Raw genomic sequence first — 55909 nt, forward strand, 5'->3', positions numbered from 1 at the left:
TCGACGAGGGTTCTGAGAATTTGCTTAAGATCCAGGCTCTCGGTGTCGCTGGTAGCAGGTGCAGTTGGCATAATGTATTTCTGACGGGAGGGCGAGCGTAAGATACATCTCGGAATACTTCTATAGTGTAATGAATTACCTAGAAATTGAAGCGTAAAAGATCGTTTGAGCTTTAATTATTGCTACGGTTTGGCCTTCGAGGACAATTGATGTTTAGTACGTTTCCGTGCTTAGGTAAATTCTGAATTACCTTGCTTCAGCAGGTTGAAGGTTCTTCTTGGCAGAGCTAGAATGTTTTTCTGATTAGTTCCTCTAATCCTCTAATAGCTTGACCAAACCAACCTCTACAGGACATTCTCTTGCAAGATCAATCACCCAATAACAGCGGCAGTGAGTCAGCGATCGATCTCAGTCAGTTGGTGAAGGCTGTGGTGAAAGTAGTGCTGAAGGCAAAGCAGACACAGAATGCTGATGAGGCTCTAGTTATTCGAGATGAGTTGCATCGTCTTCCAGATCAGGTGATGACCGAGGTTCTCAATCAGGTCATGCTAGAACTGGTGCAGATTGATCCAACCTTGTGTCGCTGGTTTATTGTGGATGTCTTTTTGCGAGATGCCGATCCAGAGGGCAGGGCAGATGTAGCAGAACGAATCAATGTGATGATGGCAGAGTTGCAGTGATTGCCGTTTACCTGTCTCGTTGAATCTCAAAGCGTTGTCGATGATAGTTTGAGCATCGCGCGTGAAGGTCTGAGGTTCAGCGTTGAATGTCTAAGCTAGGTGAACGAAGGTCTGAGCATCACGCGTGAATGTTTGAGCTTCGTGCGTGAAAGTCTGAGGTTCAGCGTTGAATGTTTGAGCTTCGTGCGTGAAGGTCTGAAGTTCGTCAAGCAATGTTTGAGCATCACTGGTGAAGGTCTGAGCATCATGCGTGAATGTTTAAGCTGGGTGAACGAAGGTCTGAGCATCACTCGTAAAGGTCTGAGCATCGCGCGTGAAAGTCTGAGGTTCAGCGTTGAATGTTTGAGCTTCGTGCGTGAATGTTTGAGGTGGACTAACTCAGGTTTTGCCTTCACGGATAAAGATTTGATCCTCTACTACCAAATCCGCCGCTATGAAATCTGCTGCCAATGCGTGAGCCTTGATCAAACTTTGTGATTCTGCCAAAACTTCAACATCCCTAAAACAAACATAGGGGCGTCTGTCAGACACCCCTACTAGCCACTAAACCCTAAATTGTCCGAATCAGTCGCGTCTGAGCCGCCGCAATTCCTCTTGCAGATCCGCAACCTGTTGACGCATATCATCCACGCTTGTTGAAGCTGGGGTTGGTTCGTCGTCATCTAGAATTTCGATCTTGCGAGGCTCTGCGGGACGGGATTGTTCGGATGTTACCGTCGGCTGCTGCTGTTGCGCCTTCTGAACCATATCATCCACAAATCGACGAGCTTCGTCTGCATTCATCTCGCCGCGCTCAACCATTTCATCGGCTAGCTTCTGAACCTGCGATCGCAGCTCAGTCAACTTTTCTCCTGCCTTCTCGCCCGCATAAGAGGCAACGCCAATTCCTAAATAAACCGCTTTCTGAACCAGATCTCCCAAACCCATAGTTTTCAAGCTCCATGTTGAATAATTCCAAGATACGCAGAATCGCTCGGGTTGCCCAGTGGGAGAACGGTCGATTTGCTGTAGAGAAAACCGTCTACACCTTGTGTCTACACCTCGTGAAGCGAAGGTTTAAAGCAGAAGGTTTAAAACAAAGGTGACCCGGAGACTACGCCTATCGTGAGCATCCCGTATTGCTGCTACCTTCCGGTCCTGACAAAATTTGGGCGTCGCGATCGCATAGATCCGAGTCACTTACTAAGATAACACTTTCCCGCTCAGTTCAAGCTCACTCAACTACAATTTTCCATTCATAAAGCTGATAATGCACGCACCCATTCTGCACGAGCGGATCTTGAGCGACGATGTTTTTCGCTTCTTCCATTGACGACGCTTTAAATAGCAACATCCCGCCGCCGAAACAACTCCAATATCCGGTGCGGGCTTCATGACCTTTTGAGATCAACTCTTTGACAAACGCTTTATGAGCAGGAACATAGCGATCGAAGGTCGGCCTATCAACGATTCCTTCTTCGATTTTGACAAACCAAGGCATTACTGCATTCTTCCTTCATTACCAATCAGGATCTATTCTGTAGCTAAACGCTAGAGATACGCCATTAGAATAAGGCTTTGCCCGACCTAAGATCCAAAAACCAATCTTTTGTCACTACAGCCTTACATGAGTAAAGAAACGCTGTTTTTTGTTGCGCTTCTGCCGCCGCCATCGATTCAAGAACATGTCACAGAGATTAAGCATTACGTTGCCGAACGATACGATAGTCGTCATGCGCTTAAATCTCCTCCGCATATTACGTTGCAACCACCGTTTAAGTGGGTGCCAGAACGAATCGATGAATTGCAACACTCTCTCTCATCATTTGCTCAGTCTCAACCTCCGATTTCCATCACGCTAGACGGATTTTCTGCCTTTCCACCACGAGTCATTTACATCCATGTCGCTCGCACCCAACCTCTCCTAACCCTGCATCAAGCTTTCATTGAACATTTGGAAGTGACAATCGGTTTAGTTGATCCAAAAGAAAAGTCGCGACCTTACGCACCTCACATGACGGTGGCTTTCCGAGACTTAACCAAGCAAAACTTCAAACTGGCATGGAACGACTTCAAAGAGAAGTCGCTGCATTTTGGGTTCACCGCATCTCACCTAGCTCTCCTCATTCATACAGGTCAAAGGTGGGAGGTTCACAAAGAATTTCCGTTTAGCATGGTGAATAGATGAAGTGATGAGGCAAAGTATGCAACAGTTTGCGACGGGCGCAGAGCGCAACACAGACGGAACCGCAACACAGTTTTACACCTGGAATGGATATCGCTGTGCCTACGATGTACTGAACGAAGGACAAGGCGTTCCATTAGTGCTAATCCACCCAATTGGGGTTGGGCTGTCTCGCGGCTTTTGGCAACGCTTTAACCAAACTTGGATCGAGTCAGGACATCGCAACCCAATTTACAATCCCGATTTACTGGGATGTGGCGAAAGCGATATGCCGCGTGTCGCCTATCATCCAATCGACTGGGCAAAACAACTGCAATTCTTTCTGCAAACGGTTGTAAAAACGCCGTGTGTCTTAGTGGCGCAAGGTGCATTGTTTCCTGTTGCCGTTGATCTAGTAACGCTGCAACCCGATTTAGTGAAGGGTGTGATCTTAAGCGGCCCGCCCGCGTGGACGTTGGTTACACGAGATACCTCTGACCTGCAACATCGCATCGCCTGGAACTTGTTCAATTCACCCTTGGGCAGTGCGTTTTATCGCTACGCACGGAGATCGCAGTTTCTTCAACGATTCTCAGTTCGTCAACTCTTTGCTCACGAAACTCAAGTCGATTCTAATTGGCTCAACATGTTGCAGGCTGGAGCAAGTGATCTTGATAGTCGTCATGCAGTTTTCTCGTTTCTCTCTAGCTTCTGGCGGCAAGATTACACGGATCGAGTTGCACAAATTCACCAGCCCACTCTAATTGTGTTAGGCAATCAAGCAACTAGCATCAGTCAAGAAGGCAAGCCTGAAAGCCTGGATCAGCGATTAGAAGAATACTTAGAAGCATTTCCGAATGCTCAAGGCGTAAAAATTGAGGGGCGGAATGTGTTGCCTTACGAATCGACGGAGGCATTTGTAAAGGCGATTGCGCCATTCATTCAAGTCTTGCAATAATTACTCGAAGACCTGTTCAGGCGCGATCGCTAAATTGGAGAACAGTGGTGAAATGATAGGGCTGTTTCCTCGAAACTGACCGACTTCAACATAAACGTCGCCCTCCAACGTCAAGACCAGAACGGTTTTCTGCTCAGGATTAATGATCCAATATTCAGGAATCCCGATTCGGCAATATTGGTCGCGCTTGCGCTCATAATCGCGTTCTCGATTCTGTCGCCCTGGACTTACAACTTCCATAACCAACTGTGGTGGCGGCATGTCAAGCTTGATCGTGAGTCGCTTTTGCGTGAGTGCTAAATGCTCTTCTCGAAGAACAACCAAATCAGGATAGCGATTTTGAGCGTCACCCTTTTTCAATACGGGAACTTGAATCTCACAATTATGAAGTCGTACCAATCGACGGTTTACGAGTTGAATTAGAACATCGCGCAGGTTTAAAGCAATCCAATCGTTCGGTTCTGATTCTGGTGGCAATTCAACTAGCTCCCCGTCAATCAGTTCATAGCGGCTGTTGTCTGCATCATCGTAAGTTAAATATTCCTCAAACGTTGAAAACCGAGGTTTGGCTTGAGTCATAACTCATCTCCAAGTTTTAAGAATCAGCCAGCTTTGACAAGTTTCCTAGTGGGCTGCTTTACCCATCGGACGATGAACAATCGTTTCTACCACTCTACGCCGATCGCTAAAGTTGATGCCGACCAAACGCACATAATTAGCCTCATGTTCGCCAAGACACGCTTCGAGAGCCGATAATGCGCCCGCCCCATCATCTTGAAACATGCCGTAACAGTTCCACGAATTTATCCGAAATCGACGTTCATCAACGTACTCAATGCCTAGCCGTAACCCTTGTCCTAAAATCTGATTCACTTGACTAACAAGTTCTGGACTCAGACGAGTACCAGAAGATTGTCCGTTATAGCTTGCAGTGGAAGTGGGATTTGTTGGAGCGGTTCCTCCAAAGTTGCGCTTTTCGCTATTTGCGGGTTTTGGTGTCGACCCGGAAGGTGCTGAAGGTTTCGTCGACTCAGAGCGCTGAGCCACCATGTTAATCTCACCTAGTCCACGATTGCCGATCGTTTGATTGTATTCCTGAACAAGGCGCAATTCTTGTAGACGCTTCTGTTCGCGTACCAACGCTTGACCTACTTCGATCAGGTGAGGCAAACTAAAATCGGGTTTATGGAATTCTGGCGGCGCTTGTTTGCTGTTGACCACGCGCTGAGAAATTTGATTCACGCCAACTTCTTGAATTAGCTGTTGAACTTGCTCATCGTAGAGCCGCGATCGCAGTGCCCCGTAGAAGTCGATCGCTTGTTCCGGAAACGTATCGACCAGTTTCTCAACATCTCTGTGAGCAACCTGATCGACCTCAAAAATGCCACTCACAATTCCAATGCGATCGGCGCGATCAGGTTCCCAATAAAACTTGTCCATTCGCCCATCTCGAACGAGTGGAGCGTACAACGTCGCTAAGTCATTTCCCGTCACGATGATCGGGATGCGCTGCGTTGGATCGGTGTTGTAACTTCCAGGAAGCTGGACGTTGGTTGGATTGTCGGCAATGTTCATTAACGTGCCATGAACCAGTTGAGTGTTCACGGTATATTGCGTGAATTGATCCACTCGTCCCATACCGGCGTCAATATCATTGATAATCAGAACCGCCATCTTGCCGCGCACCTTCACCAGTTCACCCGCTTCTATATATCGCAGTCGCACCAAACGCGCCGGATCACCAGCATCAGGACTTTCTAACTCCCCTGCCGACATGTAAACCGCTTCTATGCCCATTTGCTCAAACACCAGATCGCACTGAAAAGACTTTCCTTCGCCTTTGCGCCCGTGGACTCCCAAAATGAGTGGCACTTTTACATTAGGCAAATTCAAATAATTCTTTGTAATGTGGATCGACAATTTATCTAAGAAGCGAGGAGCGATGTAATAACTCATAGGAACCACTTAAGAAGAACAAAGCAGGGTAAGGACGGCTTACCCTGCTTCAATAAAAGGCTAAATCTGATAATAACGAATCTTAGTGAACAGAACGATCAAGCTTTTTAATGGAAGACATTGACGGAGTTGAAGAGTCGCTTAGATAAATTTTAGCGTCTTGTAATTCCTGCTCTCGCAAATACTGTACAACCGATTCGTAAGTGGCCTGATTATAGGCGATATCGTGGGGAATCCGAGTGAGATATCCCATGCAATTTCCCATCAGAAAATAAACGCTAACCATTGCCGCTGCCGCTGCTGCAACTAGCGTGCCAGCCAACATCAGAGAGAATTGTCTCTGCTCAACTGCTTCTTGCATTAGATGCAGTGACCAAGCAACGAGACCGACCGCAATAATTAGAATGGGTATCGTCATAATTTACATATCTTAACAGATATTTAGACAAATTGACTCTGTCTAGCTATGTAAACAGCATAGATCCCTATCATAGTACTTGCCAAAAACGGCATGAAGTGGCTACGCGCCTCTAGGAGCGAAGTTTTCAGCTAAATATCGCGAATTAGAACGTTACGTTCTTTTAAGAATGTCTTAATTTGAGAAACCGTTAGTTCACTGTAATGAAGCAGTGATGCTAACAGTGCAGCTTCGGCTTTTCCGTCCGTTAAAGCATCGTAAATGTGTTCACAGGTTCCTGCGCCTCCCGATGCAATGACAGGAATTTGCACTTCTTGAGCGATCGCGCGCGTCAAACTAAGGTCATATCCTGCTTTCGTTCCGTCCGCATCCATACTCGTCACGAGTAGTTCTCCGGCTCCCCGTTGTTCTACGGTTTTCGCCCACGCGATCGCATCAATTCCCGTATTCTCTCGTCCACCCCGTACATAGACATCCCAGCCCGGATTGGTCGGATCTGGGCGTCGTCTCGCATCGATCGCGACCACAATACACTGATTGCCAAACCGCCGACTCGCCTGACTGATAAAATCGGGGTCACGCACTGCCGCCGAATTAATGCTGACCTTATCGGCTCCAGCCCGCAGCAATTTTTTAATCACGTCTAAGCTGTAAACTCCACCCCCAACCGTTAGTGGAATGAAGACCTGTTCTGCCGTTTTATAAACCACATCGTAAATAACATCGCGGTCTTCATGCGTTGCGGTGATATCTAAGAAGACTAATTCATCTGCCCCCGCCTCGTTATAAACCTGAGCAAGCTCAACTGGGTCGCCAGCATCCCGTAAATCAACAAAATTTATGCCCTTCACAACCCGTCCTGCTTTCACATCTAGGCAAGGCAAGATTCTTTTTGCCAGCATTGCAGTCTAACCCTTGAGAAAAGTATGAGTCAGAATCCTACCTCTAACATTGAACGGAGTCTAGCAAGGAGATGTTTCTGTGCCCTACTTTTGAATTTTTAAGACGGTTGAGCTTAATTTCGGTTCATTGGAATTCGATAGCGACGCGCCACGTAATTGAAGAACCGATAGTACACATCAAACTGCTGACTTGGAGCGCTTCCCCGCAAATAGTACTGGACATTGTCGTGAGTTAGAACAAGCGTAAGAGAACTCGTTTGAGCTTCAATGTTAGCTTGCAGCCTCCCTTGAATGCCTTGTTCAGTTGTGAAATTTGCAGGAGGTAGACTGCTCGAACGTTGAGAAGGAACCTGAGTCGGACGAGCTTTAGAAGAAAGAGGTTTCGCTGGACGAATAGATGAAGTTGGTGATGGAGCCAATTTAGGCGCTGCTGCTCCAGAATTTTTGGGGACTCGAAGAAAGCTTGCCCATCCACGAATCTCGACTTGTTGATTTTGAGGGTTTCTGAAGGCAGCACCATCTCGATTCTCTGGTGAATCAACCGCTTGCCATCCAGCAGGATAAGGGAACTCGAATCCATAACGAATATTTCGATACGTTTCCCATCGGTCCGGTAGCCCATCAGAGGAGCGGCAGCCAAACAGCGCGATCGCTAAACATGCTCCCCATGCTGTTCTTCTTAACATCTGTCTAACGTCTTGTTCTGATCTCCAATTCCAATTAAATCGATCCATTTTGTAAAGGATTGTAACAATATTGCTGTCATGCTGGTTTCCTGGCTTGACAGTCCAAGATTCCCTAGATATTGTTCTTACATACCCGGGTAAAACGACTGAAAGAGATATGCAAGACAAGCAGAAAGTTACGTTGTATCTTCCACCAGAACTGCACCGCCAATTAAAAATTGGAGCAGCAGTTGCCTCCGAAGCAATGTCAACCCTTGCGGAGAAGGCGCTCATCTTCTATCTAACTCATCCCGATGTAGTGGAGCAAGTGGAAGAGGCTCATGGACAAGCGCATCGAATTTACAACTGTCCCGGATGCACGACCCCTGTTGTCTTGCGGGACGGTGAGTTGGCACCGCTTGGTCAGCCATCTGAAGTCTTAGTAGAGGAAAGTTTTCCTGTTGCGAAAGTTCAGGTTGGTGCATCAAGTGAGTCCTCCAACCAGGAGACGTTGGTTCCCTGTTAAGGTTGCTAACTTTGGTTAAGTGATTAGTTAAAGTCTTCACAATGTTGGATTGGGAAGCTGGTTATTTTTCTGCACCGTTTCAGGTAGGTCAGTGGTTATGCAAGAAGAGCTAAATATTCTCGTACAGGCTCAATATCCTCTAATTTATCTAGTGACCTCCGAAGAGGAGCGGGCAGAGCAAACGATCTCCGCGATCGCACAAGCCAAGCCCCACCGTCGAGTCTTTTTGTGGACTGTCACTCACGGCATTGTTGAGTACGGACAGCCTCGCAATGTTACCCAGCACAACACGGTTTCTCCTGAAGCTGCGATTGAGTGGGTGATGAGACAAAGAGAGCCTGGACTCTTTGTTTTCAAGGATTTGCATCCTTTCATTGATTCTCCCGCAGTAAAGCGGTGGTTGCGTGACGCGATCGCAAGCTTCAAAGGGACTCAGAAGTCGATCCTGTTGATGTCTCCGGTTCAAGAAGTTCCAATTGAGCTTGAGAAAGAGGTGGTGGTCATCGATTTTGCAATGCCCAATATGTCAGAACTCGATCAAGTCCTGACAAGTCAACTCGATCTGACCCGCGCCCGTCGAATCACAACGGAGACACGCGAAAAGCTTTTGAAAGCAGCACTAGGTTTAACTCGTGACGAAGCGGAGAAAGTTTATCGCAAGGCGTATGTCACCACCGGGCGCTTGACCGAAGAAGAGGTTGACATTGTTCTATCCGAGAAGAAGCAGCTTATTCGTCGCAACGGCATCCTAGAGTTCATGGAGGAGGATGAGACGATTGAATCGGTCGGTGGTTTGGAGGAGTTAAAGCGTTGGCTCAAGCAGCGCTCCAATGCCTTCACTGAGCGCGCGCGCGAGTATGGGTTGCCTCAGCCAAAAGGAATGCTGATTTTAGGAGTTCCAGGGTGTGGTAAATCCTTGATTGCGAAAACCACTTCTCGCCTATGGGGACTACCATTAATTCGGCTTGATATGGGTCGAGTGTATGACGGGTCAATGGTGGGCCGCTCCGAAGCGAATTTACGGAATGCCCTAAAAACGGCTGAGTCGATCTCCCCAGCTATCCTCTTCATTGATGAGATGGATAAAGCGTTTGCAGGCAGTACTGGGTCATCCGACTCAGATGGTGGAACATCTAGCCGGATCTTCGGTTCCTTCCTCACCTGGATGCAAGAGAAAACATCTCCTGTTTTCGTGATGGCAACCGCGAACCGAGTCGAGCGGCTTCCGGGCGAATTTCTGAGGAAGGGGCGCTTTGACGAAATCTTCTTCGTTGATTTGCCAACCGCCGAAGAGCGCAAAGAGATTTTTAACATTCACCTTGTGAAGCGTCGCCGAGACATTACTCGCTTTGATTTAGATCAGCTAGCTAATGTATGTGACGGCTTTTCGGGGGCAGAGATTGAGCAAGCGTTAGTCGCTGCGATGTATGACGCTTTTGCTCAAGACCGCGAGTTTACCCAACTGGATATTATTGCGGCGTGTCGAGCCACGATGCCGCTATCCAAGACAATGACCGAGCAGGTAACGGCCCTACGGGACTGGGCTAGGCAGCGAGCGCGACCTGCAGCGTCCTCAGTTGCTGAGTATCAGCGACTTGAGTTCTAAAAGCTTTCTCCTGCTCCCAACAGGAGGAAAGGCTGGTTTCATATGCCAGCAGCCAAACAAGCAATTAGGCTTCAGGTTTCCACTGAACGCTGATTGCGATTCTCAACAAGCAAAACGTTGTCGTTGTATTCAACTTTCCACGGAGGAAACCCTAATGTCTCACTTTAGCACTCTACGCACCAAGATTACTGAATCCGAAATCCTTACGTCCTCTCTGCGTGACTTGGGTATTTCCACCAGGACTGACGCTGATGTTCGTGGCTACAACGGACAGCGTGTTCGCGCTGACATTGTTGCTGTCCTCGAAGGCGAATACGATTTGGGGTGGTCTCGCAACGCAGATGGTTCTTTCGACTTGATTGCTGACCTCTGGGGTGTTGCTAAGAAGCACAACCAGACCGAATTGATCAACTCGATTAACCAGAAGTACGCTGTGAACAAGACCTTGGCGGAAGTGAAGCGCCCCGGATTGCAAAACGCCAACGTCAAGTTGGTTGTTCAGAAGTAGTTTCTCTGCGCGTTCCCAAGCTGGCGGGTTAACTTAGAGTTAGCCCGTTTTTTGTGTCAAAATGGCACTGCTGTGAGGATTCGCTATGGTTGACTTATTGTTAGATACTGAGATCCGCCGCATTGTTCGAGCTTGCGGACAACACGCAAAATATCTTGCAACCCAAACGTTTGACGTTTCTGAAAAGGGTCCTGATGATTTTGTCACGAGCGTTGATCAGGCTCTTGATCGCAAACTCACCGAACAATTCACTACCCTTTTTCCTCAAGATTACATTGTTTCAGAGGAGAATCCCACCTCAAGACCTTACTTTCAGCAAAATCAGCGCCTTTGGTGTATTGATCCGTTGGACGGAACCAAAGATTTTATTCAGGGCGATCGCAACTATTCAGTCTTAGTTGGCGTTTTAGAGAAGAGTGCGAGTTCTCCGGGGTCAGCAACGCCAAGCGCTGGATGGATTTATGCTCCGGAGTATGACCTGATGTATCACAGTACACCAGAATCAGGAATTTGGCGTACTCAAGGGGATGCTGATCCTAAGTTGCTGAATCCTGTAGCATCCTCTCGGTTCGATCGTCCTAGAGTAATGATTGGAGAAATCGATTTTGCTAACTTTGGAAGTTTGCTTAGTCAAGCCATTCCAGAAATTGAATTTGTGCGCGCTCCGGGCAGCTTTGGATTAAAAGTCGTGAGTGCCGCGTTAGGAGAGGCAGAGTTGTATGTGTATTTCAACAAGCGAGTGAAGGTTTGGGATACGGTCGCCTCCATTGCGATCGCGCAGGCCGCTGGACTGGTTTGCTGCGATTTAGACGGGCAACCGATCAGCTATGCACCTGATCAAATTAATTTAGAAACTTTAGCTCATCATCAATCCATCGTAATTGGATGGGCATCCTATGTAGAGTTACTACTTCCTCGCTTGAGGAGTGCGATGTTGTCGGCTGCTCCCTAGTTGTCTGTGTTCTCTCCAATTTCTGAGCAGTTCGGCTGATCCGTCAATCTCTGGACTATCAGAACGAACTCAATTTGCCATTTGGTAAATTGGTGGGCGTTTTGACCTATAGATACAGTGTCTACATAGACATGTTTGACGAGTGACCCTCCACCGTACACGTCCATCTCTGAAGATCTGTCATGCAGACTGAAGCTTTCAGTGAGTTATTTCCATTATTGGCAGCGGCCAATCCAGAAACGCTGGATTGGCTACTATCCGTTGCAACCGAGCATGAGTACCCAACTGGCAGAGCCGTTTTAATGGAAGATGCCTGGGGAAATGCCGTTTATTTTGTTGTATCGGGCTGGGTAAAAGTTCGACGGCACTCTGGCACCGGGGAAGACGTTTCCACACTGGCTATTTTAGGTCGGGGTGATTTCTTTGGAGAAATGGCAATTCTAGATGAATCGCCTCGCTCAACAGATGTGATTGCGCTCTCTGATGTACATTTACTTAGTATTTCTGCTCAACGATTCATTCAAACCCTATTTAAAGATCCTCAACTCCATCACCGGATGCTGCAATTGATGGTGAGACGCTTGCGGCAAACTAATATCCGCTTTCAGCTTCGCAATCAACCGCCGGCTGTGAAGTTGGTCAACACCTTATCTTTGCTCGGAGAAAATTACGGCGATAAGATTGGTGAGGGAGCAGACATCTTTAATATTCCAGCTAGGGATTTAGCGGATGTTACAGACATTACTGTTGAGGAAGCGACGAAGATTCTAGAAAAGCTGAGTGACAAAGGCTGGCTCAAAGTAAACACGGAGCAACAGATTATCTCCCTAATGAACCTCAAACAGTTAAATCAACTGCGGACTAAGCGGTGATGGAGAAATTGAAATGAGGCATGATAGGGAATAGAACTTTCTATTGTTATTCTCTACTACCGTGGGGTAAATCTATGAACCGTGAGGATTTTGAATTGACCCAATCGATTGAAGAGTTGCCTTGCGAGTCACAACCGATCGGAACGTCCTCAGCCGCCGTGATTGATACCCCGCACTCACAAGATCTTGCTCTGTTTTACCAGGTCACGATGTCTCATCCCGAGTCACATCTGTTTGAGGTGACTTTGCGGATTCAGAATTGGCAGGCAAAAACCCTTGATTTGAAAATGCCCGTTTGGACGCCAGGGTCGTATTTGGTACGGGAGTATTCACGGCATTTACAAAATTTTGAAGCGTTTTCTGATGCTGAAACGTCGCTAAATTGGCGAAAGCTGAGCAAAAATCATTGGCAGATTGAGACGCAGGGTAGGTCGGAAATTGCGGTTTGCTACCGGGTATTTGCAAATGAGTTGACGGTTCGGACAAACCATCTTGATGAAACTCATGGCTACTTCAATGGAGCGGCGCTGTTCTTCTTTGTACCAGGGTTTCAACAGATCCCCATTTGCATCCAGATTTTGCCGCCAACGGATTGGGCGGTGACAACGGCTTTGCCCTGTGTGGGAGTGAACATCTTTGAAGCGCAGAACTTTGATGCCTTGGTTGATAGTCCGTTTGAAATTGGACAGCACCAGATCCATCCTTTTGAGGTACTGGGTAAGCCGCACGAGTTTGCGATTTGGGGACGAGGAAATTTAGAGATCGGTCGCATCATTAGTGATACCCAAAAAATTATAGAAGTCGAAGCGGAGCTATTTGGTGGGCTGCCCTACGATCGCTATATTTTTTTCCTCCATCTAGCCTCTCAAGCCTTTGGTGGGTTAGAGCATAAAGATAGCTGTTCGCTAATTTATTCTCGCCTTGGATTTCGGATAAAAGACAAGTATGAGCGATTTATGCAGCTCGTAGCTCATGAATTCTTTCATCTGTGGAACGTGAAGCGAATTCGGCCTAAAGGACTAGAAGTGTTCGATTATGAACACGAAAACTACACACCTTCCCTATGGTTTAGCGAAGGGACGACCAGTTTCTACGATTTGCTCATTCCGTTGCGAGCAGGCATTTACGACGCAAAAACCTATTTAACGGCTCTGAGTCGAGAAATTTCTCGCTATCTGACCACTCCAGGACGGCTCGTACAACCTCTAAGTGAATCAAGCTTTGATGCTTGGATTAAGCTTTACCGTCCTGATGCAAATAGCGCCAATTCTCAAATTTCCTATTATCTAAAAGGCGAAATGGTATCGCTGTTGCTTGATTTAGTAATTCGGATTAAGCATCAGAATCAGCGATCGCTTGACAATGTGATGCGCCAGATGTGGGAGCAGTTTGGCAAAGCTGAAGTTGGGTTTACCCAAGAACAACTGAAACTTGTGTTGGAATCAGTTGCAGGGTTCGATTTGACGAATTTCTACGATCGCTACATTGACGGTACGGAAGAACTGCCGTTTGATGAGTATTTTGTTGGCTTTGGCTTGCGTGTTGTATCCAACGGAGAGACAGGAATACCCACGAGCGGTATGACACTCCGAACCGAAGGTGGGCGCGAAATCGTGAAGTTTGTCGAGACAGATTCACCCGCACAGCGAGCCGCGATCGATGCAGGTGATGAATTAGTGGCAATCGATGGGCTGCGAGTCGGATCAGGGCAGTTAGATGAGCGCCTGAAGGACTATCAAGTGGGCGACACTATTGAAGTTACAGTGTTTCACAGCGATGCATTAAAGACGCGATCACTCACTCTTGCTCCGCCTCGTGCCACTCAATATCATCTTGAAGCTATAGAACATCCGTCCACCCTTCAACAACAGAACTTTGAAGGGTGGCTTGGCGTTTCTTTAGCAGCACTTCACTGAAAGTCAATGCTTTTTTAGTGGGACGGTTAGCTTCAACCGTCCCAAACAACTTAGCGAATATTGCTATCTTCTATTTCAGCTTCGGTAGGCGGCAATGTTCCTAGATTGCGATCGCTAGACAGATCCTGGCTAGGGCTAGAGAATTTTTGATTAGAGCTAGGAAGTTCTGCAACGGGACGTTCGTCCTTCGTCTCCGAATGATCGTCCTTCAGCATTTCACCTGCCTGCTTGAGCAAGTCCCGCAGCAATTGACGAACTTGCCGCTCCCGCCGTGCCAATGCCGTTCCGGCTTCCCCTAATCTGGCATCAAACTCTTCTGCTTTTTGATCGGCTTTGGCTTTTGCAACTTCCGCTTGCGGGCGAGCTTGGTCATACCACCGTTTCGCATCTTCTAGATGTCCTTGGGCACGATCGTAGTAAACTTCGCTGCGAGCCGCCAGATTCGCACGAAGAATTGACATCTGTGCTTGCAACTGTGCGTATCGTTGCTTCAGCAGATATGCTTCTTCGCTGTTGCGGATGGTCTCGATCGCGTGGTCAATCTGTTCCCGCATTTCTGCGGATAAATCCTTACCCGCCTCTTTCAGCCCTGCTAGTCCTGCTTCTACATCTTGCTCTAGTTCCCCTTCTTGCTGGTCAAGCTGCGCTTGCAGACGATTGAGTTCCGATTCTGTTTCTGAAATCCGCTTGTGACGAGCATGGCTAATGCCCTCGATCACCCCTTCAACCGAGGCAGATACTTCTTCTTTGGCATGTGAACTATTTTCTTGAATACCCTCAATTGCCGATGAGAACGCATCTTTGACGATTGATCGAACCTCGCCTGATCCGCCCTTCACTTCCGACATCACCTGAGAGATTGCCCCTTGAATAATGTCACGAATGCGATCGCGGCGAAGCTGTCCGACCTCTTTAACCTGCTTCAAATCAGATGAAATTTTTTCTTTGACCGAATTAGCCATAATTGACCTCTACCTTAGATTCTTTTTAACTTAATTAGAGATTGCCATCAAAAAAGCAACTGATGTGGCTTCTCAAGATTGAAACTTCTATTTCAATTAATTGCCATCTCTATGCTTACAAAAATTATTTCTGAATAACCTCTTTCTTAAGATAGGAAACTCAAAAGAAGATGGTTCCTGACTTTAGTGAAGTCAGGAACCATTTTCAACTTAATCGCTGTTTAACTTAAATCACCAACGTAGAGATCAGTATGAATTGCTAATTAGAAGCGGATATTGCATTTAGAAGCGAATACCAGCACCTGCCTGCAAACCAACTGCACCTGCTTTGCTACCTTCGTAAGCGTTAATGCCGTACTTCGCATCGCCAAAAAGCACTACGCCTTTAGTGACTTCAGATTCTACACCCAGTTGCAGCACGGCTGCATCCTTGTTTCCAAGCGGAGATGCTTGGCCATCTTTCTGCACAAATGAGTAACCTGCACCTGCATAAACGTTCGTGTTTCTGCTAACAGGAAGGTCATAAGACAGAGTAGGAATCACTGCGCTATTATTGCCGTTGAAACTTACTGCACCACGAACAGAAACGGGAGCGGTAGGAACAGCAAAACGGCCTTGGATGGTACCACCAATATTTGCAGCATCATTGTCTCTGCCACCGTTGGTTACACCAGCCGAAACACCAGCACCTACATAGCTGCCGTCGAAACGAACGGGTTGCGCAGAAGCAGAACCTGCACCCATAACAAGAGGAGCGACAACGAGTGCAGAAACAGCAGAAAGAGTTGCGAAAGACTTAAGAGAGAGTTTCATTGTTGTGTCCCTAGGAGATTAAGATTGATTGTTGTTCTCTTACTTATTAGTCGTAAGATGGGTTGGAAAAGTTCCAGAGTTTCTCAACAAATGTTCTAGTTAATCAAGGGATTTTTGGATGAGCCGCAAGAGTCTCTACTTGATATTAGAAGCCGTTGAACTAACTGGAGAGTTCTAGAGTTATCATCAAAAAACTTTGTGATTTCTCATAACTTAGGTATATCTAATTTGCAGTTAAGTTTCTTTCTTTAATGGTCTCTTCTACAAGTGTCACATTCTATTTGTGCCAGATGTTTTTACTTAAAATAAAACAAATAAAATCCAGAAGTTGCTGTTAGCTTAATTCGCTAAAACAGTACTCCTAGATTTTATTTTTGATGGGAAAATGAAGTGATTTCTAGACTGACATTGGTCTAGAGATAGAGGCGTATTGTTAGAAATACACGTTAATTGCTGCTAATTCCGAAGCCTATTAAAACAATTTCTTTGCCTTTTCCGCCTAAGCTTGTTCAGAAAAACGCACTGTTTCTACACAAGAATGAACTGGTTGCTTGCACGTCTGATTAGCTGGTTAATCTCTCATCTGAACTTGTAAGCCATATCTTGCTGAGTAGCTCTAATGATGCCAAAGGACAAAGATTTGTTCCTGACTAACTGACGCAGGCGGAGTAACGATCGCGCCCTTCATGCTTCGCCTGATACAACGCCTTATCTGCAGCGGTAATCAATAGTCCTGGCGATGTGATTCGACTGGGAATGGTAGTGGCGATGCCTAAGCTCACCGTGACGATTTTATTGGCTGTTGAACTAGAGTGAGCGATGGCAAGCTCCCTCACGCCAATCTGAATGGTTTGTGCAACTTGAATTGCCCCTTCTTGGTCAGTGCTGGGCAGAATCACCGCAAATTCTTCTCCCCCATAACGAGCAGGTAAATCGAGCGATCGCTTCGCCGCATTCTGAATCACATTGGCTACTTGTCGCAAACAGTTATCGCCTGCTTGGTGTCCGTAGGTGTCGTTAAACCGCTTGAAGCAGTCAATGTCACACATAATCAGCGAGAGCGGGGTCTGATCGCGCAGCATCCGTTTCCATTCTTGCTGCAAATACTCATCAAACCGCCGCCGATTTGCTACTTGCGTCAAGCCATCAAACGACGCGAGACGTTGCAATTCATGATTCGCTTGCTCTAGCTGCTGATAGAGCCTGACTTGCTGAATCAAGCGGCGCACCCGTTGGCGTAGGACTGCCCAATGAATTGGTTTTGTGATGTAATCTACAGCCCCGGCTGCAAACGCTTGATCGACAGACTCTTGATCTTCCAAGCCGGTGATCATCAGAACCGGAGTTCGTCCTCCACCGTTCATCCGCTGAATCTGCACACAGCAGGTAAATCCATCTTTTCCAGGCATGATGGCATCGAGCAATACGATATCTGGACGCATTCGCGCATAGATTGCCAGACAAGCCTCACCATCATTCGCTTCGACCACTTGGTAGCCTTCTTGCTCCATTGCTTGCCGTAACCCAATCCGGGTGATTTTGTCATCATCAGCAACCAGAATCAGAGGAGGATTGTGATTTGAGGGAATTATCTCTGGCATTGCTGAAGTTCCGTGTGTAGCGAGGCTTGAACGCGATCGTATTCAGCCTCCAGTTGGCAGATGCGGGGGACTACTGGATCTAGGTTTCCCAGGCGAGCGCAAGTTTCTAACTCTTGGCACAAGTCTGCCAACTCCGTTGCTCCGACAGCAGCGCTGGTGGACTTGAGAGTATGAGCCGCTTGCTGCAACAAAAAGGCATCTCTTTGAGCGATCGCGCATTGAATTGTTTGCAGGAGCCGGGGCGCATCGTGGAGATAGTTAGAAATGGTGTCGAGCAACGCTTCCGTGCCCTGATCGGCTGCCAAAACAGATCTCCCTGCTGCCCGCCCATTGAGGGTAACTTCAGCAGGCGTGAGGCTCGGAAAGCGGGGCTGACATTTACTTAACGCACTCATCAGTGCCTCCAGACGGATTGGCTTGCTGAGATAATCGTCCATTCCGGCCTCAAGGCAGAGCTGGCGATCGCCTCGCATAGCGTTGGCCGTCATCGCAATGATTCGCGGACGTTGCTCAACTGCCCATTCTGCACAAATGGTCTGAGTTGCCTCCAGCCCATCCATCTCTGGCATCTGAACATCCATAAGGACAACATCATAAGCTTGACGCCGCAGCGCATCTAATACTTCAAACCCGCTACAGGCAACATCTGCACGATACCCTAACCGTTGCAGGAGGTGCAGCGCGACTTTCTGATTGACAACATTATCTTCTGCCAGTAAAACACGTAGCGATCGCGGCTCGGTAAACCCGTTTGTTGAAGCAGATTGAGTAGTGATGGTCTTGACGTTAGACGAATTAATCGCCGATTTGGTCTTTGTTGGAGTGACGTTTTGATCAGCAATTCGGGTAACCCACAATTCCGCAGCGACGGCACAGATTGTGAAGTAGAACGTTGAACCCTTAGCGTGAGTTGGTCTGGCTGGTTTGAAGCCCTGAGGCGGGTCGCCGCCAAATCTGCCTTCACTTTCGACCCACATCTGTCCGCCCATGCGCTCGCTCAATCGTTTGCTGATCGCGAGTCCAAGTCCTGTTCCTCCATACTGCCGACTCGTCGAGGAATCTCCTTGGCTAAATGATTTGAACAAGCGCTCCATGCGGTACAGCGGAATGCCAATGCCCGTGTCATGTACGGCAAATAGCAGATGGAAGCCCGACGGAGGGTTGAGCTTAGAGGTGAGGTTAGAACAGTATTCAGAGAACGGCGGACAAGGAATGGGGATCTCGTTTTCACTCTTGATGCTAACCGTCAACTCGATCTGCCCCTGCTCCGTAAACTTAACCGCATTACTGAGTAAATTCACCAGAATCTGTCGCAGCCGAGTTCCATCGCCCACGATCGCAGCTGGAATTTGTGGAGAGATGTGATAGGAAATATGGATGCCTTTCTCTGCTGCGTTGACGGCGATCAACTCAATAGACTCAAGGAGGCAGGTTTGCACATCAAACGGCTGTTGCTCAATGTCTAGCTTTCCTGATTCAATTTTTGAGAAGTCTAGAATGTCATTGATGAGGGTCAGTAGCGTATCTCCGCTACTGCGAATGGTTTCTAGAAAGTCCCTCTGTTGAGGAGTAGAAGCCATCGCAAGCAATGATTCTGTTAAACCAATTACGGCGTTCATGGGAGTGCGGATCTCATGGCTCATGGTGGCTAGAAATTCGCTTTTCGCTCGATTTGCGGCTTCTGCGGCATGTTTTGCCTGTGCTAGAGCAATATTTTGGTTGGCGAGCGTTTCGCGTTGCAAAGTTTCTTGCTTCAGGAGCCGAGCTTGAGCGAGAGCAATTCCGACTTGATCGGCAACCGCTTCTAGCAGTTCAATTTCATCTTGGCTCCAGTGACGCTCGCGATCGCACTGATGCAGACAAATGATCCCGTTCGGTGCTCCTTGGTATGACGTTCGCACCACCAGCATTGACCGGAGCGAAACCTGCTGGCAGATCGAGTGGTGTGAACGCAGGAGGGGGTCAGTGTAGACGTTGGGAGATGCGATCGCGCTATCTGTTCTGAGCACGGTTTCCATATGCCGATTGCCGACGATCGGAATTTTCAATCCGGTCAAAGCGCTCCAACCTGGCTCTAAATACTCCGCGACGATCGGAATTTGAGGAAACTCGGTGTCGTTCTGCAAAAACTCGAATTCTGACAGAATCGGATCTTCAATCGATACGTAGGCGTGAATCAGGCAGCGATTGACATTAAAGGCACGACCAACTTGAGTGGCCGCCGTCTGAAAAATTTGTTGCGTATCTAAACTTTGCCGAATCTCTTGAGTGAGTTGTTTGAGCAGCAGCGCTCGTTGATATTGCCGTCTCAGCGCTTCTTCTGTGCGTTTGCGATCGCTAATATCAGTTTGAATACCAACGTAATGCGTGATTCGTCCTTCTGCATCGAGCACAGGAGAAATAGACAGCTCATTCCAAAAGAGAGAGCCGTCTTTGCGATAGTTCCGTAGCGTGACCGTGCAGTCTTCTCCGTCTTGAAAAGCTCGGCGCAACTGCTCTAATGCAGGTTGCTCGGTCTCTCCTCCTTGCAAAAGGCGGCTGTTTTTACCCAACACTTCATCTGCCGAATAGCCTGTCATCCGCTCAAATCCGGGATTAACATAGACTATCGGGTTGTCGGCACGAGTGGAGTCAGTGATAATAATGCCGTTGCTGCTTGCCCGCATGGCCCGTTCCAAAATTCGGAGGCGAATTTCGGCTTGCTTTGTTTCGGTCACATCCCGACAGACGCTAATAAATCCTTTTTCAGTTAGCGTGAGCGACATTTCTTCAAAGAATGTACTGCTGTCTCGGCGTTTGGCAACCGCTTCGCCACGCCACTGTCCATTTTGCTTTAGAAGTGGAATAATTTCACGCTCAATGCGGCTAATTTCGTCGGGATAGTAAAGTTCTCGCCAACTTTTGCCGACTAACTCTCCTGGGCGGTAGCCAAACATGCGTAACTGAGCATCGTTGAGGTAGAGAAACTGCCCACGTTCATCTAAAATTGCAATTCCATCAAGCGCCGCTTCCACAACGATCGATTGTCGCCATAGAGCTTCCTGCATCTGCTGCTCTGACAGAGATTCGGGTACTTCGATGAACGGCTTACCCATAGTTGATTTCTGCTTAAGGCGATGCAGAAAGACGGTGAAAGCAATACTGCCTGCGATCGCAACTGCATTCGTACCTAAAGGAATCCACTCTACGCTCACTGACATTCGCTATCCTATCGTTGACCAAACCTGCGGTTGCCTTGCAGTTCCCTCTTGGGGTAATCGTCCAAATTCTAGTAATCTCCGAAATGCGATCCCAGTTGATGCATTTTAGATCTCACTTAGAATAGCGGCTCCTACTGTTTATATATTCCATCGCATCAGCAGAATGGTCAGGACTCTATCTAATCTTTAGATTCAATCACTAAATCCGGCAGTCCTTCCAGCTTTTCGGTTGCGGCAGCTTCTTCATCGGGCGGCGGTAAAAAGACCGTTAAGCCGGCGGGAATGCAGTAGATATCGAGGGGCGTTGTGCCGCTCATCTCGCCATCGAGAACAACTTTTTGGGGTGGATTGGTCGTGATTTTGAAGCGGCGCGATCGCAGGTAGCCGATATCGTCACGATCAGCAGGATTGCCACTTAGCGCTGATTGAAATAAATGATACGTTGCGGTGATGGCACTGGCGCGATTGGCGGGAGCCACGATCGTTAAATCTAATAGTCCATCATCTACCACGAGTCCGGATGGGCCTTGGGCTAACACAGACGTAGGTGGAGCCGCGTTTGCAACGGTGAGAGCAGATGCCGTGAAAGAAATAATCTTGTCATCGGTTTCGACTTCGGTTTCAAAGTGCTCTAAGTCGCGCAACTGTCGTAAGCCTGCTAGAACGTATGCCAAAATTCCAAATCGATTTTTCGCCTCCCGATTTGCTTTTGCAACGGTTTCTGCCTCAAACCCAATTCCGGCAAGCAATACCATCGGGTGTCCATTACAGGACGCAATATCGATTTTTTGAGTGTAGTTCTTTAGAATGGTTTGACAGGCTCCCTCGATCGTGGTGGGAATTTCTAGAGCATTCGCAAATGCGTTTGCTGTACCGCGTGCGATTACGCCTAACGGAATTTCCGTCTGCAGAAGCGCTTTTGCCGCCGCCGACACAGTACCATCGCCTCCAGACACAATAACCGCATCAACCCCATGTTCGACCGCTTCTTGAGCCAGGACATCGGCTCCTACCTCTTTAGAGGTCAAACAAACGTCTAGATCTAGATCAGTCAGCAAACTCTCAATCAGGGCTAATTCTTGTTCGGAATCGCCCTGACCCGCCACGGGATTGAAAATCAGACGGACAGAACGCGACATAGGGGCACGATTCCTTAAAATGGGTATCAGAGAGATGATATGCCTTAGATAACATATCTGAAGCAGCCTCTAGTTCTCACCTGCGGGAGATTTGAGCAGAAGAGAACGCGTCACAATAGAACGTATTGAAATGAGATTAAACGATGCCAGATTCGTTAATGTATCAAGAAGACGATTTTGTGGTGCTAGAAACCAATCAGCCAGAGCAGATTTTGACCGCCGAGGAACTGACGCAGAAGCTGCGATCGCTCCTTGTCGCTCAACAAGATGCGCTACCCAAAGACTTGCAGCAGTTTGCCTCGGTTGAGCAGCAAGTCGCTTATTTGATCAATACAACATGTGAGTTTGATTTGGCTCCAGGACAGTACTTGCAATGGTACGCTGTCCGTCTAGAGAAGTGAGACAAATTTTTAGAGTGTTCTGACGAGCTATTGATCTAAAGTCGCCACAGCCGGATCGGGAGTTGCCACAGCCGAATCAGGAGTTGCAATGATAGACACTTCCACCTCGTCTTCCTCAGGCTGTGCCAACTTCACCTTCACCCCTGGGCCAAAAAAGTTTGTCATCTTTTCCTGTCGTTGCGTCCACACTTCAAACGGCAAATAAGAGGAATCAAACAGGAGAACCAAAGTATAAGCTCCATCGGTGCTTTCTTCGCGGACTGCCATCAGTTCCGGACGTTGTTTCTCGATCGGGCTGAGTCCTAGGTAGCTTAAGGCGCTATCAAAATGCGCTTTTTGCCCGTATCGAAAGCGAGTTACGTCATTCAGAATTTGGGTCTGAGTTTTAGTAGCTTGCGCTTCTCGCAGCGCTACCACCTCTGGCGGCGTCTGCGTCATGAATGGAACAGGTTTTAACTCGGTAATCTTGAGCGCAATCCCACCTAAGAACAACGGAATGCCGTAGAAAAAGCCGATCATGTTGAGCGCAGCATAATCGAGCAGATAAGCAGCGATCCCGATCACGGTGACGACACCACCAGCAGAAAGTAATAGCAGTCCGAACGGGAGTTTACGGAACATAAGCGGTATTGGTAAGGCAAACGTAATTAGGCTTATTATCCCTGTTTCCGGACATTGTTGTGGTGCGGAGCGGACAACCCTAAAGAATCTTGCTAAAACCGCTTTGAACGCTCTGTAATCTTCTACGCTGGTTTATGCAGACGTGTTGGCATGACAGTTATGACTCGTGCAGTAATTAAATTTTCATCGGAAGATTGTGGCATTTGTCACAAAATGGCATTTTATGACCAGAAGGTTTCAGAGGAGTTGGGGCTACAGTTTATCGATGTGAAGATGCAAGATACGGCAACCTATCGGAAATATCGGAAGGTTCTTCTAGCCCAATATCCGGATAAAGCGGAGATGGGATGGCCTACTTATATCGTGTGCGACTCACCTGAAGGAGACTTCACGATTATTGGTGAGGTAAAAGGCGGACATCCGAAAGGAGAATTTCGGACGAAGATGCAAAACGTGTTAAATCAGGCGTAATTGAAAAAGGTTGGATCAAGAACGCTCCAGAGGCTGAACCTTCTGGAGCGTTCTTAAATTTGAAGTGAGGTCAAAGAACTTTAAAGGTTTTCACTTCTAAGACCGGACCAATCATCGCGATCGTCATCACATCGTCTCGAATTTCACCGTCAATTTTAACCTTGAGACCTTTTTTTTGAAGCTCACTCGGTGGTTTGTGGAGTTCGTAAGATTTGCCATCCTCGGCGTCGAGTGCCCAAGTTCCGGTTCCAAAGCCTTTGTGTTGAATAACACCCGTTACAGTCATACGATTTTGTCCTCTGGTTTCATAGCGAGACGAGCCAAGCCGAAGCAGAGCAAGGCGTTGACGATCAGGTAGAAGCGAGCGATCGCGCCGCCGCCAATCCACATCAAGGTCGGATCGATCGCGGCACTGGTGGCGAGACACACTGAAACACCAATAGATGACCCGATCGCAAACCACTTCCACTGCTGATGTCCCAACAGTAACGCAAGCAGAATGCCTGGAATCAGCACACTGGCAGAAATTGGATTGAGCGCACTACTGCCCTGCACGGCACTACCTAGCTCAGGCAGTGAACTTCCTAAGAAGCGGAAGGGATATTGAGGCACGTCAAATAGGTAGAGTCCTTTCAGAAAGAAGAAACCAGAACTGCCGCTAATTAATCCGGTTGCCAGTGACCAACTCCACGTAAATGGAAAGTAGCTGCGTAAGAACCAGGCAAGAAGATAAGAGCCAAGTACCATCGCCAGTTTAGGAAGTAGGGCAATCGCTCCGCCATCAATCCAGAAGCGCGGGTTGAGGTAGCCATTGTCTCGCAACCACCGGAAGAAATCGTTGAATGTAATTTTGCCTCTAAGTGCCAAGTTGACGGCAGCGGCTGCATCAAGTTTGCCTGAGCCAAACTGGTTTAAGGTGTCGTCTTGAACTTTACGAGCCGATTCAGTTAAAACGGTTTCCACTTCGTCTGGATCTTTAACACCAGCCGACTGCACGAGAGCGGCAACTCCCGCCACGTGAGGAGCGGCCATACTTGTGCCTTGAAACGCCGCGAAAATTGATTCTCCGGTTTGAGGGTCGAGCGTATTTTGCAAAATACCGCCCGCTTCGCCGCTCGATGTGTCTCCTCCTGGAGCTGAAATATCGACGCCTGCCCCGAAATTAGAATAATGCGTTTTCTCTCCAGACGCACCTAAGGCAGCAACGCCGATCACGTGCGGATAGCGAGCCGGATAGTCAGCCGAACTTTGACCCGCGTTACCTGCCGCCGCAATCACAACCACTCCTTTTTTGTGAGCGTATGCTATCGCTTCTTGCATCGCACTACTTTCACCGCCGCCACCCAAGCTCATGTTAATCACAGTGGCGTTGTGATCTGCCGCAAATCGAATTGCTTCGGCAATATCAGCGACCGTTCCACCGCCGCTGGCGCTGAGGACTTTGAGCGGCATGAGAGACGCTTCATAGGCAATTCCGGCGACGCCAATGCCGTTGTTGGTTGATTGTGCGATCGTACCTGCAACATGGGTTCCGTGCCCGTTATCGTCTTTGGCATCCTCTTGATCGCTCACAAAGTCATAGCCAGCGACAAACTTAGTCTCCTTAAGATCTGGCACTTGAGAAATGCCAGTGTCAATCACGGCAACGGTGACGCCACTTCCTTTCGTTTCTGCCCAGCCAGATTCAATGCTGATGTTGTGGAGGTTCCACTGTTTGCTGTAGAGCGGATCGTTTGGGGCTTGTCCACCGCTTGGCTGTGCCGATGACGCATCGACGACTCCTGATAGGGACGCCTCTGGAATGCTGTAGATATAGTCAGGCTCAATATATTCAGTGTATTTAGAAGTGTTGGAGCGTTTAAGCGCGTTAAGCAGCTGGCGATCGCCCTTTACTACATAGAGATGATCGGCTTCTGAAAAGCGACTATTGAGCTGAGGACGAACGTTGAACTGAGCCGCGATCGCATTGACTTGATTCTCGATTTCAGCCGTTCCTGTGTCTTCTCTGAAATCCAGCACAATGCTGTCGTATGTGCCCTTTGCGGCGAGTCCTGAAAAGTTAGAAACCGCCCATCCCAAACCGAGCAAAAACAAGCCAATGATCAGAAACTTTCTCATAGCCCTCTATCAAGCCCTCTATCAAAAGTCGGAGTTGAACTCCAAGATAGCGCAGGCGGTAAAGGGATGAAGGAGGAGAGATGAGGGATGAAGCAAAACTAAATGTTTCAACGCGATACCATAATCTTATAGAGACTTACCTTTTTTCATCTTTTCATCCCTCATCTCTCCTCCTTCATCCCTATGATCCACGGTCTTTTATGGCTCCCTTTGCTTGCCGTCTTTATCGGGCTGGCGTGGGCAGGCTGGAACGAATATCAAAAGCTAGAAACATATCGTCAGTGGGCGGATAGTTACGATCGCGCCAAGTTTGATATTTACTCGGTGTTAGCTCAGAAGGGTGATCAGTTGACGTGGGGAAAGGCAACTCGTAAAGGAATCGTGCAGCCTCAAACGTTCTCGCTAAACGATGTACAAGCGATTCGATTAGTTGTGGATCGTCAAGCCGTGGACTTGCAAGCCCCACCAGAACGCGGAAAAGCGATCGAGTTAGAGTTTGAAATGTCTAATGCGTCCGTGCGAGTGCCATTTACACAGGTCAATTTAGCGGCAAAATGGGCAGAGGTTTTGGTAAAAGATTGGGAGAAGCTGCGATTAGATCCGTCACGTTCTGGAGGATCGTCTCTGTCTAGTTCTAATGGGTCGTAATGCTGCACAACAGCATCGCTTCTTCTTGGCCCACTTGTGTTTTGGCTCAGTGTAATTGCTATAGCCAGTGTTTTGGATACGTCCTTTCTTCAGCTAGGTTATTAAAAACCACAGCACATAGCACCAAGATCATCGATCCCTCCAAGGCAGGTGCCAGCAGGAATTGCCAGTCCGGTTTTGTCATCATCACGACTAATGCAACGGCTCCTGAGGGAGGATGTAGAGTTCCGGTAAGCTGCATAACTCCGATTGCACTAGAAACAGCCATTCCCATTGTCCAGGGAGAAGAGCCAAGAAGATGCAGAATAATCAGACTCACGAGAGCCGCTAAGAGATTACCCCCAATGACGTTACGAGGCTGAGCCAAAGGGCTTTCAGGGACACCAAAGATCAATACGCTTGTAGCACCAAAGGGAGCCATTAGCAGAGGAGAGTTCGTTTTCAAAGCAAGGTAAGACGTTGCGGTGATGGCTAAGAAACTACCGATCCAACTCCAAAAAACGTGCCGATGATGAGGTCGATCGACAGGACAGGTTAAAGGACAGGCTCGCCATCTTCCCAAGGTTTTGAACCAATAGCTTTCCCATTTCAACCGAATTTTTTTATAATCGATCATAAAATGAACCGCTTGATAGCCCTGCTTCTTGAGTTGAATGAAAGGCTTTACCAAAAGTTATAATATCATGACATTTCTTAAAGAAGGCTCTAAAAAGTATTCAAATACACAGATTTTCCTTATTTCATTGCTTCAGTTTAGTGACTGAAGACGTAGTTAAACGAGAACACTTCTCGCAAGAAGTGTCCAACGGGCTGCTTGTTTTTGCGTCCTGCCGTATTAAATTTACGCGTATTAAATTATTTAGTGTGACGAATTAAGTTAAAGGCGTACGATCGCACCCCTTGCGGCAGCATAGAAAGCGCCATTCCTGCATACGCTTTAGCAGATGAAGCAGATCTTCCCGCCTGTACGAGTTCTCTACCAACTTGCGTTTCGCCTTTTTCAACTAATCTTAGTCCGAGCAGCAATTGAGTTTCGGCTAAGCGCGATCGCCGCACTTTTTCTAATTCTTCCTGCTCAAATTGGAAGTTCTGTAAGTACGTTAATTTGTCTTTTAGATAAGGAATGGCGCGATCGATGCCTTGTTGCTCCGGGTGAACCCGATATTCCATCAAACGTTCGGGCAGATAGTAAGCTTGTTTGTGCGCGTTTACCCCGGATGAGGAACTGCTTCGCAACGCTAACCGAACTAATAGATCGTTATCTTCGCAGTTTTGAATATTGGGACGCATATAACCAACATCAAGCAAGGCTTGCCGCCGAAATAGCGTTGCTCCAATCTGAAAACTCTGTTTCACAAACACAACGTCTAGCAAGTTAGAAACTAGACCCGCGGGTAAGTTCGTTCTGCCCCAGTTGTAAGAATTTTGTTCGGTTGCCAATGAGTCACGCTGATTGTGTGAATCGATGATCCAATGATCGGTTCCAACAAAATCGATGTTTGGTGAACGATCTAGAATTTGACTCGTCTTAGCCAAAAAATCGGGCGTTAGGCGATCGTCATCGTCAAACTTAATAAAATACTCCCCGATCGCGGCCTCAAATCCAGAGCGCATGTTGTTACTTTTGCCCACATTCTGAGCGTGACGCAGATATCGAATGCGAGGATTCTGATACGTTGTCATTAGTTCCGAGGTGTGATCTGTCGAACCATCGTCACAGACGATCAGTTGCCAATCTTGCTCCGTTTGTTGGAGAACACTCTCGATCGCAAACGGCAGCAAATGGGCACGGTTAAAGGTTGGAATGCAAACGCTAATTTTGGGCATCGGAGAATATTATGCCTGAACGAGTTTTTTGAGTTTAGAAACGTTGGTGTGCAGCGATCGCATCATTTTAGTTGTTGCAGTCGGAGCAATCAGCGCCTTCGGTTTCTGCTCTGGCGACTTGAGAAAGCGATAGTGCAGAAAGACATCTTTGTGCGGAATATCTACATCTTCACCCTCACACAACCGAGCAAAATCCTTTGATGCATAGCTCATGTAGTGAATGCGATGAATGGGCTTCAATCCATCTTTGTTATAGAGAACGTTGTCTTGGTTGATAAACGGATCAGCGTTAGCACAGTTGCCCGTCCGATCGGAACCGTTAGGACTAAGCGTAAAGTTAAACATCGTGCACTCTTGAGCCAAGGTCAGATAGTTAAACATGCCTGAACTTGACCACCACGAGCGATCGCGAATCCAATTTAGTTCTTGACCGTCCACCAAGCGTTGTTTTAACTGCATCAGCGTTGCATCGTTAAACATACCGCGCCGCGCTGCGAAGAAACTATCACAGTGCAACAACGGACGAATCTCTGCTTCTTGAAGTGCAATTGCAGGCTCGATCACGTCAAGATTAAGTTCTGTTAGGTCGCGACGTTTTGCGTGTTCCCAATCGTTAAAAATCAGGTCGTAATCTTGAAGCTGACTCACCATATCGTCGATCGGCTTCATTGCTAATGTATCCGCATCGTAGAAGATAAATTGATCAAATCTGCCATCAAACGCGGCAAATTTGCGATGCACAAATCCGCCATACCAGCCCGGACGGCTTGACTTTGAGTCGGTTGCGCGGGGGTGAAACTGCCAAACGCTATTAAAGAAGTTATCCCATCGCTCGATCGCTAACCAATTATCAAACAGCGTTACGTTCTTGCGGGTATTGATTTCGCGTTGTGTTTTCTCAATATTGCGATTATAGGGAATGACACAGATAGGAATATCTGAACCAACATTTTGCTCAATGCTATTGAGTAAAGCAACAAATTGATCAAATACAGTATCATTAGCCAGCGTATACAGCCCAAACGAAGGCATATCAAATCTCCTATCAGGTTGAAATCAAGTCACGACTCAAAAAACGACAAATTATTGGGAACCCTGGATATCGTCAGTATTCCCGTGAATAGCGATTCGTCTCACGGAATTCTCAAGGAAATGTCCCCATGAATATTTTGATGTTGTCCTCTACCTTTCCTTACCCCCCGACTAAAGGCGGAACTCAAGTCCGAACCTTTCACCTGTTGAATTACTTACAACAAACCCACGATGTCACCGTTCTCACTCACCGAACTGACGATGTCACCGACGCCGATGTTGCCGCTCTGCGTCAGCATGTAACAGAATTAGTAGTTTTTCCGCGTCCTCAGCCCATTGCATCCTCAGGACTAGCCGGAAAAGCCGCTCGGTTTGCAACTTTCTTGCAGCAAGGGACGCCGCCTAGCGTCTTATCTAACTATTCTGTTGAAATGCAGGCGTGGATTGACCGCGCGATGCAAGATCAGAAGTTTGATGTAATCACCTGCGAACATAGCGTCAATGAATCTTATATCCGCCCCGAATTTCGTCAACGCATTCAGACAGTCGTGAATGTGCATAGTTCTGTGTACGGCTCGTGCAAGAACCAACTGCATACTCAAACGTCTGAGAATGCATGGCGCGATCGCTTAAATTCGCCGCTCCTAAAACGGTACGAACAACGCTACTGCAAAAAATTTCTCAATATCGTTGTTACAACTGATGACGATCGCAACCAACTCTCCAAATTTAACCCGACCGCCGCGATCGATGTGATTCCTAACGGAGTTGATTTTTCGACCTTTCCCTATCGAACGTCTGATCCGGGGGGACACCATCTCGTATTTATCGGCGCAATGGATAACCTTGCCAACATCGACGCCGCACGATTTCTAAGCTTAGAAATTTTGCCTGCTGTTCAAAGCCGCTATGCCGATGCGACTTTAGCAATCGTAGGTTCCCGCCCGACCGCAGAGGTGCAAGAACTCAGTCAGCAACTCGGAATTACCGTCACCGGACGAGTGCCCTCAATGGCTGAGTATTTGCACCAAGCAACCGTCTGCGTGATTTCAATGCGAACTGGATACGGAATCAAAAATAAAACGCTAGAAGCAATGGCAGCTGGAACTCCAGTCATTGCTAGCGATCGCGGTTTAGAAGGTCTGGCGGTAGATGGCAAGAATCCACAGCGAGCACTCAGAGCGAATTCTGTTTCGGAGTATGTTGATGCTATTTCACGAGTGTTTGAAGATGGTGAGCTGCGATCGCAGCTTTCTCAAAATGCGCGATCGCTCGTTCAGTCGGAGTACACATGGGAACGTGCAGGTCATCGATACTTAAGCGTTTTAGAGCAAAAAAGTCTTAGAGAAAAAACGTTTTAATTCTTCTCGCCCCATATACCATTCAAGCAGGGGTGTACTGAACTGATGCTCCGCTTATACCATACTCTTGATCCAACTCAGTCATGAGATTACGTTTTCCCAAGGTCTCTTCTATCCCTCACCTCGGCTCGTTAGGAGTGTTTCTTACGATTGCCAGTGCGGCTGGGTTAGTAACGACTAGCGCCTGGATGAGCTTTCAGTTCATCAAAGATCCAAAATCTGTGGCTTGGATGAATCACTACCTACCTGAAGGCGCAAGAATTCCTTTGTCCGCATGGGATGACCCAAAAACGATGGCAGAGGTTCAGGCTGACCTGAGAAAGAAAGGGTTACGGGCAGGCGATCCGATTCGAGTAGAAAGCGGCGCAAAATCCGCCAAGCGTACGGTTGATCTGCTGTTACCTATTTTTCGCCCTGAGGCACAATGTTCGGACAACTGCGCTGATCGCCTCAGCGAACTGCGCGTCTATCGCAGAATTCTTAACCCCACTCCTCAAAAAAAGGAAGCGCTTCAATTTATCAATGTTTTAGAAATCAATGAAGTCGAAGAATCGTTTGTCTTAGAGCCATTAGCCAATGCACGAGTCATAGAGGCAAGCAGCGATCGTAAGCTTCCCTACACTACTGTTGAGCGCTATGAGGACACTCAAGGCGTTTGGCTCGACTTAATGGGGACTCTCCGCCAAGGGGATTCTAGTGTTACCTATGGATCAGTGGTTTACTATAACCCTGTCTCCACCACAATCAACGGCTTGATCAGTTGGACAAGTCCCGTTGGGCAGTCTCCATCTTGGCAGAAAGCCCCTAAAGGTCGAGCGCCCGAACTATTAGTCAATCGAACGGTTGCCCTAGAGCCAGACTTTCAAGTTTTTCAGCTTCAAATCGGCACTCCGTCCATCCCATTCCAACTCCGACCCATTTCATTGAATAAAGCTGCGATCGATAGTGGCGCGTTTACCGATGCGTTGCTGCTAGCCCGCAACGGGTTGTGGTCGCCTGCGTTAGCCGTCATGCAGTCTGTGCGAAAACAACGCATCGACGAGTGGACAGCCACGGCCCAAGCTCAACTCGATTTAGTCGCTCGCCATGCCAAGATCACGAAAACTCAAGCGGATAAGCCTTGGGCGAGCGCCAGTCAGCAGGTTCTTGCCAATCTGATTGATGGGCGTTGGGCCAAATCAACTCAGGTGATTCAACTGTCGGCAGCCGATCGAGACGAAGTGCTGGATATGCTGAAATTCGATTCAGGAGGCATTCAAAAACGGATTAACGCGGCGCTGCAAATTAATCCTGCCCGAACCGAGGTGCAGACCTGGGCTGCCCTGCGAATTGCCGCTAAACAAGGAAAGACGCCTGCGATCGCGTGGCTAAAACAACAGCCTCAGGATGACTATACTACTCGTGTTCAAGGTCTCAAATTACTGAATCAACTCGATTCCGAGACAAGCCTAAACAAACCGCTTTAACTTAAAAAAAGTTCTAACGCTCCTTTGAATGGCACTCTAATAAACTTTGAATGACTAAACTTTAAACAGATTGGCAGAGTCACTTACACCCCTCGCCAAACGTTCTAACTGAGAATTTTGTTAATTAATCCCCCTCCCCCCCATTCAAAAAGCAGACTGATTGCCGTAGAGTTGAGCGAGGTTGAAACGTTGTAAACCTAGACATTGCTTGCTCGAAGCGCTCTTTCTCTAAGCGGTTATGGCAAAGCGGTTGTCTGTTGTTTCTACTGCCTTACTTGTGTAGTTAATGGGCTGATTGAACTCACTGATTTCTTGGGTACAAGAAACTTCTTGACAATGAGTTGCAATATCAACTAAATACAAACTAAGACTTAATTCTTACCGCCAAGCATTAAACTGGTAGTGAGAATGATTATCGAAATCGTGTTTTGAAGACTTTGTCTGGGTAATTTAACTATTAGCTAGACAAAAGCAGAGCGATCGCTTCGTTGTTTCAACAAGTCGTTTCAACAACCTGTCATTTCAACAACATTAGGTGTGAGAGTAGAACAATATCATGTCAAATTGTTTGCGTACCATTCGTTGGGTTCACCCAATTCTTCTTGCTGTCGCAAGTCTAACCGTTGCGTCAGGCGTCGGTGCGGCTGAAGTATCTTCCTCATCCAAATCAATTGAGACGGCTCAAACTGAGTCACTCGCACAACCAGTTTCAGATGAAACTCCATCGGTTGCAGATCTTAGTACCGATAAGTCTTCTCTCGATCAAGTCACATCAGTGTCTCAACTATCGGATGTGCGACCGACCGACTGGGCATTTCAGGCACTGCAATCGCTCGTCGAGCGCTATGGCTGCATTGCAGGCTATCCTGACAGAACCTATCGCGGCAATCGCGCCACAACTCGCTACGAATTTGCGGCGGGGTTAAACGCCTGTCTCGATCGCGTCAACGAACTGATTGCTGCTTCTACTGCCGATCTGGTTAAAAAAGAAGATTTAGCTACCCTGCAAAGGCTGCAAGAAGAGTTTGCCACAGAACTCGCAACCTTACGTGGTCGCGTCGATGCTGTCGAAGCTCGCACGACAACTCTGGAGAAACAGCAGTTCTCAACCACTACTAAACTGACCGGAGAAGTGGTGATTGGAGTTGCAGGCGTTGCCACGGGTGGAGATTTCATTCGGAATGCCATTCTAGATGCCAATGGTGACGAAGTAATAGATAACGATCTTCCGAATGGCGTGGCGACTGGCGAAGTGAACGAGCGGGTCTCGAAGAATACGATTCTTGGCGATCGCATTCGTCTAAATTTCGACACTAGCTTTACGGGTCGGGACTTATTGAGGACTCGGCTACAGGCTCAGAACCTGGCAACCCTCCCCGCGAGCCTCAATGGCGAGTTGCTGACTCGCGAAGGCAACTTCCGATTTGCGTCTGAAGATGAAAATAATCAGGTCGGGGTAGATGCCCTACTCTATCAGTTTCCATTGGGCGAGAAGACCACAGTGACGATCGAAGCGAACGCAGGCGCGATCGACGACTTCACCGATACCCTGAATCCTTATTTGGATGGCGATGGCGGAACGGGTGCGCTGACGCACTTCGGGACGCGCAACTCGATCTACTATTTGCTGACTGGTAAAGGACTGGGCCTTCGTCACCAGTTTAGTGATGCTCTAGAACTGAGTTTAGGCTATCTGGCAAATGATGAGACGGCTTCAGATCCATCTGCCAGCAATGGTTTGTTTAACGGTCCTTACGGCGCGATCGCACAGTTGACCTTCAAACCAAATGAGCGCATTGGCTTTGGTTTGACCTACATTCACGCCTATAACAATGACTTCTCGGCGAATGGCGGCGTCGGCAGCAATAACGCGAACTTCCGCAACTTCAACGAGCCTACGTCTGCCAATGCATATGGTGCCAACGTGACCTTCCAGGTGAGTCCAAAACTGGTGCTAAACGGTGCGGTAGGGTATACCAACGCTCAATCTCTTGGCAACGGCACGAAGGGCAACCTGGATATTTGGAACTGGTCAGTCGGCTTAGCGGTTCCTGACTTGGGCAAAAAAGGCAGTGTTGCAGGCATCATTGTCGGCATGGAGCCGAAAGTGACGGGTGGTAGCGGTAATTTCAGAACCTTCTTCGGTCGAGATGTAGTCGATCGTGATACGTCGCTGCACGTTGAAGGCTTCTATCAGTACCAACTGAATGACAACATTTCTATCACGCCTGGGCTGGTGTGGCTGACGGCTCCGGGACATGACGATCGCAACGATGACATCGTGATCGGCACGATCCGCACGACATTTACGTTCTAATTCTGTCGCTGTGCTTAATGACGAATCGCACGTTTAACAATAACGTTGCTAGTCCGCAATTTCTCGGAGAAATTGCGGATTTTCTAATCGAGAATTTCTAAATGCAGAACATAGCTGCCAAGCTGAAGCGTTTCTGACCAAAGCTCATAATCTAGCTGCAACAGCTTCGGAAAGGAAGACTGCTCTAACCAGAGGCTGCGAGTAAAATTGCGGAGTTGCAGCGACTGGTTTGGTTTCGCCGAGTCGTCCTGCAACCAGTATCGACTAAAGCCGTAGACGCCGCGTTGCCACAAGTGGCGGTAACTTAATTTGCCGTCCCCTTGCATCGTCATCGCAATCCGACAAGGCGAAATGTCGATCCAGATTAGCCGTGGGGTCGTTGCTACGGTTGAGCTAGGTTTCCCTCGTGACGCGGCTCCTTTGATGCATGGCTCGGTCAAGACCAAGTGAAACTGTTCGTCACTCTTTTGATAAATCGTTCCCGTTGTTTCCACTTCCGACCAGATCGGTAGATCTCGGGAGACAACATAGAGGCGAACAGGTTTGCGGTGCTGAGTCAGCATGAGGGGTGGTAGGATTACTTACGTTTAGTCAGTTTATCTGATCCCCATGGCAAATTCGACGACGATCGCGCTTAACGTTCAAAGTTCTCAACATGAACTCACCATCGATCGTTCTACGGAAGGGTCGCCCTTGCGAGGACGAATTGGGATCCCGGGCGACAAGTCGATTTCCCATCGAGCGCTGATGCTGGGTGCGTTGGCAGAGGGAGAAACCATCATTCATGGCTTGCTGCTAGGCGAAGACCCCCGCAGTACGGCGAGTTGTTTTCGAGCAATGGGCGCAACGATTTCTGACCTGAATACGGAAGAAGTTCGGGTGCGCGGCATTGGATTGGGTCAGTTAGTTGAGCCAATGGATGTGCTAAACGCAGGGAATTCTGGAACGACGTTACGCTTGATGCTAGGAATTCTGGCATCTCATCCGGATCGCTTCTTTACAGTGACAGGGGATGATTCGCTGCGATCGCGCCCAATGTCTCGTGTGGTCAAACCGCTTCAACAAATGGGTGCAGAGATTTGGGGGCGTCAGCAAAACTCGTTAGCTCCCTTAGCCATTCAAGGACGCGCCCTAAAGCCGATTCACTACCAGTCCCCGATTGCTTCTGCTCAAGTCAAATCTTGCATTCTGTTAGCAGGGCTGATGGTAGACGGACAAACCACGGTGACAGAACCCGCCCTTTCTCGCGATCACAGTGAGCGGATGCTGCGGGCGTTTGGCGCACAGGTCAGCGTCGATCCGGAGGCCAAGAGCGTTACGGTAAAAGGACAGGCAACCCTGCACGGTCAAACCGTCATCGTTCCTGGAGATATTAGTTCTGCGGCGTTTTGGCTGGTGGCAGGCGCGATCGTACCCGGCTCTGATTTAACCATCGAAAATGTCGGTGTGAATCCCACTCGTACCGGAGTTTTAGAAGCGCTTGAAGCAATGGGAGCAGACATTACATTAGAAAATCAGCGCGATGTCGCAGGTGAACCAGTTGCCGATCTGCGAGTGCGTTACAGCCAGCTTAAAGCCTGTCGAATTGCGGGCGATCTGATTCCTCGCTTGATTGACGAGATTCCGATATTGGCGGTGGCGGCGGCGTTTGCAGAAGGAACAACGGTGATTCAAGATGCAGAAGAACTGCGCGTCAAAGAAAGCGATCGCATCACAGTCATGGCAACTCAACTGGAGCGGATGGGCGCACAAATCACAGAACGTTCCGACGGGCTGGAAATCACAGGCGGATGTCCTTTAACCGGAACCGATGTTGATAGTTTTACCGATCATCGAATTGCAATGAGTTTAGCGATCGCGGCACTCAACGCGACGGGCAAAACGACAATTCACCGTGCCGAAGCGGCTGCGATTTCTTATCCTAATTTCACAGCAACCTTACAGCAGTTGGTTGCTTACGGCTGATTTCGTTAAGGGAGTGCGAGCAATCTTAACTGCTGTCATAATCAACAAGCTTCCAAAATGTGTTGACATTGTGTACACAAAGCTCTTAAGATGAAAGGATATCCTATATTCAGTGGCTTTAACACTATTCTAGGTATAGGTTCAGTACATTTGCCCTCTTTAGGGAGGAGACGTTATGTGTGCCTCAGTAGGTGAAGGGTCGGTTAGCCAAACCCGCGATGTCACAATCAACATCCGAGCTAAGCAGCATCAACGCGATTTAATTGATCATGCGGCAGAAGTGCAAGGCAAGAGCCGCTCAGAGTTTATGCTTGAGTCAGCTTATCAAAAAGCCCAAAATGTTCTTCTAGACCAGAGTTTCTTTGGGTTGGATGAGCTTAAATTTAAGCAATTTGTGGCGTTGCTGGACGCCCCACCTACGCGAGATGAAAAACTACACGCATTGCTAACAACCAAAGCTCCGTGGGATTAGATCGAGATCAAGACAACCTCCGTCCACCTGAAAAACTGAATTCGTCACATTCAGTTGAAGAATTTGACTCGGGGAACAGTGAGTTAAATGACTGGCTGAAGCGCCGCGCTCTAAAAAATGAGTTAGAGGGAGCTTCACGCACTTATGTTCTCTGCGCTGGTGAAGCAGTTGTTGCGTACTATTGTCTAGCTACTGGAGCAGTGGCACAGACTGCTGCAACAGGTCGAGTTCGACGCAATATGCCCGATCCAATTCCAGTGATGGTGATTGGACGGCTGGCGGTTGATCGCCACTGGCAATGTAAAGGTGTCGGGCGGGCGCTGCTGCGAGATGCAATTCTTCGCACTCTACAAGCTGCTGAGATTGCAGGAATACGGGCAATCCTTGTACATGCTATCTCGGCAGACGCAAAGCAGTTTTATGAGAAGTGTGGTTTTACTGCTTCACCTATTGAGCCGATGACACTCATGGTGAAAGTTAGCGATGCCAATGCTTCACTGAGTTCGCAAGCTTAAAAATTCTGTAATTCTGGGGTTTAATAAGAACTCCTTCAGCTAAACACCTCTGTCCTTAACGCGATCGCGCTACTTATCCCAATATCAGACTTATCCCAATATCAGTTAGTAGGTTGAGCCTCGTCAAGTGGTCGCCCAGCAGCAGTCGGTCTTTGAGCTTGAAAAACAGCTCTGGTCGCAGCATCGATCTGTGCATCACAATTCGATTTTCGTAAGACAACTAGCCCTTTAGCCGCTTCCCCCGCTTCTAAATCAGTCCTATGCTCAGACTCTTAGCCAAATAGCCAAAACACATCGCCATAATTTACTTCCCTAAACCGACGCCACTCGGCAACGAAATTGGCTCATTTCGTTGCCGAGCCAAAGTCCTAAAATGACTTTGAAAGCGGGTGAACGACCTCACACCCTCGCTTGCTCAGATGCCAAATTAAACAATACCTCTAGCGTTTCCATCGCCCGACGACGCGCCTCGATATCTTGCTGTGCCCGCAGTTGCACCATCGGATCGTGAAGAATTTTATTCACAATCCCTTTGGTCAACGCTTCAATCACTTCGCGATGACGATCGCCAAACTCATTGCCTAACCGAGAGAGGGCTTTTTCCAGTTCCTGCGCCCGAATTGTTTCAATTTTGTCCCGCAGGCTGCTAATAGTAGACACCGTTTCGAGCGATCGCAACCAGCCCTCAAAGGCGTCTACTTCTTCCTCTAGCAATGCTTCCGCTTCCATCGCCATCTGCCGACGGCTTTCCTGGTTTTGCGCCACCACCGCTTTAAGATCATCCACGTTAAACGCCTTGACGTGAGCCATCTCGTTGACATCGGCATCGACGTTACGAGGAACTGCAATGTCAAACAACATCAATGGCTGGTGCGGCTCTAAGTGGGTTTCTAGCTTGGCGCGATCGAGAATCGGCTCGGTCGCAGAGGTGCTAGTAAAGACGATATCGGAATTTGCGATCGCGGTCATCATCTCCGAGAACGGACGCAGATTGAGCCGAGCATCAGGAAACTGATTGGCAAGTTCTTGTGCCCGTTCGATCGAGCGATTCAGAACCGTAATATTGCTCGCCCCTTTAGAAACGAGGTGCTGCACGAGCAGGCGAGACATTTTACCAGCCCCTAAGATCGTGATGCGATGAGCGGCAAGATTGGCTTTCATCTGCGCCAGTTCCACCGCCGCAGAACTAATTGAGACTGCCCCAGTTCCAATACTCGTTTCGGTGCGAACCCGCTTTCCTGCAGAAATTCCTTGCTTAAAAAGTTGGTTTAAAACGCGCCCAACGCCGCTATGCTGTTGTCCCATCTTGTGACAGTGCTTGACCTGCGCCAAAATCTGCCCTTCTCCCAGCACCAGACTATCTAGCCCCGATGCGACTCGCATCAGATGCGTCACGGCATCTTGGTGTAGCAACGTAAACAGATACGGACGCAGCATCGATGTCGGCAACTTGCTGTGCTCTGACAAAAATTGAATTACTTCTCGAATTCCAGGCTCTGTCTCAGACGTAACTAAATAAATTTCTAATCGGTTGCACGTACTGAGAACCGCCACTTCTTGAACATTGGGACAGCTACACAGGTGTGCGATCGCTTGATCATAAACAGGTTCTGGAATACTCAGCTTTTCTCGAACTTCGACCGGAGCGGTTTTGTGGCTTAAGCCAACGACAGCAATGTTCATATTAAAAGGGCGCTCTAATAGTTAGGGATGAAGGAGGAGGGAGGAGGGATGAAAGGGGCGCTCTAATAGTTAGGGATCAGGGCGATCGCATAAAAAATTTGGAGTTGCGACTGGCGGGGAATTCAAGAGTTGATAAGCAAAAATACTTAAATTTGAAAGCCTTGCTTAGTGAACTGTTCAGTTTTTATGCGTTTGCCCTGAGTTAGAGATGAAGGATGAGGGACGCCTACGGCAACGCTAACGCAAGGAAGGATGAAAGGAGCGCTAACCGAGAGATTCAAATTCAATGCCATTTGAAGTCTTACTTCACCCCTCATCCCTCATCCCTCCTCCCTTCTTTCTAGCGGAGCTGAACAACCTTGGGCTGCTCGTGCATATGAATGGTGTCTACAAATCGAGCCGTCTTAGACTGGCTGGAAATAACGAGAGTTTGGGTTCTCGCGCCACCTTTGAAGAAACGGACGCCGTTCATGATGTTGCCAGGAGTGATGCCTGTTCCAGCGAACAAGACGTTTTCACCAGATGCCAGTTCTTCAGCGGTGTAGATTTTGTCTGGGTCAGTGATACCCATTTCGTTCAGACGAGCGATGTTGGCTTCTTTGCTTTCGCCAATCAAGCCAGTCTGTACGATTGCTGGATCGTAGATTAGTTGCCCTTGGAAGTGTGCCCCCAAGCACCGCAACGCCGCTGCCGAAATGACGCCTTCAGGAGCCGCTCCAATGCCCATCAGTGCATGAATATTGGTTCCTGCGAATCCGCAGTTGATCGCGGCTCCCACATCGCCATCGCTGATCAGTTGAACTCGTGCGCCTGCCTCGCGGATCTCCTTGATTAGATCGTTGTGGCGATCGCGCTTCATCACTACGACCACGAGTTCGTCGATTGAGCGATCCAAGCACTCAGCAAGAATCTTCAGATTCTCAGTGGCGGATTTGCTGATGTCTACTTTTCCTTTAGCAGCCGGAGGAGCCGCGAGTTTCTTCATGTAGAAATCGGGAGCCGCAAACAAACCGCCCTTTTCTGAAATAGCCAATACTGCCATCGAGCCAGGTTGACCATAGGCGCAAAGGTTAGTGCCTTCGCAGGGGTCAACGGCAATGTCGATTTCCACCAGTTCATCTGGGTTACAGAAGTCCTTGGCATTGGGCTGCGAGCAAATGCCAACTTCCTCACCGATGTAGAGCATGGGAGCGTCGTCCCGCTCTCCTTCTCCAATCACAATCCGACCGCGCATGTAAATTTTGTTCATGCGCTCACGCATGGCTTCCACTGCTACCCGGTCAGCCTCGTTCTTATCGCCTTTGCCCATTAGATGAGCGGACGCGATCGCTGCCTGCTCTACGACTTCGATAATTTCTAAACCAAGCGTGTTTTCCACGAACCAAGTCCTCCAACTGCTGATTTTGCGCTGTTTTATCTAGCGATCTCAGTTTACAAGTAAAGTGCAAGGGGTAATCCCATGTCAATTCTTGGGTGTACTCCTTAATAGTTCGCGATATAGGATAGATAGTTCGCAACATAGCCGTCCGTGCCACATCGCTATGCAGGTTCCCCAAGCGTTGAAGCTGAATTCTTTCCATCTATCTTGAGCCTATCGCGTTTTTGAAAGAGTTGCTGGGCGTATCTACTGTCGAGTTTCTTCATTTGAATCCGGTTGAGTGACCAGAGAAAAAACGCTGGGTGACAGTCTAGAGGCAGAGGCTCTTGAGCAATACTTGCCTTCAGCGAATGGCTTAAAAGAGCAGGTTGAATCGGGCGAGGTCTGCCTTGAGTTAGAAGGTTAAGCGATCCAATGGCTGTGAAGCACCGCGACTCAGCTATCTGTACTAAACTGAAATTGTTACAGAACGTAAAGCAATAGCATCAAAGTAATAGCATCATGGCGAGTGAGCAAGGTTCTGCAGGCCGTAAGTCTGCGGGTCGTAAGGTAGTCGTTATTGGCGCAGGAATTGGTGGATTAACGGCAGGCGCACTGCTGGCGCACCGAGGGTACAACGTCATGATGCTCGATCAAGCGATCGTACCCGGAGGATGTGCCTCTACATTTAAGCGGAAGGGATTTACCTTTGATGTAGGAGCCACACAAGTAGCAGGATTAGAATCGGGCGGCATTCACCACCGAATTTTTTCAGAACTAAATATCGCGCTGCCGGACGCCACATTTTGCGATCCTGCCTGTGCCGTCTACCTGCCAGGAGAAACTCAACCCATCAACGTTTGGCGCGACCCTGAACAGTGGAAAGCAGAACGACAGCGACAATTTCCGGGTAGCGAACCCTTTTGGCAACTGCTGGCCGACCTGTTTCACCGCAGTTGGGCCTTTCAGATGCGCGATCCGGTGCTGCCGCCTCGCAACATCTGGGATTTGTGGCAACTTACGAAAGCGCTACGCCCCGCAACGCTACTGACTGTGCCTCATACTTTTTCAACAGTTGGTGATGCTTTGCAGGGGTATGGCTTAGAGCGCGATCGCCGCCTCAAAACCTTTCTCGACTTGCAGCTTAAGCTCTATTCTCAAGTTGACGCCAACGAAACAGCACTCCTCTACGCCGCTACCGCATTAGGTGTGTCTCAGCAGCCGCACGGATTGTTTCATTTGCAGGGCAGTATGCAGGTGTTGAGCGATCGCTTAGTTAAGTCGTTGGAGCGCGATGGTGGAACGCTGCTCATGCGTCATACGGTGGAGCGGATTCACACGCAAGACAATCGACCAACAGGCGTGACCGTTCGCAATCAGAATGGTGAAACTTGGCTAGAACCTGCGGATCAGGTCGTAGCGAATGTCACGGTTCAGGATTTAGTCAGGCTGTTAGGTGAGGATGCACCGCAGGGCTATGGGCGACGAGTCGAGAAGCTGCCACCCGCTTCTGGAGCCTTTGTGATTTATCTCGGTGTGGAGCGATCGGCAATTCCTGAGAACTGCCCGCCGCACCTGCAATTTCTGTATGACTATGACGGGCCGATCGGCGAGAATAATTCTCTATTTGTATCGGTGAGCCATCCGGGTGATGGCCGCGCGCCAGACGGACAAGCAACCATCATTGCGTCTTCATTCACCGATGTGAAAGCTTGGCAGCAGGGTGATTATGACGCGATGAAACAGCAATATGCTGAAGCAGCGATCGCACGATTAGGACAATTTTTTAATCTCAATTCAGACACGGTGATCTATCAAGAAGCGGCGACGCCACAGACGTTTCAACGATACACGGCTCGCGATCAGGGAATTGTTGGAGGGATTGGGCAACGAATTCCAACGTTTGGCCCGTTTGGATTTGCGAACCGTACTCCTGTTGATCACCTCTGGCTTGTCGGTGACTCAACCCATCCGGGAGAGGGAACAGCGGGAGTAAGCTACTCAGCGTTAACGGTAGTACGTCAGATTGAGGCGAGCAAGAAGTGAAGAAAATGCCAAGGCATTTGATGTTTCATCGCTTCAGCCAACCTGCATATTTTTAGCAAACGATTTTGTATGCATGCAAAAGCACAAAAAAAACAGCCTTTCGCAAGGCTGCCGAAAACGCTCCGAAGCAAGTCTTCTACTATAAAAGCAAACTTCTAAAGGAATAGATATCACTCATTCCAGTGAGATTCACGCTTAAAAGATACTAAGGATACAATTCATCTTAATACTAACTACTTAGCATACCTCGCTGAAGTAAAGCTACTGGCAAAATTGCAGGCTGCATCTCGGTGAGTGCCTTAATTTGCGACTTTCCTGACTTTGCTAGAAGAGGATCTGCTGACACTTACAAGGTGCTGTAAGTATTGTCGGTATTAGCTTCAGGTGTATCATATTTTACTGGAGAAGGACGTTGTAAGTGAGCGATCGCATGTTCACTTGAGGTACTTAAGTATGTTGCAATCATGAGAAGCAGCCGCAACAAGAGGAGTATATTGTTCTAGCAATTCCAAGCAATTTGATGAGGCTTTAACTGATCTGGTACGACAGAAATGGAAGTTTTGCTGTAAATTCTTTTTTGGCTGAAACTCTTCTCTTGCTTTTTCTTTGTGATGAATGTGAAAGATTAGAATAACGTTTTTTGTGAAGTACAGAGAACCAAGAAAAACAAGTTTTTCTTAAAAAGCAGAAAAAGTTTGGTGTTTAATTTCTAAAAGCTCATTTCGCCTTCATAGCCCCTTTAACAACTGCCGCAAAGTCGGAACTAAGGCAAATATGACCATTGCTGGATGCGATCGCTTCAACAATTTGCCAGCTTAGTTATGGGCTAAGTAAACAGATTTCTTCAATGCTTTCCGAATGATTCTCTTGAAGCTTCGTTCTACACCAGTTGCAGTTGAAATGTTGCAGTTATGAAGACTGATGCCAAGTATGGGCTTAGATAAAATATTTTTCTTAAATTGCTTAATTTTATTAGCTATTAAAATTTCAAGAAGCAGATGAATCTATAAATCGGTAGATTTTCAGCCAACACGTTAGAGAACCTGTCATATTGGGTCTGGTTTTATCAAAACTGTTTTGTTGCAACTTAGGTTAGGTGGTTTAAGTTCGTTGTCTAGATTTGAGGAGTATTGCGAATGACCCATTCTCAAAATTTACGGCTTGCTTCGCAAAGCTCCCGAAAAACACAGCGTCTAGCTTGGCTAGAAGGAATTCGGATTTTTGCCGCTGTTGTGATATTGCTCTATCACGCTCAATTGCTCTTTACAAAATATAGTTACACGCCACAGCCTACTGGCTTAATCAGTAATCTTGAGAAGATGGTTGCGGCGTCGAGTGAGTTGGGTGAAACCTGGCTATCTCATTTGGGTAGCTTGCCCGTATGGTTTGGGTTTCAGTTTGTTGATGTCTTTGTGTTAGTCAGTGGTTTCAGCCTAGTACTATCACTCAAGGGCAAGCCGCTAGAAGTAGGAAGTTTTTTGAGGCGGCGAGTTCTAAGAATCTTGATGCCGTTCTGGACGATCGCTTGGCTCTCCTACCCCATACTATGGGTTGTCGGAAAGCTGACAAATAGTTATATTCCCGATGCATGGCACGGGTTTGCAAGTCTGACGTTTCCGTTGCTATTTGATTATGGAGGCGATTTACTACTACCGACAAGCGGGCCGTGGTGGTTTGTTCCACTGATTCTTAGCTTTGCCCTTATCTTTCCAGTCTTATGGCATCTATTTCAGCGTTGGGGCGCTCGTAATTTATTTATTGTCAGTACCGTTGTCACCTTTCTCTATCGAGCGTTGGCTGTTTTTGTCTTTCAAGGACATCCAACCTATGCGATCGTAGACACGCCTTCAGGATGGCAACCGTTTGTGCCGTTTATCGCCAAGTTAAGTACGTTTGTAGTAGGAATGATTGCGGCGCAAGCTTATCTACACGGTAAAGGCGCAATTTTTTGGAAGCCTAGCAAAGCATTGATTACAGGCATCAGCATCTACGCGCTTGGCTTTGTCTGCCAGTTTTATCGCGTTGGTTGGATTTTTGTGGATTTCTTGTTAGCGATTGGATTGACGCTCTGTTGCATGGTGGTCTTTCGGTTTCTGAGCGATCGCTTGCGGCTTGCACCTTTGATGACCTGGTTGGGACTTCATAGTTACAGCTATTTCCTAATTCACAACTTTGTCATCGATCGCACAATTAACCTGAGTGTACAAGATCAGTTTTCAGCCTATGCAGCAGCGTTACCTATCATGATCGTTGAGACGCTAGTATTTGCGGTGATGGCTGATGCTGTGACTCCTCGCTTTCAGCAGTTTGCGATCGCACTTTGGCAATGGGGAGACACGCAGCTTACCTCTAGTGCAAATTCTATGCAAGCTCGAAATCCTAGAGTGGGTGATAAGGTTTGTTACTTAGGTCAGCCAGGTTGGACAGTTATTAATATTGAACAAGTTGTGCATGATCAAGCGTTCTATTTGTGCCGCATTTCTAAGGGTGAAAAAACGCTGTGGGTCAATCAAAATGCTCTGGAGTTTGACCGAAAATCTCAGCAATCTAGCGTGAGATGACAGAATGATTAACCCCTATTCTCGATGGCTATTTCCCCGCTTGATTGACTTGGCTATGTCGGGCGATCCGTTCCCGCAATATCGTCGAGAAGTATTGGCGAATGTGAGCGGAGACGTTCTAGAAATTGGCTTTGGAACGGGCTTGAATTTGCCGCACTATCCCGAATCCGTTCGCGCGATTGCAACAGTAGATGTCAATCCGGGTATGAGCGCGATCGCACAACGGCGAATTCAAGCTTCTAACATCACTGTGCATCAACAAGTTCTCAATGGGGAGTCCTTGCCGATACCCGATGATTCCTTTGATAGTGTTGTCAGTACTTGGACACTCTGTAGCATCGCCAACGTCGATCAAGCCCTGCACGAGATGGGTCGAGTGCTGAAGCCAAGCGGCACTCTTTTTTTTATTGAACATGGCTTAAGTTCTGACCCCGCTATTCAAACGTGGCAACATCGCCTCACACCTGTTCAGAAACTGATTGCCGATGGATGTCACCTCGATCGCGACATTCAGCAATTAGTTGAAAGACACTTTGCAGAAGTGACAGTCACTCAATTTTGGGCAGAAGATTTGCCTGCAATTGCTGGCTATTTCTATAAAGGATCGGCTCGAAAAAAGGTTGCTCAATAGGCTTCAACATGATTAAGAAATCTTTAAGATGTTCTTGCCCTTCCTCGAAATCTGTCATGAGTTAGAGAGGCGATATTTGAATTGACACTACGATGTAGCCGAGGTAAGTTCTTTGTCTCGCTAAACGTGGTGTTAACACAACGCTCAATAGTAATGTCTAACAATTATCGGATTCTGGTTGTTGATGACCTAGAAGACAACCTGTTTTTACTACAAACAATTTTAGAAGATGAAGGATACAGCGTTGATACTGCTCTCGATGGCATGATCGCGCTACACAAAATCCAATATTTTCCCCCCGATCTCGTTTTGCTTGACATCATGATGCCCGGATTAACTGGCTATGATGTGTCTCGCCAAGTTCGTCAAAAAGCGATCGCGGAACTGCCCATCGTCCTGCTGACGGCTCACGATGAGTATTCTCATTTGCCTTACTGGGAAGTGGGCGCAAATAGTCTGCTTCGAAAGCCCATTGACCTTGATCAACTCCTCAACACGGTGAAAATTCACTTGCCGTCTCTTGTTGCTTCTTAGCTTTGCAGCCGAATTTGGTTGACCTGATGCGCGATCGCAGTTGCCCCATCAAGTTGTGCTGGCATCACCCCTCCCCACGTGACGCCAATACTCCCAAGCGCCCCGCTGTTGGTGGCAAGCTGGATGTCTGCGATCGCGTCGCCAATCACTAGGGTATGTCGGAGATCAACCTTTAGCGAAGTGCAAACCAGTTGCAGCAGTTGGGGAGCAGGTTTACTAATGCCGACTCGCGCTCCTACCAGTTGCTGAAAGTATGAACTGAGGTCGTGCCGAGCGACAAAATCTTCTACATTGGTTTGACTATCGCTCGATAGAATCGCAAGCTTCACAGGCTGGTTATGCAGCGATCGTAAGAGATTCACAATTCCATCAAATGGCAGCGTCAGGTCTGCTTTACGCGCTAAACCCTGGTCTACTTGCCCAAAGGCGGAGCGCGCGAGCGTCAGAGATGCGATCCAGTCACGCCCTGTTTGAGCGATCACCGTTGCGACGCCAATTTCATTTTCTAATCGGGTTCCAACCGCTAGTAGCCCAGCAGGATTAAGAGACTCCGCTGTGAATCCGAATGAGCGCAAGATTGCTTCCGCCAATCCAGGAATTTCTGATTCGACCGCTTGAGCGCGTTTTTGCCCCAAGTTCCGCAAAAAGCCAAGCGAATCGGCAAGCGTTCCATCCTTATCCCACACAATTGCTTGCACGTCCTGAAACCGGACTCCGTTACACTCAAGCGTGACCATAATTAGTGTCGCCACATATTTTTTAATGTCGCCAATAATTGTACGCGGCACATGCCATTGTCACGACGCCAGTGACGATCGCAGACTCGTTGACCTCAAACAGAGGATGGTGAAGCGGGTAATTTCGCTTCTCCTTGAAGCCCACGCCTAAACGGAACATACTGCCTGGGGCATGTTTGAGATAGCACGAAAAATCTTCTGCGCCGAGAGAAGGTTCTTGAATAATCTGAACGCTGTCGGCTCCCAACATCTCTTTGACCGACGATTCTACTAAGCCTGTCAGCCGCAGGTCGTTCTGAACAGAAGGCGTCCCGCGACGGTAGTTTAATTGATAGGTTGCGCCATAGGTTTGGCAAACGCTCGAAACAATATTTTCGATCCAACTCGGCAACGCTTCGCTGGTTTCGGGATGAAGCGATCGCACAGTTCCCTGCATCGTCACTTGGTCGGCAATCACATTTGGCGCACGTCCGCCGCTAATTTTGCCAATCGTTAGCACCACCGGACGTAGAGGATTTTGAGTCCGGCTGATCGCTTGCTGGAGGGCCGTAATCGTTTGGGAGGCAATCCAAATCGCATCGATCGCTTCATGAGGACGCGCTCCATGTCCAGACTCTCCTACGATCGTGAGTTCCAGATCATCGGCAGCAGCGGTCATCGCTCCGTAGCGAATGCCAATTTTGCCTGCCGGAATTGAGGGAAAAACATGCACGCCTAAAATCGCGTTTACATCGGTCATGACACCATCTTCCACCATCCATTCTGCCCCCTGAGCAATTTCTTCGGCGGGCTGAAACAGAAAGCGAATGGTTCCGGGTAGAGCTTCTCCTAATTGAGACAGTACCATTGCCGTACCCAGTCCAACTGTTGTATGAACATCATGACCACAGGCGTGCATCACTCCCGGTTGCCGAGAGACAAACTCTATCGGGGTTCGTTCCTGAATCGGCAACGCATCCATATCTGTACGAATGGCGAGCAGTCGCGGATCTCGACCTTGCCCGTCTAATTCTCCAACAACGCCCACTTTGCCGATCGCTTCTTTGACTCGCAATCCACAAGAAGACAGTACGCCTGTTACATACGCCGCCGTTTGATGTTCCTGTCCGCTTAGCTCAGGATGGCTGTGGAGATGACGACGGATTTCAATCAGACGGGGGGCAAGCGCGAGGGCAAGATCTTTGATGCGGTCTTTCATAGGTAGCACGATAGAGGGCCTTTCTCAATGATAAGACTTGCAAACTTGATGACAGCACAGAGTGTCTCTTGATATCCAGTTGATATCCAGTTGGAATTCAATCCAATTGATTGACCTGAACAGAGATGATTGTCATGGGAAAGAGGATAGCCTATTCCTGCTTTTTGTCCTCTTCATCAGACACCAAAGGCTCAATGTAGGTCAAGAGTTGAGGTAAGTTTTCGTTTATGACTGTCCAAATCTCTTCGAGATCGACTTCATCATAGTCGTGAGTGATAACATCGCGCATTCCTGCAATCTGTTTCCAAGGAATTTCTGAATGATGTTCTCTAAAACGTTGCGATAGCCGTTTGGTTGCTTCGCCAATAATAGTAATGCGGCGCAAAATAGCATCTTGTTTTTCAATGTTGATGGCTATCGCATCTGGATCAATTCCCTCTACGTACTGAAAAATCAGTTTGATGGCCTTTAAAATGTCAAGAAGCGCCTCTTGATCGCGCAGCATAGACGACCTCGGCTGAGTTTAAAATGTTTTTGCGTCGAATCCAGTTTTGACTTTGTTCGATTGCCCTTTTGCTAACTAGATCGACTTTGCGGTGCAGAAGGGTTTCTAACTCTTCTTGCATAGTCATTTTTTCAAATAATCCTCGTTTTGCAGTGGCTTGATAGGTCACCAACACGTCGATGTCGCTGTCGGGTCGAAAGTCGTCGCGCAAGACAGAGCCAAAGAGTGATAGTTCGGCAACACACCAACGCTGACAAAATTCGGCGAGTTGCGCGGGTGTAATGTTTAAGCGATCGTGAAGTTTAGAGTGAAGCATTTGGGTTCATTTTCTCTAATTCGCTCTCCTTCTTCAGTTCTAACAGATGTAGGTTGGAAACTGTGCGAGGATTAGCCTCGGCTCTACCCTTGCTGGTGTGGAGGGTGATCAAATTCCTTTCAGTTGCTTGAGGCTTTGCCCGATCAGCGGAACGGCAGAACCAAGAATCAACACCGCGATCGCAAGGCTAATGACGCTATCTGCCCACACCCAATGAAAGGCGGCAACTGCGATCGCGGCGAAAATGACGCCGACTGCGCCCAATGCATCGGCGACGACATGCAGAAAAGCGGCTCGCAAATTTAAATCAATATCGCTGCCTTGGTGCAAAACAGCAATATTGATTCCATTGATGATCAGACCGACGATCGCGGTGATCAGCATTGGTTGACTGGCAATATCGGGAGCAGGCAGCCCAAACCGCGCGATCGCTTCCCAAGCAATCCAGACCGTCACCATGACTAAACCACAGCTATTGAGCAACGCGGCCCATGTTTCGAGCGAACGGTTGGGTTTCACCGCAATGGTGTTGACGCCAATCCAGCCCCATTGCAGTGACGACTGAGACATCCGAGTAGCCAGAAATGCTAACAGCAGCGCAAAACAGTCAGACACCATATGTCCAGACTCTGCCAATAGCGCTAGGCTGTGGCTCGATAACCCAACGCACAGCTCCACTCCAGCGAAACTGCTCACGAATGCTAATGCGATTAAGAGTTGCCGTTGCTTGGTTTTAGGGTCATGGATCAAACAAGAACAGTCGGTAGAATGGGGAGCGTGCATCGGTACTCGTCAATCGTGGTACAGCCAATTTATCCTACTCTAGCCTTTACAAGAACGAGAGTCGTTCTAGATAAAATCCCAGAGACGGTAGTAGTGACTGAAGCACGGATACGCAAGTTTCCGATCGCCTCACCATTTTTTATAGGGCAAGAATTTTCCATTCATAACCACTTTGACGCGATCGCCCTTCGGATCGGCTTCTTTCTCAATATCGAGCGTGAAGTCGATCGCGCTCATAATTCCATCGCCAAACTTCTCCTGAATCACTTCTTTGATCGGCATTCCATAAGTTTGCATGATCTCGTAGAACCGATACACCAACGGATCGGTCGGCACAACAGGACCCAATCCTTTGACTGGAAAACTGGTGAGTTCTGGCGCAAGATCGGAGCTTAATCCTAAAGCGGCTAAAAGTTTTGTCGCTTCTTCTTCAGAAGCGCTGGCTTGACGGTAAAACAGAGCCGCAAGCCAAACTTCATCTCGTCCCAAGAGGTCTTCAAGCGCGGCAAACGTTAAGCCTTTTTCCTTTTTAGCTGCTAAAAGCTTCTCGGTAATTTCTGGAGTCATCATCGGGTAAACAGTAAGATCGCTCTTAAACTTGTAATCGAGGAATTCTCGATTTGAATGTATTGAGTGATACTAAATGTTGATGCTGTTGGGAATCAGCGCCGGATGCAAGTAAGGATAATCTATTCCTGCGTTTAGCTTTCGGTGAGCGTTGCGATGATTGATCGTTGTTCCAATCTGCGCCAATTCGCTCTGAAATTTTTGGAGAACTTGGCGATCGCATTGCTTATTAAACTGGATCATCTGAGAACTTCCCAACTGACTCCAGCGAATGCCGCTCAATGCAAACGCCAGTTCCATCTGTCCTAAATCTTTTTCTGCATTCGGCAAAATCTCTTCCAACGCGGCGGGAACATCGGGACGAGTATAGGCCGCAAGGGGCGAATTTGGCACGAAGCCAAAGTAATCAAATTGGCTGAAATTGACCGCCGCATGTTGAGCGCTACAGGTAAAGATAATTTGTGTGGCAACCTCAATCACTTGCTGCACGGTTGTAAATTGCCCCGGATGCTTGGCCGTTGGAAAATCAGGCACACGCGAGTAAGACGGTAGATCGATCGCGAGTCCGGCTTCTTGTGTGATCGCGCTCGGAACCCAATCGGGCGCTTGAGCAAATTCTTGCGGCGATCGCAGATTCAACGGTAGACCCAATTCTGCCGCCCACGCTTGTAGATACGCATCGCGCTGAACGTCTACATCGGTTTGATAGTACTGCTCTACGTAGTTAGCAACATATCGATGAATGGCGTCCCACACAAGTTGAGCATCATCGCGATAGGGATAATCTGCTAAAAATTCGGGTTCAATGCCTCGCTTGTGAATATCAGTCGGCAAAGCGTGGCTAGAAAACGATGTGGCCCGATATGAACGGTTAATAATGGACAGTGAAACTGCTCTGGTGGGAGCCATTAAATTATCGATTGCGGCTCCTTCTCCAAGCAAAATGGCGTTGCCACGGGTATTGATCGCGAGTAAGAATTTGAAGTGAGGACGCAGTAATCGATGCAATGGATGATTAGACGGCAAACGGCGCGGGGTGGCGATCGCAAAGGCTTCCATTGCCAAATGGGTAAACCCTAGATGCGTCACTAATTCATGCTGCGTTACATCCGCAACTTGCACATAGAGCTTCGCCCGCATCCAATCATCTGCATCCTTTGGCGTGTAAACCTTGCCGCCTGGCTCAAGTTGAATCAATAGCGGCTCTAAGGCTTGATTGTTGTTATAGAAGAATGCTTTGGGACTGCCGACATAGCGCCCGATTTGCAGCTCCTCTGAAGCGAGGTTTAGAAGCGGATACTCGATCGCAAACAAACGATTTTGCTCGGTGGCATCCGAGAGCGTAATCGTTTCACCATTCATCAAGGTATACGCTTGATTTAGTCCTTCAAGCTGCGATCGCTCCTGCACACGCTGGATTTGAATGGGGTTTGGACCCGCGAGACGCTGCCGAGCAAACTCGCGATCGCTGAGTCCTTCATCCCGTTTATGAATCGCTTTCATTGCTGGACGTTTGCGACCGTGCTGCTCTAGCGCCCCATAAAACTGGTCGCGTTGCGCTTCAAGTGTGTCCGTTGTTGCCGCCGCTTTTCTGGCAGCTAATAGAGCTTCACCCATCGCCTTTCGCAGTCGCACAAACTCTGAGCTAAATTGTTCATCGGGCGGCAAAGTAGAGTTGAACAAATCGGACTGAAAAATTTCTAGATCGACCAACACAGTGGTTAGCTTCAGCCATGTTTCTTCTGCGGTTTTACCAAATTTCTCAAACTCTTCTAGCACCTCTAGAACAGGAGACGGAAGCTGAGCTTTAGCAATCCAATTTTCTCCAAGTTCGTCAATCAGGTAGCGCAACATACCCTCTGTTCCTCGATACGGAAAGATACGAGAGGGGCCAGCGTCCGAATTTAAAGCGTTGGGATCGTAGCGATAAAAATCTTGTTGTAACTCAAGCGATTGATCAGACATGGCTTACCTCCGCCTCTTGCGGCGGTGACGAATAGGACTAGGCAATCCTTCGGAGCTTTGACGAATCGAAATCAGGACACTCAGTAGCTTCACTGCCTGACTAACCGATTCCAAGCCAAGTTTTTCTGATCAGGAAAACTTTATAAAATAAAAAATATTCTGCACAATAAAATAGGGACGGCATATTGCCATCCCTATTTCTGATTCAAACCTTAAGCGATGCTATGACCCGGAAGCAGCCTCATCTTTGGGCGCTTCAGAATTCGCGGCATCAGCTTTTGCTTGAGCGCGTTCTTCGCGTTTCTTGCGATCGGCGATCAGCACATCGGCCATCATCGCCTGCACCTGCACCATCTTTTCGAGGTTGCTGCGATAGAGGTCTAGATCTTTCTGAGTTTTGTCTGCTGGTAAGTTCAGTGCTTGAGAGATTTGATTTAAGGCCTGTGTCCGCTGCACTTCGTCTTTTACAAGATCAGCATCTGCGGTCTCTAGCAGAGTGAATAAGCCGATCGCGAACAAGCGGCTGTACTTAAACTTGGCATCACCCGCAATGCTCTGTAGCGATTCGCGCAACGACGCGAGATCTGAAATCCCTTCAGACTTCTCTGGCATGAGAACGGTGTCCCAAGAAAAACGAGACGCTGTGGACAAAAGGTGTTGAGCATCTTGGCGGTATCTATCAGGATCGTCCTCGGTCGATCGACACAGAGCGTTGAAGATCGATTCTTTGTCCTGCTCAGGACGATAGCCCTGCATAAAGCGATCGAAAGACGTGACAACGCCCAAGGCATAGATTGGGTTGTAGCGAAAGTCCACATTGACGGCGAGTAAATGCATCTCCACCATCAATTCTTCGACAACCCGGCGGTAGATCGAGTTAACCGGACGGGTGTGGAGGTTGTAGAACGCTCGCTTGGTATCTGAAACGGTGCGGACTGTGTTCACGATGTACTTGGGTGAGCTACGTTACTTTATTGTGTCACAAACAGGGATGAGGGATGAACCTTTAAAGAAAGGGATGAGGGATGAGGGATGAGGGATGAGTTTTTCAGAAGCGAGCCAACCTGCTGTTTAAGCTTTCTACAAACGGCGACCTCATTCCCATGCTCCCTTCATCCCTCATCTTTCATCCCTCATCCCTCATCCCTCATCCCTATTTTTCCTCCCTCGCTCAACATCAAATCAAGCTTTCCTTCGCGATCGAGAGCATACAATTCATCACAGCCGCCAATGTGCTGATCGTTGATAAAAATTTGAGGAACGGTGCGGCGTCCGTTGGCGCGGTTTGCCATTCTCACTCTGGCGGCTCCGTCGCCATCAATTTTGTAGTCGGTGAATTTCACGCCCTTCCAGCGCAACAGCAGTTTGGCGCGGATACAGTAAGGGCAGGTTTGCCACGTGTAAATTTCAACGTTTGACTTGAGCTGATCGGAGGGTCGTCCTAGGAGAAAGTCGAAGAACTGCATATCTAATCGTCCCTTATACAGAAAATTAAGATAAAAAGTAAGCGGATGAGCAAAATTCTTTACGAGAGTTTGGCGGTACATTCAAAAATCAATTTTTGATTCTCGATCGCATACGGCTGAATTTCAAGCGCTTGACGAAAGGCTTGAATCGCTTCTCGATATTCGCCAATCGAGGCGAGGGACAATCCTAACCCGTGCAGCGCCCCAAAATGGACGGGGACAAGCGCGATCGCTTGGCGACAGTCTGCGATTGCTTTCCTATAGTCTCCTTGCACAAAATACAGCACTGCTCGCCGATTCCAGGCTTCAGCAAAATCAGGCATTTGCTCGATGACTTCTGAGAGCAGGGCTTCCGCTTGATCCGCTTCTCCTGCTTCTAGCAAGATTTGCGCTCGCTGTAAGGTTTGCAGACCTGCTGCCCCTTTCTGACCAAACCAAATCTGCCAAAGCGCTTGGGTTGCATCCGCCCGCACTGCTTCATCAGGGTTTTTGAGGGATTCAAGTAATGGAAAAAGCTCCGCGTCCATAATTCGTAGGTTGGTGTTCGTGAACGATGAACTGCTTCGGGACTAAAGTTCTTTTAATACCCTACCTGGTTAACGTGACCGTGGATCGAAGGCATCCCGTAACCCATCGCCGAGTAGATTGAATGCCAACACAATCAAGGTGATCACGAGTCCGGGAAACAGAGTCGTCCAAGGCGAAGAAAGCGAATAGCCGCCTCGAAATGCATCGGCTAACAGAGTTCCGAGTTCGGGCGTAGGAGGCTGTGCACCGAGTCCTAAAAAGCCGAGTCCTGCTGCTTCTAAGGTAGCGGTTCCAAGGGAAAGCGTGGCTTGCACCACGAGCGGCGTCAAACTGGCGGGCAGAATGTGTCGCCACAGAATGTGTAAAGACGTTGCGCCAAGCGCTCTGGCAGCTTCGACAAATTCCTGTTCGCGCAGAGACAGAACCACGCTACGGGTGAGCCGGACGTAGATCGGAACTTGCACAACGGCAACGGCGATCATCACGCTTTGCAGGCTGGGACTAGTAACGGTCACGATTGAGATCGCGAGCAAAATCGACGGAAACGCCAGCACAATGTCCGTTATCCAACCAATGATTGCCTCTAACCAGCCCCGAAAATAACCCGCTATTAAACCCAACACAAGCCCAATTGAGGCTCCGAATCCCACAGCAACCAAACTAATCAGTAGTGAAGTCTGAATGCCGTACCAAACAAGGGTGAATAAATCTCGTCCTAGGCCATCGGTTCCAAACAGGTGATTGGCGCTGGGCGGAACTAGCCTTGCGAGGTAATCGCGATCAGTGGTGGGATCATAAGGGTGAAGCAGGGGAGCCGCGATCGCCAACATCAACAGTGCGATCGTCAAGACCAGTCCGATTCTGCCAGAAATCGACTGCCAAAATCGCCCTAGCGCTCGTCGTTCTGTTAACTTAATGGCAACCATACTTCTCGAATAGCGACACACCTAAACACACAATAAGCCGAATGCAGTGGCTAAACGATGAATTTGCTCAGGTTCGTGAGTTGCCATGGCGGTGAAGCGAATTCGGCTGGTCGGTACAGTGGGCGGACGAATGGCAGGGGCAAAAATTCCTTGTTCTTTTAGTGCTTGGCTCGTCTCTAAAGCGCTCTTGACGTTGGGAAACTGCACGCACAAAATAGGCGATTCGGACGGTAGTACCTTCAATCCCGTCTGTTGGAGGACAGCTTTAAGTCGCGTGACCAAATTCCAGAGGTGCTGTCTACGGTGTGGTTCATGTCGCACAATACGAATTGCTTCTAAGGCGGCGGCTGTATCTGCCGGAGAAAGTCCAGTCGTGTAAATCCAACTCGGGGCACGATTGCGAAGGAAATCGATTAGCGGTGCTGAGCCTGCAATGTAGCCACCTAAACTGCCTAATGCTTTGCTGAGCGTTCCCATTTGAACAATCTTGCGTCCAGTGCAGCCAAAGTGTTCGACACATCCGGCTCCCGTTTCACCCATCACGCCGGTTGCATGAGCTTCATCGATCAATACCATGCATTCAAATTGGTCAGCTAGATTAAGGATCTCTGGCAATGGGCACAAATCGCCATCCATGCTGAATATGCTATCAGTGAGAATAAGACAACGCTGAAACCCTTGTCGCTGTTGAGCGAGTTTGTTTTTTAAATCCTCAATATTGCAATGAGCGTAATCCAGAATCGTTGCGCCACTCACGATCGCACCAGTCCTCAAACTGGAATGATTGTATTGATCTGCAAGAACTAAATCCCGCTTGCCAAGAAGTGATGCGATCGCGCCTATATTAGCCAAATACCCAGAACTAAAGACAAGCGCATCCTCAGTCTGTTTGAGCGTTGCGATCGCGCGTTCTAAGGCTCGATGGAGTTCTCGGTGTCCCGTGAGCAGGCGCGATCCGGTTGAACCTGTGCCATGGTCTTGAGTAGCGGCGATCGCGGCGGCAATTAAGCGATCATCTCCCGCTAAGCCCAGATAGTCATTGCTTGCAAAATTAAGATAAGGTCGTCCGTCAATC

Annotated in this window: 58 protein-coding genes and 1 other RNA gene (2 of these 59 only partly in view); 24 read left to right on the forward strand and 35 right to left on the reverse strand. The window is 48.2% G+C overall.

Annotated elements, in window-relative coordinates:
• Window positions 1-71: the 5' end (the start) of a HAMP domain-containing protein gene (locus tag AC5JLB_RS11835; RefSeq protein WP_495874033.1), read on the reverse strand. Its footprint begins 5791 nt before the window's first position; only the first 71 of its 5862 coding nucleotides appear in the window; the start codon lies at window positions 69-71; its stop codon lies off the left edge, out of view.
• Window positions 72-359: 288 nt separating this feature from the next.
• On the opposite strand from AC5JLB_RS11835, the gene AC5JLB_RS11840 reads away from it, so the two are divergent.
• A complete protein-coding gene (locus AC5JLB_RS11840) occupies window positions 360-680 on the forward strand; it encodes a hypothetical protein (RefSeq protein ID WP_495874034.1) in 321 nt (106 codons plus the stop codon).
• 99 nt (window positions 681-779) lie between these two features.
• Complete coding sequence (locus AC5JLB_RS11845) at window positions 780-1157, forward strand: hypothetical protein (RefSeq protein ID WP_495874035.1); 378 nt, start codon at window positions 780-782, stop codon at window positions 1155-1157.
• An 87-nt stretch (window positions 1158-1244) separates the two neighbouring features.
• Here AC5JLB_RS11845 and AC5JLB_RS11850 read toward each other — a convergent pair whose 3' ends face one another.
• From AC5JLB_RS11850 to AC5JLB_RS11860, 3 genes are all read right to left on the reverse strand, one after another.
• Window positions 1245-1607 (reverse strand): phasin family protein, encoded by a 363-nt coding sequence (locus AC5JLB_RS11850; protein WP_495874036.1) that lies wholly within the window; start codon window positions 1605-1607, stop codon window positions 1245-1247.
• A gap of 153 nt (window positions 1608-1760) precedes the next feature.
• Window positions 1761-1857: signal recognition particle sRNA small type (gene ffs / locus AC5JLB_RS11855), an RNA gene on the reverse strand.
• 36 nt (window positions 1858-1893) lie between these two features.
• A complete protein-coding gene (locus AC5JLB_RS11860; protein WP_495874037.1) occupies window positions 1894-2160 on the reverse strand; it encodes a YciI family protein in 267 nt (88 codons plus the stop codon).
• 126 nt (window positions 2161-2286) lie between these two features.
• Between AC5JLB_RS11860 and AC5JLB_RS11865 the strand changes: the two genes are divergently transcribed.
• Both AC5JLB_RS11865 and AC5JLB_RS11870 read left to right on the forward strand, forming a co-directional pair.
• A complete protein-coding gene (locus AC5JLB_RS11865) occupies window positions 2287-2847 on the forward strand; it encodes a 2'-5' RNA ligase family protein (protein ID WP_495874038.1) in 561 nt (186 codons plus the stop codon).
• Between the two features lie 16 nt (window positions 2848-2863).
• Window positions 2864-3781 carry an alpha/beta fold hydrolase gene (locus tag AC5JLB_RS11870; RefSeq protein ID WP_495874039.1) on the forward strand — a complete coding sequence of 306 codons (918 nt, stop codon included), beginning with the start codon at window positions 2864-2866 and terminating at the stop codon, window positions 3779-3781.
• Here the strand turns inward: AC5JLB_RS11870 and AC5JLB_RS11875 are convergent, their stop codons facing one another.
• From AC5JLB_RS11875 to AC5JLB_RS11895, 5 genes are all read right to left on the reverse strand, one after another.
• Window positions 3782-4360, reverse strand: a complete 579-nt coding sequence (locus AC5JLB_RS11875; protein ID WP_495874040.1) for a Uma2 family endonuclease — start codon at window positions 4358-4360, stop codon at window positions 3782-3784. It lies immediately after the preceding gene.
• Window positions 4361-4405: 45 nt separating this feature from the next.
• Window positions 4406-5737, reverse strand: coding sequence for a RuBisCO small subunit-like domain-containing protein (locus AC5JLB_RS11880; RefSeq protein WP_495874041.1), 1332 nt, complete (start codon window positions 5735-5737; stop codon window positions 4406-4408).
• Between the two features lie 82 nt (window positions 5738-5819).
• On the reverse strand, window positions 5820-6155 hold the full coding sequence (locus AC5JLB_RS11885; RefSeq protein ID WP_495874042.1) for a hypothetical protein: 336 nt from the start codon (window positions 6153-6155) through the stop codon (window positions 5820-5822).
• A gap of 131 nt (window positions 6156-6286) precedes the next feature.
• On the reverse strand, window positions 6287-7057 hold the full coding sequence (gene hisF, locus AC5JLB_RS11890) for an imidazole glycerol phosphate synthase subunit HisF (RefSeq protein ID WP_495874043.1): 771 nt from the start codon (window positions 7055-7057) through the stop codon (window positions 6287-6289).
• 113 nt (window positions 7058-7170) lie between these two features.
• Window positions 7171-7743, reverse strand: coding sequence for a hypothetical protein (locus tag AC5JLB_RS11895; RefSeq protein ID WP_495874044.1), 573 nt, complete (start codon window positions 7741-7743; stop codon window positions 7171-7173).
• Window positions 7744-7900: 157 nt separating this feature from the next.
• On the opposite strand from AC5JLB_RS11895, the gene AC5JLB_RS11900 reads away from it, so the two are divergent.
• The 6 genes from AC5JLB_RS11900 to AC5JLB_RS11925 all read left to right on the forward strand — a co-directional run bounded on the left by AC5JLB_RS11900 (window position 7901) and on the right by AC5JLB_RS11925 (window position 14102).
• Window positions 7901-8248, forward strand: a complete 348-nt coding sequence (locus AC5JLB_RS11900; protein WP_495874045.1) for a slr0373 family blue light stress response protein — start codon at window positions 7901-7903, stop codon at window positions 8246-8248.
• 97 nt (window positions 8249-8345) lie between these two features.
• Window positions 8346-9854 (forward strand): stress-responsive protein Ycf46, encoded by a 1509-nt coding sequence (gene ycf46 / locus AC5JLB_RS11905; protein ID WP_495874046.1) that lies wholly within the window; start codon window positions 8346-8348, stop codon window positions 9852-9854.
• A 154-nt stretch (window positions 9855-10008) separates the two neighbouring features.
• Window positions 10009-10362 (forward strand): DUF1257 domain-containing protein, encoded by a 354-nt coding sequence (locus AC5JLB_RS11910; protein WP_495874047.1) that lies wholly within the window; start codon window positions 10009-10011, stop codon window positions 10360-10362.
• An 85-nt stretch (window positions 10363-10447) separates the two neighbouring features.
• On the forward strand, window positions 10448-11314 hold the full coding sequence (locus AC5JLB_RS11915; RefSeq protein ID WP_495874048.1) for a 3'(2'),5'-bisphosphate nucleotidase CysQ family protein: 867 nt from the start codon (window positions 10448-10450) through the stop codon (window positions 11312-11314).
• A 182-nt stretch (window positions 11315-11496) separates the two neighbouring features.
• Entirely contained in the window at window positions 11497-12186 is a 690-nt protein-coding gene (locus tag AC5JLB_RS11920; protein WP_495874049.1) for a Crp/Fnr family transcriptional regulator, read from the forward strand.
• Window positions 12187-12260: 74 nt separating this feature from the next.
• A complete protein-coding gene (locus tag AC5JLB_RS11925) occupies window positions 12261-14102 on the forward strand; it encodes a M61 family metallopeptidase (RefSeq protein WP_495874050.1) in 1842 nt (613 codons plus the stop codon).
• A gap of 50 nt (window positions 14103-14152) precedes the next feature.
• Here AC5JLB_RS11925 and AC5JLB_RS11930 read toward each other — a convergent pair whose 3' ends face one another.
• The 5 genes from AC5JLB_RS11930 to AC5JLB_RS11950 form a co-directional block, all read right to left on the reverse strand.
• Window positions 14153-15064, reverse strand: coding sequence for an HlyD family secretion protein (locus AC5JLB_RS11930; RefSeq protein ID WP_495874051.1), 912 nt, complete (start codon window positions 15062-15064; stop codon window positions 14153-14155).
• A 282-nt stretch (window positions 15065-15346) separates the two neighbouring features.
• Window positions 15347-15877 (reverse strand): outer membrane beta-barrel protein, encoded by a 531-nt coding sequence (locus AC5JLB_RS11935; protein WP_495874052.1) that lies wholly within the window; start codon window positions 15875-15877, stop codon window positions 15347-15349.
• Window positions 15878-16527: 650 nt separating this feature from the next.
• Window positions 16528-17478, reverse strand: a complete 951-nt coding sequence (locus AC5JLB_RS11940; protein ID WP_495874053.1) for a diguanylate cyclase domain-containing protein — start codon at window positions 17476-17478, stop codon at window positions 16528-16530.
• Window positions 17466-20678 carry a PAS domain-containing hybrid sensor histidine kinase/response regulator gene (locus AC5JLB_RS11945; protein ID WP_495874054.1) on the reverse strand — a complete coding sequence of 1071 codons (3213 nt, stop codon included), beginning with the start codon at window positions 20676-20678 and terminating at the stop codon, window positions 17466-17468. The genes AC5JLB_RS11940 and AC5JLB_RS11945 overlap by 13 nt, the downstream gene beginning before the upstream one ends.
• Before the next feature lie 179 nt (window positions 20679-20857).
• Window positions 20858-21817 (reverse strand): YegS/Rv2252/BmrU family lipid kinase, encoded by a 960-nt coding sequence (locus tag AC5JLB_RS11950; RefSeq protein ID WP_495874055.1) that lies wholly within the window; start codon window positions 21815-21817, stop codon window positions 20858-20860.
• Window positions 21818-21960: 143 nt separating this feature from the next.
• Between AC5JLB_RS11950 and AC5JLB_RS11955 the strand changes: the two genes are divergently transcribed.
• A complete protein-coding gene (locus AC5JLB_RS11955) occupies window positions 21961-22218 on the forward strand; it encodes a CRR7 family NDH-1 assembly protein (RefSeq protein ID WP_495874056.1) in 258 nt (85 codons plus the stop codon).
• Window positions 22219-22245: 27 nt separating this feature from the next.
• On the opposite strand, the gene AC5JLB_RS11960 is transcribed toward AC5JLB_RS11955, so the two are convergent.
• Complete coding sequence (locus AC5JLB_RS11960; RefSeq protein ID WP_495874057.1) at window positions 22246-22839, reverse strand: DUF2854 domain-containing protein; 594 nt, start codon at window positions 22837-22839, stop codon at window positions 22246-22248.
• A gap of 159 nt (window positions 22840-22998) precedes the next feature.
• On the opposite strand from AC5JLB_RS11960, the gene AC5JLB_RS11965 reads away from it, so the two are divergent.
• Complete coding sequence (locus AC5JLB_RS11965; protein ID WP_495874058.1) at window positions 22999-23310, forward strand: thioredoxin family protein; 312 nt, start codon at window positions 22999-23001, stop codon at window positions 23308-23310.
• 70 nt (window positions 23311-23380) lie between these two features.
• Here the strand turns inward: AC5JLB_RS11965 and AC5JLB_RS11970 are convergent, their stop codons facing one another.
• Window positions 23381-23596 carry a hypothetical protein gene (locus AC5JLB_RS11970; protein WP_495874059.1) on the reverse strand — a complete coding sequence of 72 codons (216 nt, stop codon included), beginning with the start codon at window positions 23594-23596 and terminating at the stop codon, window positions 23381-23383.
• Window positions 23593-25428 (reverse strand): S8 family peptidase, encoded by a 1836-nt coding sequence (locus tag AC5JLB_RS11975; protein WP_495874060.1) that lies wholly within the window; start codon window positions 25426-25428, stop codon window positions 23593-23595. Before AC5JLB_RS11975 ends, AC5JLB_RS11970 begins: the two co-directional genes overlap by 4 nt.
• Window positions 25429-25611: 183 nt before the next feature.
• On the opposite strand from AC5JLB_RS11975, the gene AC5JLB_RS11980 reads away from it, so the two are divergent.
• Window positions 25612-26076, forward strand: coding sequence for a hypothetical protein (locus AC5JLB_RS11980; RefSeq protein WP_495874061.1), 465 nt, complete (start codon window positions 25612-25614; stop codon window positions 26074-26076).
• Window positions 26077-26134: 58 nt separating this feature from the next.
• Here AC5JLB_RS11980 and AC5JLB_RS11985 read toward each other — a convergent pair whose 3' ends face one another.
• The 3 genes from AC5JLB_RS11985 to AC5JLB_RS11995 all read right to left on the reverse strand — a co-directional run bounded on the left by AC5JLB_RS11985 (window position 26135) and on the right by AC5JLB_RS11995 (window position 28935).
• On the reverse strand, window positions 26135-26692 hold the full coding sequence (locus AC5JLB_RS11985) for an HPP family protein (protein WP_495874062.1): 558 nt from the start codon (window positions 26690-26692) through the stop codon (window positions 26135-26137).
• 239 nt (window positions 26693-26931) lie between these two features.
• Entirely contained in the window at window positions 26932-27903 is a 972-nt protein-coding gene (locus tag AC5JLB_RS11990; RefSeq protein WP_495874063.1) for a glycosyltransferase family 2 protein, read from the reverse strand.
• A 9-nt stretch (window positions 27904-27912) separates the two neighbouring features.
• On the reverse strand, window positions 27913-28935 hold the full coding sequence (locus tag AC5JLB_RS11995) for an Npun_R2821/Npun_R2822 family protein (RefSeq protein ID WP_495874064.1): 1023 nt from the start codon (window positions 28933-28935) through the stop codon (window positions 27913-27915).
• Between the two features lie 128 nt (window positions 28936-29063).
• On the opposite strand from AC5JLB_RS11995, the gene AC5JLB_RS12000 reads away from it, so the two are divergent.
• The 3 genes from AC5JLB_RS12000 (at window position 29064) to AC5JLB_RS12010 (ending at window position 34079) form a co-directional block, all read left to right on the forward strand.
• Window positions 29064-30296: a glycosyltransferase family 4 protein gene (locus AC5JLB_RS12000; protein WP_495874065.1), complete on the forward strand. Its 1233-nt coding sequence runs from the start codon at window positions 29064-29066 to the stop codon at window positions 30294-30296.
• Between the two features lie 83 nt (window positions 30297-30379).
• Window positions 30380-31762, forward strand: coding sequence for a hypothetical protein (locus AC5JLB_RS12005; protein WP_495874066.1), 1383 nt, complete (start codon window positions 30380-30382; stop codon window positions 31760-31762).
• A gap of 556 nt (window positions 31763-32318) precedes the next feature.
• Window positions 32319-34079, forward strand: a complete 1761-nt coding sequence (locus tag AC5JLB_RS12010; RefSeq protein WP_495874067.1) for an iron uptake porin — start codon at window positions 32319-32321, stop codon at window positions 34077-34079.
• Window positions 34080-34162: 83 nt separating this feature from the next.
• Here the strand turns inward: AC5JLB_RS12010 and AC5JLB_RS12015 are convergent, their stop codons facing one another.
• Window positions 34163-34642: a hypothetical protein gene (locus AC5JLB_RS12015; RefSeq protein ID WP_495874068.1), complete on the reverse strand. Its 480-nt coding sequence runs from the start codon at window positions 34640-34642 to the stop codon at window positions 34163-34165.
• A 46-nt stretch (window positions 34643-34688) separates the two neighbouring features.
• Here AC5JLB_RS12015 and aroA point away from each other — a divergent pair, with 46 nt between their 5' ends.
• From aroA to AC5JLB_RS12030, 3 genes are all read left to right on the forward strand, one after another.
• Window positions 34689-36044, forward strand: coding sequence for a 3-phosphoshikimate 1-carboxyvinyltransferase (gene aroA, locus AC5JLB_RS12020; RefSeq protein ID WP_495874069.1), 1356 nt, complete (start codon window positions 34689-34691; stop codon window positions 36042-36044).
• Window positions 36045-36219: 175 nt separating this feature from the next.
• Window positions 36220-36516 (forward strand): type II toxin-antitoxin system TacA family antitoxin, encoded by a 297-nt coding sequence (locus tag AC5JLB_RS12025; protein ID WP_495874070.1) that lies wholly within the window; start codon window positions 36220-36222, stop codon window positions 36514-36516.
• Window positions 36507-37031: a GNAT family N-acetyltransferase gene (locus tag AC5JLB_RS12030; RefSeq protein ID WP_495874071.1), complete on the forward strand. Its 525-nt coding sequence runs from the start codon at window positions 36507-36509 to the stop codon at window positions 37029-37031. The genes AC5JLB_RS12025 and AC5JLB_RS12030 overlap by 10 nt, the downstream gene beginning before the upstream one ends.
• Before the next feature lie 399 nt (window positions 37032-37430).
• On the opposite strand, the gene AC5JLB_RS12035 is transcribed toward AC5JLB_RS12030, so the two are convergent.
• Window positions 37431-38714 carry a glutamyl-tRNA reductase gene (locus tag AC5JLB_RS12035; protein ID WP_495874072.1) on the reverse strand — a complete coding sequence of 428 codons (1284 nt, stop codon included), beginning with the start codon at window positions 38712-38714 and terminating at the stop codon, window positions 37431-37433.
• A gap of 340 nt (window positions 38715-39054) precedes the next feature.
• Window positions 39055-40092: a class II fructose-bisphosphatase gene (glpX, locus tag AC5JLB_RS12040; RefSeq protein ID WP_495874073.1), complete on the reverse strand. Its 1038-nt coding sequence runs from the start codon at window positions 40090-40092 to the stop codon at window positions 39055-39057.
• Window positions 40093-40372: 280 nt separating this feature from the next.
• Here glpX and AC5JLB_RS12045 point away from each other — a divergent pair, with 280 nt between their 5' ends.
• The 5 genes from AC5JLB_RS12045 to AC5JLB_RS12065 all read left to right on the forward strand — a co-directional run bounded on the left by AC5JLB_RS12045 (window position 40373) and on the right by AC5JLB_RS12065 (window position 45843).
• The gene (locus AC5JLB_RS12045) at window positions 40373-40498 is read left to right on the forward strand and encodes a hypothetical protein (protein ID WP_495874074.1); all 126 of its coding nucleotides are present in this window, start codon (window positions 40373-40375) and stop codon (window positions 40496-40498) included.
• 95 nt (window positions 40499-40593) lie between these two features.
• Entirely contained in the window at window positions 40594-42117 is a 1524-nt protein-coding gene (gene crtD, locus AC5JLB_RS12050; RefSeq protein WP_495874075.1) for a C-3',4' desaturase CrtD, read from the forward strand.
• 1136 nt (window positions 42118-43253) lie between these two features.
• The gene (locus tag AC5JLB_RS12055; RefSeq protein WP_495874076.1) at window positions 43254-44678 is read left to right on the forward strand and encodes an acyltransferase family protein; all 1425 of its coding nucleotides are present in this window, start codon (window positions 43254-43256) and stop codon (window positions 44676-44678) included.
• Between the two features lie 4 nt (window positions 44679-44682).
• Complete coding sequence (locus AC5JLB_RS12060) at window positions 44683-45309, forward strand: class I SAM-dependent methyltransferase (protein ID WP_495874077.1); 627 nt, start codon at window positions 44683-44685, stop codon at window positions 45307-45309.
• 153 nt (window positions 45310-45462) lie between these two features.
• Window positions 45463-45843 (forward strand): response regulator, encoded by a 381-nt coding sequence (locus tag AC5JLB_RS12065; RefSeq protein ID WP_495874078.1) that lies wholly within the window; start codon window positions 45463-45465, stop codon window positions 45841-45843.
• On the opposite strand, the gene AC5JLB_RS12070 is transcribed toward AC5JLB_RS12065, so the two are convergent.
• From AC5JLB_RS12070 to bioF, 12 genes are all read right to left on the reverse strand, one after another.
• A complete protein-coding gene (locus AC5JLB_RS12070; RefSeq protein ID WP_495874079.1) occupies window positions 45840-46631 on the reverse strand; it encodes an HAD family hydrolase in 792 nt (263 codons plus the stop codon). The two genes, AC5JLB_RS12065 and AC5JLB_RS12070, sit on opposite strands and share 4 nt — an antisense overlap.
• The gene (locus AC5JLB_RS12075; protein ID WP_495874080.1) at window positions 46603-47778 is read right to left on the reverse strand and encodes a M20 family metallopeptidase; all 1176 of its coding nucleotides are present in this window, start codon (window positions 47776-47778) and stop codon (window positions 46603-46605) included. Before AC5JLB_RS12075 ends, AC5JLB_RS12070 begins: the two co-directional genes overlap by 29 nt.
• Before the next feature lie 151 nt (window positions 47779-47929).
• Window positions 47930-48283, reverse strand: a complete 354-nt coding sequence (locus tag AC5JLB_RS12080) for a HepT-like ribonuclease domain-containing protein (RefSeq protein ID WP_495874081.1) — start codon at window positions 48281-48283, stop codon at window positions 47930-47932.
• The gene (locus AC5JLB_RS12085) at window positions 48255-48599 is read right to left on the reverse strand and encodes a nucleotidyltransferase family protein (protein WP_495874082.1); all 345 of its coding nucleotides are present in this window, start codon (window positions 48597-48599) and stop codon (window positions 48255-48257) included. The genes AC5JLB_RS12080 and AC5JLB_RS12085 overlap by 29 nt, the downstream gene beginning before the upstream one ends.
• Window positions 48600-48707: 108 nt before the next feature.
• On the reverse strand, window positions 48708-49382 hold the full coding sequence (locus AC5JLB_RS12090) for a cation diffusion facilitator family transporter (RefSeq protein ID WP_495874083.1): 675 nt from the start codon (window positions 49380-49382) through the stop codon (window positions 48708-48710).
• A gap of 129 nt (window positions 49383-49511) precedes the next feature.
• The gene (gene cynS / locus AC5JLB_RS12095; RefSeq protein WP_495874084.1) at window positions 49512-49952 is read right to left on the reverse strand and encodes a cyanase; all 441 of its coding nucleotides are present in this window, start codon (window positions 49950-49952) and stop codon (window positions 49512-49514) included.
• Between the two features lie 69 nt (window positions 49953-50021).
• Window positions 50022-51914: a lipoxygenase family protein gene (locus AC5JLB_RS12100; RefSeq protein ID WP_495874085.1), complete on the reverse strand. Its 1893-nt coding sequence runs from the start codon at window positions 51912-51914 to the stop codon at window positions 50022-50024.
• Window positions 51915-52136: 222 nt separating this feature from the next.
• A complete protein-coding gene (gene psb29 / locus AC5JLB_RS12105; RefSeq protein WP_495874086.1) occupies window positions 52137-52859 on the reverse strand; it encodes a photosystem II biogenesis protein Psp29 in 723 nt (240 codons plus the stop codon).
• Between the two features lie 188 nt (window positions 52860-53047).
• Window positions 53048-53380, reverse strand: coding sequence for a glutaredoxin 3 (gene grxC, locus AC5JLB_RS12110; RefSeq protein WP_495874087.1), 333 nt, complete (start codon window positions 53378-53380; stop codon window positions 53048-53050).
• 59 nt (window positions 53381-53439) lie between these two features.
• The gene (locus AC5JLB_RS12115; RefSeq protein WP_495874088.1) at window positions 53440-53907 is read right to left on the reverse strand and encodes a tetratricopeptide repeat protein; all 468 of its coding nucleotides are present in this window, start codon (window positions 53905-53907) and stop codon (window positions 53440-53442) included.
• A 69-nt stretch (window positions 53908-53976) separates the two neighbouring features.
• Entirely contained in the window at window positions 53977-54834 is an 858-nt protein-coding gene (locus AC5JLB_RS12120) for an ABC transporter permease (protein WP_495874089.1), read from the reverse strand.
• Between the two features lie 21 nt (window positions 54835-54855).
• Window positions 54856-55909: the 3' portion of an 8-amino-7-oxononanoate synthase gene (gene bioF, locus AC5JLB_RS12125; protein ID WP_495874090.1), read on the reverse strand. 110 nt of this gene lie beyond the right edge of the window; 1054 of the gene's 1164 nt are visible here — the last part of the coding sequence; its start codon lies beyond the right edge, outside the window; the stop codon is at window positions 54856-54858.

Source organism: Myxacorys chilensis, assembly GCF_059505265.1.

Excerpts from the sequence above, each read along its gene's own strand:
- AC5JLB_RS11895 (WP_495874044.1), bottom strand. The coding sequence starts at position 7,743 with ATGTTAAGAAGAACAGCATGGGGAGCATGTTTAGCGATCGCGCTGTTT.
- AC5JLB_RS12010 (WP_495874067.1), top strand. The coding sequence starts at position 32,319 with ATGTCAAATTGTTTGCGTACCATTCGTTGGGTTCACCCAATTCTTCTT.
- AC5JLB_RS11860 (WP_495874037.1), bottom strand. The coding sequence starts at position 2,160 with ATGCCTTGGTTTGTCAAAATCGAAGAAGGAATCGTTGATAGGCCGACC.
- grxC (WP_495874087.1), bottom strand. The coding sequence starts at position 53,380 with ATGCAGTTCTTCGACTTTCTCCTAGGACGACCCTCCGATCAGCTCAAG.
- aroA (WP_495874069.1), top strand. The coding sequence starts at position 34,689 with ATGGCAAATTCGACGACGATCGCGCTTAACGTTCAAAGTTCTCAACAT.
- AC5JLB_RS11865 (WP_495874038.1), top strand. The coding sequence starts at position 2,287 with ATGAGTAAAGAAACGCTGTTTTTTGTTGCGCTTCTGCCGCCGCCATCG.
- AC5JLB_RS11995 (WP_495874064.1), bottom strand. The coding sequence starts at position 28,935 with ATGCCTTCGTTTGGGCTGTATACGCTGGCTAATGATACTGTATTTGAT.
- AC5JLB_RS11900 (WP_495874045.1), top strand. The coding sequence starts at position 7,901 with ATGCAAGACAAGCAGAAAGTTACGTTGTATCTTCCACCAGAACTGCAC.
- cynS (WP_495874084.1), bottom strand. The coding sequence starts at position 49,952 with ATGATGACTCCAGAAATTACCGAGAAGCTTTTAGCAGCTAAAAAGGAA.
- crtD (WP_495874075.1), top strand. The coding sequence starts at position 40,594 with ATGGCGAGTGAGCAAGGTTCTGCAGGCCGTAAGTCTGCGGGTCGTAAG.
- AC5JLB_RS11985 (WP_495874062.1), bottom strand. The coding sequence starts at position 26,692 with ATGATCGATTATAAAAAAATTCGGTTGAAATGGGAAAGCTATTGGTTC.
- AC5JLB_RS11910 (WP_495874047.1), top strand. The coding sequence starts at position 10,009 with ATGTCTCACTTTAGCACTCTACGCACCAAGATTACTGAATCCGAAATC.
- AC5JLB_RS11850 (WP_495874036.1), bottom strand. The coding sequence starts at position 1,607 with ATGGGTTTGGGAGATCTGGTTCAGAAAGCGGTTTATTTAGGAATTGGC.
- AC5JLB_RS11980 (WP_495874061.1), top strand. The coding sequence starts at position 25,612 with ATGATCCACGGTCTTTTATGGCTCCCTTTGCTTGCCGTCTTTATCGGG.
- AC5JLB_RS12060 (WP_495874077.1), top strand. The coding sequence starts at position 44,683 with ATGATTAACCCCTATTCTCGATGGCTATTTCCCCGCTTGATTGACTTG.
- AC5JLB_RS12080 (WP_495874081.1), bottom strand. The coding sequence starts at position 48,283 with ATGCTGCGCGATCAAGAGGCGCTTCTTGACATTTTAAAGGCCATCAAA.
- AC5JLB_RS12090 (WP_495874083.1), bottom strand. The coding sequence starts at position 49,382 with ATGCACGCTCCCCATTCTACCGACTGTTCTTGTTTGATCCATGACCCT.
- AC5JLB_RS12015 (WP_495874068.1), bottom strand. The coding sequence starts at position 34,642 with ATGCTGACTCAGCACCGCAAACCTGTTCGCCTCTATGTTGTCTCCCGA.
- AC5JLB_RS11880 (WP_495874041.1), bottom strand. The coding sequence starts at position 5,737 with ATGAGTTATTACATCGCTCCTCGCTTCTTAGATAAATTGTCGATCCAC.
- AC5JLB_RS11935 (WP_495874052.1), bottom strand. The coding sequence starts at position 15,877 with ATGAAACTCTCTCTTAAGTCTTTCGCAACTCTTTCTGCTGTTTCTGCA.
- AC5JLB_RS12035 (WP_495874072.1), bottom strand. The coding sequence starts at position 38,714 with ATGAACATTGCTGTCGTTGGCTTAAGCCACAAAACCGCTCCGGTCGAA.
- AC5JLB_RS11920 (WP_495874049.1), top strand. The coding sequence starts at position 11,497 with ATGCAGACTGAAGCTTTCAGTGAGTTATTTCCATTATTGGCAGCGGCC.
- hisF (WP_495874043.1), bottom strand. The coding sequence starts at position 7,057 with ATGCTGGCAAAAAGAATCTTGCCTTGCCTAGATGTGAAAGCAGGACGG.
- AC5JLB_RS11885 (WP_495874042.1), bottom strand. The coding sequence starts at position 6,155 with ATGACGATACCCATTCTAATTATTGCGGTCGGTCTCGTTGCTTGGTCA.
- AC5JLB_RS11970 (WP_495874059.1), bottom strand. The coding sequence starts at position 23,596 with ATGACTGTAACGGGTGTTATTCAACACAAAGGCTTTGGAACCGGAACT.
- AC5JLB_RS12075 (WP_495874080.1), bottom strand. The coding sequence starts at position 47,778 with ATGAAAGACCGCATCAAAGATCTTGCCCTCGCGCTTGCCCCCCGTCTG.
- AC5JLB_RS12085 (WP_495874082.1), bottom strand. The coding sequence starts at position 48,599 with ATGCTTCACTCTAAACTTCACGATCGCTTAAACATTACACCCGCGCAA.
- AC5JLB_RS11870 (WP_495874039.1), top strand. The coding sequence starts at position 2,864 with ATGCAACAGTTTGCGACGGGCGCAGAGCGCAACACAGACGGAACCGCA.
- AC5JLB_RS11990 (WP_495874063.1), bottom strand. The coding sequence starts at position 27,903 with ATGCCCAAAATTAGCGTTTGCATTCCAACCTTTAACCGTGCCCATTTG.
- AC5JLB_RS12120 (WP_495874089.1), bottom strand. The coding sequence starts at position 54,834 with ATGGTTGCCATTAAGTTAACAGAACGACGAGCGCTAGGGCGATTTTGG.
- AC5JLB_RS12065 (WP_495874078.1), top strand. The coding sequence starts at position 45,463 with ATGTCTAACAATTATCGGATTCTGGTTGTTGATGACCTAGAAGACAAC.
- AC5JLB_RS11940 (WP_495874053.1), bottom strand. The coding sequence starts at position 17,478 with ATGCCAGAGATAATTCCCTCAAATCACAATCCTCCTCTGATTCTGGTT.
- AC5JLB_RS12005 (WP_495874066.1), top strand. The coding sequence starts at position 30,380 with ATGAGATTACGTTTTCCCAAGGTCTCTTCTATCCCTCACCTCGGCTCG.
- AC5JLB_RS11925 (WP_495874050.1), top strand. The coding sequence starts at position 12,261 with ATGAACCGTGAGGATTTTGAATTGACCCAATCGATTGAAGAGTTGCCT.
- AC5JLB_RS12000 (WP_495874065.1), top strand. The coding sequence starts at position 29,064 with ATGAATATTTTGATGTTGTCCTCTACCTTTCCTTACCCCCCGACTAAA.
- AC5JLB_RS11875 (WP_495874040.1), bottom strand. The coding sequence starts at position 4,360 with ATGACTCAAGCCAAACCTCGGTTTTCAACGTTTGAGGAATATTTAACT.
- AC5JLB_RS11965 (WP_495874058.1), top strand. The coding sequence starts at position 22,999 with ATGACTCGTGCAGTAATTAAATTTTCATCGGAAGATTGTGGCATTTGT.
- AC5JLB_RS11950 (WP_495874055.1), bottom strand. The coding sequence starts at position 21,817 with ATGTCGCGTTCTGTCCGTCTGATTTTCAATCCCGTGGCGGGTCAGGGC.
- AC5JLB_RS11975 (WP_495874060.1), bottom strand. The coding sequence starts at position 25,428 with ATGAGAAAGTTTCTGATCATTGGCTTGTTTTTGCTCGGTTTGGGATGG.
- AC5JLB_RS11915 (WP_495874048.1), top strand. The coding sequence starts at position 10,448 with ATGGTTGACTTATTGTTAGATACTGAGATCCGCCGCATTGTTCGAGCT.
- AC5JLB_RS12055 (WP_495874076.1), top strand. The coding sequence starts at position 43,254 with ATGACCCATTCTCAAAATTTACGGCTTGCTTCGCAAAGCTCCCGAAAA.
- AC5JLB_RS11955 (WP_495874056.1), top strand. The coding sequence starts at position 21,961 with ATGCCAGATTCGTTAATGTATCAAGAAGACGATTTTGTGGTGCTAGAA.
- AC5JLB_RS11930 (WP_495874051.1), bottom strand. The coding sequence starts at position 15,064 with ATGGCTAATTCGGTCAAAGAAAAAATTTCATCTGATTTGAAGCAGGTT.
- AC5JLB_RS12100 (WP_495874085.1), bottom strand. The coding sequence starts at position 51,914 with ATGTCTGATCAATCGCTTGAGTTACAACAAGATTTTTATCGCTACGAT.
- AC5JLB_RS11945 (WP_495874054.1), bottom strand. The coding sequence starts at position 20,678 with ATGTCAGTGAGCGTAGAGTGGATTCCTTTAGGTACGAATGCAGTTGCG.
- AC5JLB_RS11960 (WP_495874057.1), bottom strand. The coding sequence starts at position 22,839 with ATGTTCCGTAAACTCCCGTTCGGACTGCTATTACTTTCTGCTGGTGGT.
- ycf46 (WP_495874046.1), top strand. The coding sequence starts at position 8,346 with ATGCAAGAAGAGCTAAATATTCTCGTACAGGCTCAATATCCTCTAATT.
- AC5JLB_RS12115 (WP_495874088.1), bottom strand. The coding sequence starts at position 53,907 with ATGGACGCGGAGCTTTTTCCATTACTTGAATCCCTCAAAAACCCTGAT.
- AC5JLB_RS12025 (WP_495874070.1), top strand. The coding sequence starts at position 36,220 with ATGTGTGCCTCAGTAGGTGAAGGGTCGGTTAGCCAAACCCGCGATGTC.